The sequence below is a fragment of the Njordella aestuarii genome (assembly GCF_056494165.1).
The window spans coordinates 1,557,126-1,614,796 of the sequence record NZ_CM151397.1 but is presented as its reverse complement, the minus strand read 5'-3'; the positions used below and the strand labels follow the sequence as shown (position 1 = coordinate 1,614,796).

Sequence of the window (57,671 nt, the reverse complement as noted above, 5' to 3'; positions counted from 1 at the left end):
CAGTTACGCCCGAGGACGAAGTGATCACAGGACTTCAAGGCTCGTTCTTCAATATCTTCCACAAACTGATGCCAAATACGATCGAAAAAATCATGGCCATGAACACCGAACGAAGCCAATTCGAAACTGCCGCCCCCGGCCCAAAAACAAGCGGCAATATTCATCGCCCCAAATAAGAAGCGCTTTTTCATCTGCCTGATCGCGATCTCCGTCTGGTGTCGCAATTAGTGAAACGGATAGGACAATGTCGCGTCGTACCAAATTTTTGATGCGACATTCTATCAATGCGTCGCAAAGTCTCTTAAAACGGTACCGTCAAGAGGCATGATTGGGCCGTAGTACAAACGTTGAAAGATCTTGCCAAAGCTGTGAATCAGCCAATCTTTCACGTTCACTCGCTCGGTGATAATTAGCGATCAACTTATCGTTCTCCAAATATTGCGAGAATGTTAAGAATTGTGAGTTTCTTGGAAAGGTTTATTGAATTCAGAAGTTCTCGAACTACGGTGAACTTTCAATCTGATTCAGTCCATTTTGTCGAGTAAAGTAACATGAAGATCTTAAAATTCTCGTTGATCTGTATTTTTCTCAACTCGCTTCTGAGCCCTACAAAAGCAGAGATTGTGGCTCTTCAAGATTTTGATGGCGGAGACATCAACCTTCTTAACAGCAATGTTCCAACGATCGACGGTGGAGGCGGTGACACGTTTGCCGTAGGTGCAACGCAAGCATGGCCGACGACGGGCGGGACTCCTTTCTCGCTGGCCGACAACTCGGTAGGCGATGTCGGGGATACGACTGCATTTCCAGGTGACACCGAAGGTGTATTCGGTATCAACTCAAGCCCAAGTAACAATTTTCTGGGGATTTCTGATACTCGAAGCGATGGCGTCGGATTCACGGGAAGTCCCGTGACAGCCACTTGGACCTTCGATATTAGCGGCTTTTCCGATTTAACGCTTAGTATTGGAATGGGTTCGATGGAAGGAGGGGCCGCGTTCAATTACGGAGCTGATACGCTCTTCACTTTCGATTATGTAATTGATGGAGGCGCCGCAACCAATGCGTTTACGGTTGCGCCAGGCGGTGCTTTCACCTATCGTGCGTTAGATGACGGAACCATTGTCAGTGAAGAAACGGCCCTGTTCGCTGTTGGAGCAAATGCGGTTACAAAATTTTCTGCCGAATCCGGACTTGCAGCACTTGATACTTTCCTTGACAAATCACTCGCGGCCAACGGTTCGTTAGATAACTTTACCACCGCCATTAACGGTTCAGGCAATCAGCTAACACTTACCTTGAACGCGTACATTCCTTTTGAAGGAGCGGCGTTCGATAACATTCGAATCGATGGTGTTACTGCTATACCAGAACCTGCTAGCATGAGCCTTTTCGGATTGGCATTAGTCGGCACTGGGCTATATCAAAAACGCAGGCGTCGAAAATCGGATGGCTTGAACTAGGTTTGTCCATAGCTGAAAAAGATCAGAGCCGCGAAACGCAACGTTTTTCAAAACGTTGCGTTTCGGCTTGAACACGAGAAAGAATGCATTCGTCAGTGCACACTTTCTGATAATTCATTCACTACCCAAGCCCGCCAGAATTTGGTTCAGCGTCGTGCTCGGACGCATCGCAGCGGAAACCTTTGCAAAGTCGGGTCGGAAATAGCCTCCGATGTCGACTGGTTCGCCTTGAGCTGAATTTAGTTCGTCGACGATCTTGGTTTCATTCTCAGCCATTTCTTTCGCAACGGGTGCAAATTCAGCCTGCAGTTTCGCACTCTTGGTCTGAGCAGAAAGCGCCTCTGCCCAATAAAATGCCAGGTAAAAATGGCTGCCACGATTGTCTAGTTCCTTAACATCTCGCGATGGGGATTTGTCGTTGTCTAAGAACTTGGAAGTCGCCGTGTTGAGCGTTTCGGCCAACACTTTGACATCCGCGCTGCCGCTCTTATTGCCCGCATCTTCCAGCGAAACAGCGAGAGCTAAAAATTCACCCAGCGAATCCCATCGCAAGTGACCTTCCTCAACAAATTGTTGCACATGCTTGGGCGCTGAACCTCCAGCCCCTGTCTCGTACAGCCCGCCACCAGCCAGCAACGGCACAATCGACAACATCTTGGCACTAGTTCCCAGCTCGAGAATTGGAAACAAGTCGGTCAGGTAGTCGCGAAGCACATTTCCAGTTACCGAAATCGTGTCTTGCCCTTCCTTCGCTCGGCGACAACTCTCTGTTGTGGCTTCAATGGGTGACAGAACTTGAATATCGAGTCCAGCAGTATCATGGTCTTTCAAGTACAAGCTGACTTTGTCAATCAAATTCCGATCATGCTCACGATCGCGATCAAGCCAGAAAATCGCCTTTGCACCAGTCGCTCTGGCTCGCAGCACCGCCAACTTCACCCAATCCTTGACGGCAATATCTTTTGTTTGGCACATGCGCCAGATATCTCCCTTGGCCACGTCATGGTCGATCAGTACCGCGCCACTTGAGTCGACAACGCGAACCTTTCCATCTTGATCCATCTCAAACGTTTTGTCGTGCGAACCGTACTCTTCGGCTTTTTGAGCCATCAAGCCGACGTTTGCCACGCTTCCCATCGTGCGTGGGTCGAAAGCACCGTTGGATTTGCAGAACTCGATGGTCGCTTGGTAAACTCCCGCATAGCAACGGTCGGGAATCAATGCCTTGGTATCATGCAGTTTGCCATCAGGGCCCCACATTTTGCCCGACGAACGAATCGCCGCTGGCATCGATGCGTCGATGATCACGTCACTAGGCACGTGCAGATTTGTGATGCCGCGTCCAGAATCTACCATTGCCAGTTTGGGTTGCTTCTGCAAGGTTGCTTCCATGTCCGACTTGATCTCGTCGCGCTTTGCTTCTGGCAGCTTATCGATCTTCGCGTACAGATCCCCCAAACCATTGTTAGGCTGTGCGCCAATTGACGCCAACGTCTCGGCGTGTTTTTCAAAGACATCTTTGAAGAATACGCTAACAGCATGGCCGAAGATGATCGGATCGGAAACTTTCATCATCGTTGCCTTCAAGTGCAACGACAACAAAACACCTTGCTGCTTCGCGTCGGCGATCTCACGCTCGTAGTATTCACGAAGCTCGGTCACGCTCATCACGGATGCGTCGATGATCTCACCAGCCAGCAGTTTTAGCTCCTTCAGCAGCTTTACGTTACCCTGATGATCAACGAATTCAATTTTGACATTGCCATCGGACTTCATAACACAAGACTGCTCGCTACCGTAGAAGTCGCCTTGCGTCATCGATGCCACGTGCGATTTAGAGTCGGCGGACCAAGCTCCCATCGAATGGGGATTCTTGCGGGCGTACTCTTTAACGGGAGCGGCTACGCGGCGGTCAGAGTTTCCTTCTCGCAGGACTGGGTTCACCGCACTTCCCAAAACCTTTGCGTAACGCGACTTGACTTCCTTTTCAGCGTCCGATTTTGGGTCAGCAGGATAATCAGGAATTGCATAACCTTTGGCCTGCAGTTCGCTAATCGCCGCCACCAGTTGCGGAATCGAAGCGGAAACGTTGGGCAACTTGATGATGTTCGCTTCCGGCAGTTTCGCGAGCTCGCCCAATTCGGCAAGAGCATCGGGCTGCTTTTGAATCGTCGTAAGTTTGTCAGAAAAATTCGCAAGGATTCGCCCAGCCAAGGAGATGTCTTGTTCGTCGATCACCACGCCGGAACTATGGGTGTACGCTCGGATAATCGGCAGCAACGAATAAGTTGCCAAGGCAGGGGCTTCATCTGTGATGGTGTAGACGATTTTCGATGGCATTCTGATTCTCTTCTTGGAAAGTTGCAAACTCTTGCGTCAGCAGCAATTTGTCGGATTGTACAATAATCAGCGAAGTTATCGAGTCGTTTCACGTTGGCTTTGTTTCAAGGCTGCTGACACCAAAGATCAGCATCCGCCCATATCTTGACCGTCTGAATTTGTCCCTTTAAAGTGCTGCAGCGGGGCCAGTTCGCTAAATTCTTTTTAACGCTGGTGGTCCGAACCTTACAGCGAGCGTGGATACGAGATGAATGTTGCTGAAGAGGCCAGAAAAGCTTTGGCCGCGGGTCTAGGCGAAATAATTCAGCAATTCAAACTGCCAACTGCTTTCCCGCCGCTGGTGCTGGATTCGATGGAGTTGGCTTTGAAGGCGACAGCGGCCAATGGTCAGGTGGCTTGGATGGCCGGTCGCCGCGATGCTGGCTCACTTCCGCTGGTGACCTTAGATCCCGCAACATCGACCGATCTTGATCAAGCTTTTTGTTTAGAGGCCGACGGTGATGAAATTGTACTTTCCTATGCCCTAGCTGACTTAAGTGCATTCGTCGCTCCAGGAAGTGCGCTTGAGCAAGAGGCTTGGACACGAGGCGTCACGATCTATGGCCTCACCGAAAAGATACCGCTCTATCCAAAGCCTATTTCGCAAGGTGCAGCAAGCCTTCTACCAAACGGTCCTCGCCCCGCAGTCCTAATCGCCGTCGCAGTGGACAGGGTCGGCGAAGTCCGTCTGAAGTCGATCGAACGCGTCGTGTGTCAGAGTCGTGCCAAATTAGCGTACGACAATATCAATATAAGTTCGATGCCACTGCTGGAAGAATTCGCTCAACGCATGTGGGCGAACGAAGTTGCTCGAGGTGCGTCGCGAGTTGAATTCCCCCAACAAGTGGTAGTCACCGATCCCGATGCACCGGGCGGTATACGCCTGGCGCTGCGGGCTCGTAATTATGCTGAAGCTATCAATTCGACCATGTCATTGGCTGTCAATTTGGCTATCGGCAAACTCTTTAAGCAGGCCGGTGTCGGCTTGTTTCGTATCATGGCTGAACCTTCTCCAAAAGCGACACAAAGTTTACGACGCACTGCGCACGTGCTCAAAATCAAGTGGAACGAGCATGAGAATCTGCGTGATTTGCAGCGCAGGCTCGATCCCGAGAACGTGACCCATCAACGCTTTCTACTGGAAGCGCGTCGGAGCGGTGGGCGAGCTACTTATCAAACTTTTGCACAGGAGCAAAACCCATGGCACTCGGCAATCGCAGCCACGTATTCTCACGCAACAGCACCCATGCGTCGCTTGGCAGATCGATATGTACTAGACTTGGCCGATTGCTTATTGAACGACCGTCAACCTTCGAGCGATTTGCTGGAGAAGCTCGAGCGTCTACCTCAAGTGATGGAGCGCTACGAAGCGCGAGCTTCCAACGTCGATCGTGCTGTCATTGACCTCTTAGAGGCTGTCTCGCTACAGCATCGGATAGGTGAGGTTCTACTCGCAGAAGTCGTCGACGCGCAAGCCAGCCTTGTACAAACTGAAGATTCGGCCATTCGAACTCGGGCGCTAGAACTCCCGAAAAACGTAAAAGACGGCGACTTCATCCATGTACGCATCGACGCCGCAAATCCGAAAACGCGCAAAATCGCCTTGGTGGCGACTTGAAAATCGAGCTCGCCTTCTAACTGAGACAGCGAACGTAGTATGGAATCATCAATGCTATCCGTCCCCTAGTCGAATTGTGCTCTTTGTTGATGTACCATGAAGGACACGCAAGGGCGCGTGCTGGGACGAGTGCGATCTCGAGCATGCTCGCAAGTTGGCGAATTATCTGAACATCACGCACCTCAAATGCTGGTTGAAACTATGTTGAAGTCATTCGTGCCACACCATGTGGCTTGTCTTTTCCTCGCAATTGCTGGAGTTTTTGGGACGTCTCAATCCATGGCAGCCGAATCATCAAGTAGTTTCAATGTGTGGCCTCAAGATCCGCCAACAGTCGTTCCAACTCAAGGTTCCGAACGAGTTCTCGAAAATCGCCCGCGACCTTTCTATCAGTTGACCGACGTTTCGACACCGACTGTCTCCGTCTTCTTACCTGAACAAAGCAAACAGAACGGGACTGCGGTTTTAGTTCTTCCCGGCGGAGGACTTCAACGGCTGGCGATCGAACACGAAGGCTTCGAAGTCGCTCAATGGCTCAACGAACTTGGCATCACGGCGTTCGTCCTCAAGTACCGCGTGCCGGCTCGGGCGCAAATCGGTGTCCAAGACGCGCAACGCGCGCTTTCCATCATTCGATCCAAAGCAAACGAGTGGAAAATAGATCCTGACTGCATCGGGTGCATCGGATTTTCCGCCGGTGCGGAAATCTGCGCGTACCTTGCGACTCAACATGATGATCGACAATACGAACCGATCGATGAAGTTGACACTGTATCATGTCGTCCCAATTTTGCTGCGTTGATCTACCCCGGCGGATTGGTTGGCTTCCGTGAGGCAGGCGTGAAGCAATCGATTACTTCGAAACTTGGCAAAACAACTCCACCATTTTTCATCGCTCACGCGTTTGATGATGCGTCTTTAAACAGCCTTGAATTTGCGGTGGCACTCAAAAAGGCCAACGTACCGGCTGAAGCCCACGTCTACCAAAAAGGCGTTCACGGATTTGGCGCGCGTTCTACCGGCCAGCCATTGGACGCGTGGCGCAACGCGTTCTCGGTCTGGGCTGAATCAAACGGATGGCTCGATGCGAAATGGGCGCGGGACTATGAAAAACAGCTTCATGATTCGTTGCAGAACAACACCCCCATCGCAAATATCCCTCAAGAACATCGCGAAGGTGCCTTTCAAGATTATTTTGCAATTCAACGCCGACTTGTCGAACGAAAACTGACAACCGAACGCGTCGCTGGCTTCAAGGGTGGAGCCGTTTTCAAAACGGACCAAGAGAAACTTGGCATCTCTCATCTGCTTATTGGTGTTATGTTCCAATCAGGACGTTTGGCTGCGAGCGACAAAAAACCGCTTACGATTGATACCGATGCCGAAACGATCCTCGAAACTGAACTTGGTTTCGTCATCGGCGTGGATATCGCCTACGCAATACCCACAGCCGAACATGCAAAATCGTCAGTGGAAAAAATCGTTCCTGTAATCGAAATGCCAAAACGATACACGTCGCGTATGAGCAATCCACCAAACGTCGCGGAAACGATCGCGCTAAACATCGGGGCTAGTCGTTTTCTGGTCGGAGAGGCGATTGAACCTGAGATGTTCAAGCCAGATCAGCTCAGCATTCGCGTTTCAAAAGACGACGAAGAGATCGGGGCCGTAGCAGCCGATAAAATTGACTTGGATATGTGGCAAAACCTTCAGGCTCTGATCAATCAAACCGTCGAACGTGGATATACCCTCCCCGCGGGAAGCATCATTCTCAGCGGCGCACTTGGAAAAGTGTATGTTGCACAGCCAGGAAAGTACGAAGCCGACTATGGCACGGTTGGCAAGCTGACGTTTGAAATGGTTGCCGAGTAGTCTAAGGGAGTGTCCTGAAGTCAATTCCGCAAATCAATTGTAGCGGTAGGGCGCGAGCCCTCCGGTTTTGTGACACCGAACGGCTTTCGCCGTTCCGCTAAAATAGGTAACTGTTTTGGGACAATTCCTAAGTTACCGAACTCAATCACGCGAAGTCCGCATCGCTTCTGCCATGCTGACTTCCCCGGGCAGCGCTATCGCGGTCTGCTCTGTCGGCAAAAGTTCGACCTCATTCTCTTCGATAACATAAAACTTGTTCAAAGCCACGCCATCGAACCGTTGTACTTTTCCGCTAGAAGGCCAACTGATTTCAATGTTTTCGATCTTCGTCGCGTCGTTTAAACCAATAGTAGCGGTAAGTGGATTCGCCCCAAAGCTAGAGCCTGACGAGACCACGCGATAGATCGTCGGACAGGATTCATCATCGGTAGAAATTTTAATCCGAGCACCAATCGCGGCGCGGTTGCTTTCCACACCGACCAGCTTTAATTCAACAAACGACTTGCCCTGATTCGGATTTTGAAACATGAGGTTGTGAAACCGGTCGCCATCGATCGCGCCTCCCATTTCGATCAGGATATCAACGTCGCCGTCATTGTCCCAATCGCCACAAGAAACACCGTGACCTTTTTGCAGATGTGCAGTACCCGAACTGGCAGAAATATCTGCAAACGATTCGCCGCTCAAATTTCTGAACATACGGTTGGGCACGAGCGAAGAAATATCTGGTTCGCCAGTCCCTAAATAGAAGTCAAGAAACCCGTCACCATCAAAATCCCCATAGTTGCTACCCGTGCAGTAAAGAACTTGATCTAAATTCACATCCGAAGCTTTATCTTCAAATCGAACGCCGTCAACATTCATGAACAGCCGAGTCGTTTCAAGCGGCTGCTCAAGGCCAAGCAGTCCATGGACACACGCAGGGAGATTGTTCTGATAGCATGTCGCCATGATGTCAAGCAAACCGTCGTTATTGTAATCCCAGGCCCAACAAGAAAAACCTGACTCAGGTCCTTCGATTCCCACTTCGCGCGTCGACTTCGTAAACGTTCCATCATGGTTGTTGATGTAGAACTGACCGCCTGTTTCCGACATGTTATTTAGAAAGACGTCTTGATAACCGTCATTGTTGTAGTCGATCCACGCAATTCCTTTGGCCTGAAAATCACTTTCTCCTGCTAACCCTGCTTGTGCTGCAACTTCGGTGAACGTACCGTCTTTGTTGTTGTGATAGAGCAGGTTCGATTGCTGTTCACATGCTACAAGCAGATCTAACCAGCCGTCGTTGTCATAATCTGCCCACTGCGCTGTGATCGAATTGACAGGCTTTGAAAGACCAGCCGTAAAGGTCACATCTTCAAATTGAAGATTGCCAAGATTTGTCAATAGAGATGGCCGTACTGCCATATCCCCGTAGTACCATGCCCCGCGAACGACGAAAATGTCGAGCAAGCCATCGTTGTTGTAGTCGGTCTGCACACAATAGAGTCCGCCAAGCTGTTCGCTCAAGCCGGCTACCTGGCTAACATTTTCAAACTTGCCCGTCCCTAGATTTTTATAGACTGCCATAGGTACTCGTGAATCATAACTTGAATACACGATATCAAGCAAACCATCATTGTCGAAGTCGTCCATGATCGCTCCGCCAGCTTGATTGAACCGATTAATTCCCAGTCGAGCGCCAACGTCAATAAACTTGCCAATTGAGTTTTGATCATCAAAAAACTGATCGAGTGATACCAGATGTTTGGAGCTCACTTTCTGAGGGTACGCACCCAGTGTCATATATGCGATGTTCAGCAACCATTTGACTCGCAGATCGTCCGGAAAAACTGTAAGGTATTCGGTAAAGTGTTTGATCGCTTGCAATGAACCGCGGCGGTCTCGGTGAACTGCCTCCTTCGAGATCGGCAGAATGCACGAACTCTCACCGCGGCACATAATACAGTTTGCGTTCTCGCCGATTCGGAGTGAGGCGACTCCTTGAAGGTAAATGATCGGGAAGAGAAAATTCTGTGCACCTACCGGGTGGGATTCGGCCATCGTACGGAGTTCGCTGAGTGTTTGATACGCCTTCTCAGGCAGTCCGTCCATCTGGTAAGAGGCGGCTTTGAGCATCATTGTTTCAGCGATTTGGGGCGGAGTTGCGTGACCACTCTGAAGATAACGATCCATTTGCAATCGTGTCGTTTCACCAAACCGATCAAACTGAGCCGCAACCTTTTTCAGATCCGTCTCTTCGCCCCATTTGCGGACTTGATTGAGAAGCATGCTGAAACCAGAAGTTTCAATGTCATGCGGCCGTGCTGAAAATTTTATGTTCGAGCGTACGAGACTGTCAAATTGCGCACCTACTACCGTCGCGAGCTCAACATCAGTTTGCTCACAAGGCGCCGCTTGTTTAGGAGATACTTCCTGTGGTGGAACACGGTATGGATCTTTTTGCGTCTCTCCATTGCCAGAGTTAAACGCTATATACCCGAGAGACGCGATTGACAATGAAACGCCACCGATCAATGCGGTCTTTCGATTCATCTTTTAGGCCTTTAGCTAATGCACATTTGGTGTTTTCATTTGGTTATGTGCATCAAATCATTACACACTGTTGCCACTAAACAACTGCCGTAGACATGCGGCTTACCGTGACAGCCAACGATCGTTCGACGCATAAAAAAAACCGTAAATTGGCGGAACCTTCTACCGATCCAGAAGTGCAAATTTTCGGTTAAGCTCTGAGTTATGCGTACGAAGTTGCGACTAAATCAATATGTGCTGAACATCGGGAGGCAGCGAACGCCAGCGTTGAAAAGTCAAGCTCGCTAGCCTGCATTTTTAGAGATCGCGCGTGCGGTATGTGCAGAAAAGAGTCCTGACACCTTTATTGCGAAGAATTGCACAACCAATCACGAAACAGAGGGAATGGAACCGTGTTGGGTCCACGACGCGAAAGCGCGTGAGCAAAAAAACTCAAAAAGGTTGCGTAAAATGACCGCGAGGCGAGCCAGCGAATCGTGTAAGGTTCGAGAATACTATTGCCTTAGCATTGAAATCGTCTATCCGTATATGCATTGGTTTGCAAACACGTGCACCTCTTAACAGACGACGAAGAGAAGTTAGCCTTGAACGGGACTGCTTGGCTTTAGAGCGGAACAGGCCCCATAGCCTTATCGATCAAGACGCTTCGCAAAGCGTCGTTGACACGGGCCATCTTGCGTACAACTGCGAAGGCTTTTCCGGGCGGTCGCAGCACGACTACAACGCGATCTGAGTAGAGCTCGCTTGGTCGCAACTCGACCGCATTCCACGGATTTAGTGATAATCCATTGAACGAAACTCCATTCTCAAAGAACTCTATCGTATTCGGATAGAGCCGCCACATGAATCGTGACATCACATAACCACAAGTAATCGCCAACTGTATTTGGGAGAGGTAATGGAATCGCATTCCATGATGATCATTTTTTAAAGTGGTCAATCCAATCGAGAAGGCAAGCTGAGCACCGGCTACTAATAACATGACAAGCACACTGTAAATCGCTGGCCAATGTCGCCATTTCCCTTCGCCACAATACGCCATCCCCAAGCGTCGGCCTGAACCGGCAAGTAAGCTCCTTCGCTGCGCCGATAATAGTGCGATTGCGCCAATCGCAATTACAGATTGGACCAACGTTGTCAGAGAAAGTTGTAGCAGCCCTTCAGTACTCAACTCCCTCAGGTATGGCGCTGCAACAGCCAACAGAAGTGCGGCTATAGTGAGCATCGCAAACAGATCGATGATGTTGAATTGCTTTGGATCTGTGACGATCGCATCTTCGGAGACTGTTGTTAAGTCTTGCATGCCCTATTCCGATGCTAGCAGTTTGGCCTTCGCAAAGTGATTTGCGCCCTCATGTGTGTCGAATCGATCATCAAATGATATCAACTTGCCGTTCCGAAAGTCGAGCTTTACGGCTAGCTTGATGGGGCCAGGCATTGGCATTCCAATCGGATGTGCCCACGTATCTCCCCACACGAGCGCACCATGGCCAGTAGAAACAAACTGAAAGTCTTCGATCTCTGAATGATCTTGTGGTGGTTCTATCACACTGTAGAACAAATCGAACGCCCGTCGCGCTGCTTCTTTGCCAAAGTGTGAGCCTGCGAATGGAAAGATTTTCGGATCGCCGGTGAAGTGTACAACCACATCGGGCGCAATAAAATGATCATTCAGGTCGATGACGTTCCGTTCGCGTTGATACATCGACAAAAAGAATATTCTCGCGAGTGCCGCGGGATCGACAGCAAGCTCATGTACAGAAACTGCTTCGCCATTTTCGCTCAAAGCTTCTGCAATAATAGACAATGTCGATGCAGAAATATTTTGACTCGCCTCTGCTTTGACAATCAGCCGTTCTGAAAAACCCGCTCGCTTTGCCAGTTCGCCTTGGGTCCAGCCAACCTTCTTACGCAACTGCGAGATCAATTTTCCGTTACAAGGGATTGAGCGCGTGGAAAATGGGGGCAACTCGGTCATGTTGGGAAATTCGCCAGCGCTAGGCGGCAAGAGTGCACTGTAGATTAGTGAGAAGAGTCGGAAACGCACTTACGAGGTTTGTAAGCGCGCCTCCGTTTTTTGGTGGGGCAGGGAGCCCTGCGGGAGAGGAAGGATCTACAACACAAGTTGCTGTGTGTTATTTTTTCGTCAAGTCACGGATACGAATATTGCGAAAGGCTACTTCATCACCGTGATCTTGCAAGCTGATGTAACCAGTTGTCGGCTTTCCGAAGTTCTTGAATTGCGAAAACTTGCTCGCGGCAACTTTCTCGTCCCAATCCTTGCTACCCTTAACGTATTCAAAGTACTTCACGCCATTTACGTAGTGCTCGCACTTTTCAGGAGTGATAAGCAAACGCAGTTCATTCCATTGGCCAGCTGGTTTCGTTGCATCTTCCGTTGCCGTGTAAAGCTGATAAAGCCAACCACATTTTTGCGGGTCATGGCCAGCCACATTGTCTTGGATTTGAACTTCAGGGCCGGTCATCCACGGCGTATCTGCTTCTTCCGTCGAATGGTACATCAAACCACTATTACCACCCGAAGCGATCTTGAACTCAAGAATCAACTCAAACGCACCATACTGTTCTTTTGTAACGATATCGCCAGCGTTGCCCGAGTGTGTCAGCGTTCCGTCCACCACTTTCCAGTTTTCACTGATAGTGTCCTTGCGGTAATTCCGCCAGCCCTCAGTCGATTTCCCATCGAACAGCAATTTCCAGCCACTCGATTTTTCTTCGTCGCTCAACTCATTGAGAGCGTGAGAATGTGCGGTTTCTTGGTCATCCGCAACTACGATCGTAACGTAGGCAAGACTCGTTACGAGACTTAAGGCCAAACTTGCCAGCAATCCAATCGCTAATCTCTTCTTCATACAAGCTTTCCAGATCCAGGGGAAGAATGTCCGACGCCCGATTATAGTCAAAATCCCATCCGGAAAGCACCCCGCCAGCTCCACTTAGCTAAAAATCGACAGGCTTGATCAGAAATTAACTGACTTTAGAACATAGATCGTGCGTTTGGTTACCGCCGATTCCGTCCGGCCCAAGCCTGGAGCACGTCAATTTCGGAAACTATTCAGCTACAGCCTCTACGTCAGGTTCGCGATTGTAGACGTCATAAAGCTGCAGGAGAATTCGTTCGAGACGCGCATAGTAGTCGTCCTCAGCAAGCTTCAATTTCTCGGAACGCAGACTCTCCAGTTGACCTTCAAGCTCGTCCCGTGCTGCGATCTGCTCGGGCGTAAGCGATTGTGTTTCGTCGCTTGGCACAAGCACAATTCGTTTCGCGACATTGCCATCGATATCGGCGGCCTCTTCGGTTTTCCCAACAACTCGCAGTCCATCATAGAAATCGACGCTTGTTCCTTTTCCGTCTTCGTTATCTTCCAGCAATGCATTTTCCGTCGTCAGCCGCTGCGTCTCTTCGTAAAATTGCTGCGTGCGATGACTGGCGGCCAAAAAAGCTTCCAACAGACTTACTTCCTTATCATGATCCAGGTCGACTTCCTGATCATTGATCGATTGTGCAAAGTTAACGGCAAAACGGCTATAATTAATTTCCGACGCATTCTTCGTCGCCGTGATAACGACGCGATTTGGCCCCGTCAAAGTCGGTAACCACGCGCCGCTAGTGGAAAAGCAACATGCCACAACCAGTTGCGAATTCATTCCCTGTAACGCTTCCTTGACCTCAAGGTCACTCACGTCAGGACCGCTGAGATTGAACCGAAAGTCTTTTCTATTCGCCGTTCCGTGCCCGATGAAGATAAGCCAGCGTGCTCGATCCGTAGGCGTTTTCTGCCAGTTCTGAATCGCAGCCAGCAGGCGATCCCGGTCTGACTGAACGCTCGCGGAGTCGCTAGTGGAGCTATCCAAACCGTCAAGCTCCGAGGCAATAATTTGGTATGCCAAACCGCCTTGTTCGCTGGCATCCTTCCAAGCTGTCGCGGCCTTCGTAAAATCTTCTTGAAACGCCGGTTCGCCAATCGCTCCAACCGCGATAACGACGTCGGCTGTTTTCGATTCAACGGCATCTGAAGGAGCGTTCTCTGCCGAACATTCAGGACGTTCCTGGATCATCACCAGACATACTGCGATGAAGAATGCTACGCCGGATCTCATGTGCATTAGCTTGTCAATATTAATATGCATTACGGAAGCCCTCGCCATCGCCGCAGTCCCCACTCGGTTAGGAGCGCCGCAAACGCAAACAGCAAGATATAGCTCTGGTGCCACAACGGCTCAACGCGACGAATCGTTTCGGCCAAATTAAGCTCCGGTAGCTTGGCCGCTTCACTCTCCAATTCGGAAAGCTGCAACACTCGTCCGCCCGTGCGCTGCGCCAACCTCTCCATCAAATCGGCATTCGGCTGCAGCTCTCCAAGTTCGTCGGCTGCTTGATTAATCACAAACCCCGTCGCGTCGGTCCGAATGACCTCACCTTCCGAATCCAAAGCCGTCGCCGTTACCACGTAAGCCCCATCCTCACCCGGATAAACCTGGCTCAAAAACGTACCAGGCTCATCGTCACTTGGATTCGCCAGTTGTTTGAGTGTTTTACCGTCCGGAGTTTTGACTTCGATATTGACCGTGACATTGTCGATAGGTTTGAACTCTTCGTCGAATACCTTCACCGACACCGATTTGGAATTACCGTCTTCCGTTGAAGCTTCAGTGTTTCCTTTGGTAATCATAACTTCCGCATCTACTCGATCTGGCACATCCGTAATCATCCATCGAAATAGTTGTCGCCAAGCGATCATGGCCGGGTTTAGTTTCGGGTCATCGTAAGTCGCTGTTCTGCCAAAGCTCGAACTCGGTACTTCATGGGTTGCTTTTGGATTGGCCAAAGCCCAACGCCAGAAATCACTCAACAGAAACGCCCCTGTCTTTCCGCGTCCAAACCTTTGCGTTGCAAGCAGTGGCGTCGACGTACCACTAGGATCTTCACCGGAAGCGTAGACGACCGCACCAGGCTTAACACCACTGGATAAACTTGGTGAACGAAAAAGCGGCATTCTTTCAAGCCGTTCTCGCTCTTGCGGTTCGGTTTCTTCAATTCGCAATGAAGGCTGAAGCCATCCTTCTCGTGTCAAGTCGAACTTTAACTGATCAAGTTTGCCAGAGGCATCATCGCGATTTGCAAAATAGAACGGCATTAGCTGAGAAAACGGACCGTTGACAAACGCTCGACCGCGGAACGCCTCTGCTCCGCCCAACATCAGCAGCGTCCCACCACGCTCGCTTACAAAACGCCGAATCATCTGCATCTGACTCGAAGTAAAAAAATCGCTCTCCATATCATCGATCACAACCATATGATACGCATACAGTTCGGCAACTGTTTCGGGGAAACCTTTGCTCAGTTCTTGCGCGTCACGCACTCCCAGGCGAATGAACACGGGCTCATCAGATTGTTCAGCAGCTCCATCCGAATTATCTTCAAAACCTGAAAATAACGAATTAGAATCAGCCACGGTCTGGTCGCGAAACGTAAACTTCGCTTCACGCTTTGCGATGCGTATGAGACCAACCAAATCAACTTCGCGATCCATTGTCATCGCACGGCGCAAGAATTTGAAATCCCAGTTTGGCCGTCCGGAAATATAAAGAACTCGGTAAGGGCCAGCTCCGCGGTTAACAACGACAAAGCGTTTGTTATTCGCCAGTGTCGTTTCGACCGTCGAGTCACTTCCGGAGAGTGCTTGAGTGTCTTTGGACAGGAATGCCTCAAGTCTGAAACGCTGCACGCCGGGTTTGGCCGACGTGAACCGAATCGGAACTCGATGCTCATCGCGATCTGCTGGCAGTGTTACCGTCTGTTCGTGAACTTTCTCATCATCGTCATTGATAACTCGAATAACAATCGATTCACCCCGAACGTCGATGCCATCCAATCGAACGTCCATGCCAATTGGCGAGCTTTCAAAATCAGCGACCTGAACAGAGACGTCAGCGATCCTAAGGTCGATCAACTGGGCGTTCTCGCGAATCATTACCGGATAGATACGAACCGGCGATGTATCCGATTCTGACTGACTTTCAATAATCCGATCAAGTTGTTCTGCATCAGTCGCGTTGCCGTCAGTAAACGCAAACAATGCTACAAGTGGTCGCTTTTGCATTCGCTGCTGAACGACTTCGATCGCACTTGCAAGATTAGACTGACGTTGGTCAAACGAGACGTTGTTTAATTCGTCGAGCGACCGCGTTTCAGAGCCAAACGCATATCGCCGCACATCAAAGTCTTGGGCAATTCGGCGTTGCCAAGCAGCGTCATTGGTGAGGTACTGTGATTGTAGCGAAGCGACTTGATCGGAACTAACGCCAATATTCATCGATTCGCTCGCATCCAAAAGAACGCCGACAACGTTCTCTTGTGGACGCGGCCATTCAAACGAATTCATCGGCTCCAAGAGACAAATCGCAATCGCTGCGAATGCAAGTGTCTTCAGCAGCATTGAGATCCATGTCGCAGGTCGCTTCAACACTCCGTGCGACGAATAGTTCCACAGCATCAACAGCACAACTACAATCGTACCGATAGCCGCGACGGGCCACCAAGACGATCGATTGAAGACGAGTTCGGCAACGGGAAGCTTTATCGTATTTAAAAACATGCCCGAACAACTACTAATCATTGCCCCGCTCCGAGGTTCTCATAATAGGTTCGTACAGCTTCTTCGTAGCCAAGCGGAATCGGATCTCGGTCTAAGGGTACAATCGCTTGGTTGTTTCCCTTTTTCCGTTGCAACTCTAAATCGACCCTGTTGATCAACTCCTTCAAAGGTGACGCAATCAGTTTATCGACAAGCTCCCACTTGGGCTCTTCTGAACGGCGTTTGAAGTCCGTTCGCATCTGCCTAGCAGCTTGCCGAACATCTGCCGCCAGCGCACGGTCTTCTCGGTTCTCGAGCAACTGCTCTACGCCCCGCAGCGCGTCATTCCATTCGCGAAACGCCTCACCCGTAAGCGGGAGATCTTCCGCGGCTTGCTGCTCTTGCGAGAAACTTCGCAATTGGTCCAAAAGGTTTCCGCCGCCACCGCCACCTGCTTGGTTCTGACCGCCAGAACCTTTCTGGCGACCTCCCTCCGCTTGACTCGACTCGCTTGCCTCCTGCTCTTCGCTTTGTTCTTCGCCATTCGGCCCACCACCGCGATTGCGATTCTGAGCCTGTCCTTGTTGTCCTTGTTGTCCTTGTTGTCCTTGTTGTCCTTGTTGTCCTTGTTGTCCTTGTTGTCCTTGTTGTCCTTGTTGTCCTTGTTGTCCTTGTTGTCCTTGTTGTCCTTGTTGTCCTTGTTGACCTTGCTGACCTTGTTGTCGTTCACCTTGGGCTTGGCGTGGAGTGTTGGGGTCCCGTGGTTCGTTTTCTGCTTCACTAGCACCAGGTGCACCAGTTCCTGATTCGGACCTCTCTTGATTCTGATCGGAAGATTCGTCCTCAGGGTCATTCACTTCACTTCCACCGCCCTGGGCAACGTCACCGTCACGAGGTTCGCGAGCTTCTTGTGGCGAAGCGCCGTCAGGCCGATTGCGATTGAGCTCTTGATCGATCTGCTCGCGCAATCGCTGAAGCTCCGAGGCCGCTCGCTCTAGGTCAGCAACGTCACTTCCCAGAACATCCTTGGAGGCCGTCTGGATATTGGACTGAAGCTTTTTAAGGTTCTCAAGTGTTTCGTCAGCAAACTGAGTTGCTTCTTCTGGCATAGCGCGGTCCATCAGCAAAGACTGTGCTTGGAGTTTTTCATCGACTCGATCTCGCTGCGTGTCTTGGTAGGCGTCATATAAGGCGTCGGCTAATAACGGTTCAGCTTGCTCTGCCTGAAGAACGGTTTGTTGCATTTGTTCCTGCAGATCCTTAAGCACTTCACGTTGCCTCTCGATCTCTGCCTGCAGTTCTTCTTTGGAGTCCTGCGCTCGCAAACCCGGCTGGTCATCCGCACTGTTGCGAGACTGCATTGACTCGCGAACTTGCTCTTGGCGTTCCACCAAATCTTGCGACTGGGATTGGAGGTTGCGAAGTGAATCAGACAGATCGCTTGCCGTTTGCTTTCGCAGCTCCTGCTCTGTTTCCTTTAGGGTTTGTTCTGCACGAGTGCCCGCCGTCAACGCTTGCGACGTGTTGCCTTCACGAAGATTCTCTGTTGCTTCTTGAATGTTTTCACGAGCCTGCTGTGTTTGCTCCATCGCTTCCTGCATAGGCTGCGACTGTTCTTGCGCCATTTGCTCCATCAGTTCGTCCGTATCCTGCAACAGCTCTTGCTGCGCATCGCGCAGGCGCTTTAACTGGTCTTGCACTTCTCTTTGTTCTTCAGGAGTTTGAGCATTCTGCAAGGCCGACTCAAGCTGGCGGATTTGTTCGTTCAAATCAGACTGGCGTTCCGCTAGCTCTTTAAGTCGATTCTGTGCCTCTTGCGCTTGAGCCGATTGCTGTTCTTGGGGTGAAGATGCTTGCGACTGTGTTTCGTATCGATCTTGATTTTGATCCAATTTCAATTGATCTATCTGTTGTTGTCGCTGAGCCGATGATGCAGACGAAGAGCTTTGCGACTGTTGATTTTGCGATTGAACGATCTCGTGCTCACGGGCTCGCAACTTCAATAAACTCTGATAGCTAGCCTGTTCACTGGCCAGAGCATCTACCATGGCCTTGTCGATTGTGTCTAAGGCCGGGTTGGAAAGAGAATCGATCGTCAACTGCATCGTTCGCAAGGCGTCCTCTGCAGCGTCAATCGAAATTGGATCTGTGATCTCCGTGATCGCCTCCCGCAATTGCTCACGAGCGGTCGTTTGTGATTCCTTTACGATAGCGACATCCGACTCCCACAAACTGCTTGGTTCATCGCTTTTCATTTGACGTTGGAGATTCCAAGTTGCGGACAGAATTTGCTTTTGCAATTGAAGCAATTCCTCTGCCTGCTGGCCAGCTGACGATTGCTGTTGTTGCTGCTGTTGCTGTTGAGCTTGACTGCCAGGATTTTGGCCTTGGCGGTAGATCTCCTCAAACGGTCTTACTTCGGCAAAGAACAAGTCGCTGGATGTCCGTCGAACGTTGCCGTCCGCGTCATAGTCGTCGGCCCAGATCCAATAGCTTATTAGCTGGTCTGGCTCTGCACCGAGAGCTTCCATATCAAACAAATGTTCCAGTGACGTCTTCTTTAGCAAATCTGCTGATGTCGAATGAACAACGACCGCTTCATCCGTTGTCGACTGGTAAACAAAGCTGATCCCATGATCAAGCAATGCATAATCGTCGTTGATATCAGCTGCCACACGCCACTCTTCTAGCGGTGAAACGCTCACATCCGCCCCCGCAGTCATCTTGATAACCGGAGGCAAGTTAGGAACAACAGTTACGTGAAGGAACGTGTCAAGTTTAGCAGCGCGGCCAGCGTCGTCGGTAAGCGAAACCTTCCACTTCCCTGACTCCTTCGGCTGCATGGATACGACGTACTCGTTAGTAGCGTTTTGATCGAGCTCTGCTGTCTCAATCGTGCCGTCTTCGCTAATTAATTCGCACTTGACCAACGGCTTGTTAACAAACAATCGCCACGTAAGATCGGTCCCGGCGACCAATCGCACACGTCGAGTATCTTCAACGCGGTTTTCTGGCAACTGCGTGTACTCAGGATACTTCAACAACGCATCCGTTCTTTGTAATTCTGGATAATCGAACACCGTGATGTTGTACGTTTCGGAGACGGCCGAATCGAATTCGATTGCATAACGAAAGTCGGATTGGATATTGGATACTAGCTGCGTAAAGATTGGATCCTTCAGCGAAGGTCGCATCGCTTCAATCCGTTCAACAGGCTGTTCGTCTGCGGGCAAAGCAAAGTTTTCGTTTTCTTCGAGTTCCGCTCCAAACACCGTTCGCAAGTTGACGTCTAGCGGTGTTCGCTTTCCAAAAATTGCCGAAATCGTAAGCGAAGAGCCTCGTTCAATTTCAACGGACCCCGGTTCAACCTTGAGAGTTTCAAGATCCTCGCTAAGTTGTACGCTGGATATCGATTCAAAGCGGCCGCTAGCGCTGCGCGTTGACAGCAGCACAAAAAACGCTCCAAAGGCAAGCAGCAAGCCGAAATTCAGGATGCCCACCAGCACAACCTGTTTCGCCGAAACGATGGAAGTCCAATGGTTATAATGTGCATGCCTCAACGTGCGTTCCCGCACCTCGCGGTTTAGCAATGGGTTGCTCCAGAGTCGCGAGTGTGGATCGACCGCCGTTGTTAGAGATTGTTTCAGTTCGGGAAACTTCTTCTCAACTTTCGTTGCCAACGCCGATGCCGTGGGCGAGCGACCTTTGATAGCGAACCAGCAGCAGGTCAAGACCACCGCTACAACACTGGCTAAAGTTATGATGAAGGTAGAGTTCTGGAACAAATCATAGCGCTCGAGCTTGGACAAGACCGCCAGAACCAGGAGAACGAGCAAGCCAATGAGCGCCACGCACCATGCCATCCGCAGACGATTGATACTGCGACTGATCTGCCACAATTTGATGTGAATTCGATCATCCATTTCCCAATGGTTCCTTCATTCTTGAGTTGCGCCGAACGGAAAACGCCGTTTCCAGCACGATTGAAACCAAACCTGCGAGCAGAAGCCAACGCCACCACTGCTGTGACGATTCCAGTTCCGTATCTCGCATCTGTCGCGCGTTGTTCTCTAACTGAGCTTTTAACGCCATTTCCCCAACGCGAATTCCATAACTTTCCAATTGATCAGAAGTTGTCACGGAAAAATCACATTCTGGACGAGCAAGGTTGGCCGCAGCAATTCGCCGCGTTTCGTCGTTAGGATCCGACCACCAATAAAGTCCGGGACGATCAGGCGTAAACGACTTTCCTTCTTCCAAATTAATGATCGCTTGATCTGGACCGTTGATCTCCGCTACGCCACTCAAAGTATTGATCTCGATCGGTTCACCGACGACCCAATTCAAACTTTCCGATTGTCGCCCTCGTCGGCTTGCAGCGTTCAAAAGAATGGGAACGAACTTCGTCGACAATGCCAATTGTGAATCGGATGTCTGCCAGCCGCTGCACAGGAGCAAATAGGATCCACTGCCAACTCGACGTTGCAACAACGCCGGCGTTCCCGAATCAAATTCTGCTAAAGTCGACCAATCGGCAGCCTCCAACCCCGCGACCTTTCTCGCCTTCCAAAAATGTATCTTGGTGAAGTCGTTCGATTTTGGATCGTTGAATGGAGCGAACATCCGATTCGAATAGTCAATCTTCTGTAGCAACAAGAAATCATCAACCATTTCCTCGGACAGCTCAATTTTTTCCGCATTGAAAGAACGCTGCCACCAAGTTTCGAACTCGGCCCCTTGCTTCGGTTCTTTGTCGAGCACCACCATCACAACACCGCCATCAGCGACGTATCGAGCGAGCGGTTCCGCAGATGCAGCCAAAAGATCAGCATTTGCTACGACGAGTGCAGGTGGAACACTTTCTTCCAGGATAGTAGCTAGCTGTTGTGAGTTGATAACGTTGACGCTCGGCAACAATGGGTTTTGATCGTCGGAAAGCTTGGTTAAGAAGTACCCAATATCTTCGCGGTCGATCACAGCCCCCCGATCATTTAAATATACAAACTGCATCGGCTTGGGTCGCGACTGATGAAAATAGTACTCGTTATCGAAACTAGTCTCATCTCCTACCAGATTGATTGAACCCGTCTCAAACGTAGGCCCATCAATTTGTAGCACACGAGTTTGACCAGCAGCGACTTCGAACTGCCCCGGGACTTTCTCTGTCTTCGCATTTGAGCTGACGCCGCTTGCTTGTTCCGAAACTCCTTGTTTTTCCTGCCACAGCAATTCAAAGTTAGAAGCTTGCGATGAAGCCTCATTGTCGATCCTGACGCGAAACTTCGGTTTGATTGGCAGTCGCGAGTTGTCAGCTGCTTTGGCACTATCTCCCGAAGCAACTTGCTCGGAATCGCCTTCATTCGCAGCCAATGCAACTTGGTTCGGTTTGAGCGAACCTAACAAAGTAACAATTGCATTCCCCAAAGTTTTAGGTGCAACGGTCGTCACGTCCAATCGCAGCCCATCAGGCCACTGAATTTCTTGTAAGCGATCTAAGTCTTGTTGCGATTGCATGTCGCTGATCAATACGAGTTCGCTAATCGTGTTCGGTAAAGCTTGACCGCTAGCGCGGAAGCTCTCATACAGGTCAATCGAACTTTGCAGTGCAGCGACCAAGTCTGTTGTGTTCCACGTCGCGCCCGCTTTGTCTAATTCGTTAACGGCACCGATTGCCAAGTCACGCCAATTTGCGTCGACTCCGTCGGCCTTACTTGATGCGTCAACCAGCACGGTCGGTTCGCGATCGAATGCGACGACGCTGACAGAGTCTGTCACATCAAGATCATCGATAGACTCCTTCGCCGCTTGCATGGCCTGCTGCCAAACGTTCTCGCGTCGCATACTCGCGCTTCGGTCGATCAATACGATGCGGAACCGAGTCGCTTTGTTCAAGGCAATATCGGCTGAAGCAGGCAAAAAAGGCCGCGTGAATGCGAATGCAAAGAGTCCGAGAATCGCAGCCCGCAACAGCAGCAGCGGCCAGTTATCAATGCGGCTTTTACGCGTAACTTTGGGCGACGATGGGGAAAGGAACATCAACGAACTAAAAACTTGGTCGTTGCGCGGCTGTTTGCGAATTAAATGCAAAACAATCGGTACAGCCAGAGCCGCGAGGGCAGCGAAATAAAGAGGAGCGAGAAAATTCATCCGCGACCGCCTCCTCGGGAAGAGGAACGCGACGCGGCACGCCCGCCTGTGCGAGAACGACTCGAGAACCACTGCATCAGCAAGTCGCTCAGAGGCTTATCGGTCGTCCATTCAATCAGCTCGACTCCCGAAGCATCGCAAAGATTCGACAATGCCAGCCGATGCTCGTTGAATCGTTCGCGATATTGCTTACTGGCGACCGCTGGTTCGATATACATTAACTTACCAGTCTCTGCATCGCGCAGCGTCACCGCTTCCTTGGGCTGAAAATCGGCTTCGGAAGGATCAAGGATGCGAATGCAGCAGACGTCTTGCCCACGAGCAGACACCAGATTCGTTGGCAACTGAAGTTGGTCGATCGGTGTCAGAAAGTCGGAGATCAACACAACCAAGCCGCGAGTTTGAATCGTTTCCGCGAGTTGTTGCAATGGAAGATCCAGTCGCGTTGCATCCCCGCCAGCTTGATTGTCGATGGAAGCGATGACGCGCTGCAACTGCCCGTGCCTTCGTTTTGCCGGTACAAACTCTCGCACCTGAGAATCGAATGCAACGAAGCCCACTGCGTCGCGTTGTCGCCAGAGGTAGTTGGCCAAAGTTGCTGCAATGGTCTGGGCATAGACTAATTTTGTATGGGAAAGCGAGCCGAAATCCATCGATCGGCTAAAATCAAGCACGATATAGCAGCGGCGATTCGTTTCATCGCGATACTTTTTTACGCAATACCGGTCGCTTCGAGCGTACAAACGCCAATCTAAAGTGCGTGGGTCATCTCCAACTGAGTAGGGCCGATACTCATCGAACTCGACTGAGAAACCATGCATCGGACTGCGATGAAGGCCGCTCTGAAATCCGTCGACGAGCATTCTCGCACGCAACTGCAAGTTTTTGATTTGCAGCAATGCGTCTGGATCGATTTGAGATAGGTGTCGTGGATCTACGACCGCACTCATAGCGTCGTTTCCTTCAATAACCGATCGATACAGTCTTCGATGCGCACGCCCTGTGCTTCAGCTTTGTATGTCAGGATCAAGCGGTGTCGTAACACAGGTAGCGCGAGAGCTTTGATATCGTCAATTTCGACGTTCGATCTACCTTGAAGAAGTGCGCGAGCCTTTGCACCTAACACTAACATTTGAGCCGCACGCAACCCCGCTCCCCAAGCCAGCCATTCGTTGGTAAATGCAGGGGATTCTGGCCGCCCCGGACGACTTGCCGCGACCAACCTAACAGCATAACCTGCGACTTTTTCTGCGATCGGAACACCGCGAACCAAGCTATGAAATTTCAGCACATCTTCGCCCGTAAAAAGCGGCTCGATCGGCTCGGAATTGCGTGACGTGGTCTTAAGAACAACATCGAGTTCGTCGGCGTACGGCAAGTAATCGATGTACACGTTGAACATAAATCGGTCCAACTGAGCTTCAGGCAGCGGGTAGGTGCCTTCCATCTCGATCGGATTCTGCGTCGCAAGAACAAAGAACGGTTCCTCAAGTGTATACCTTTGTCCGGCCACTGTGACTTGATGCTCTTGCATCGCTTCCAACAGTGCGGCTTGGGTTTTGGGCGGCGTACGGTTGATTTCGTCGGCGAGCAAAACGTTGGCAAAGATTGGCCCCTTCACGAAATGCATGTGACGATGGCCATCCTCATGCTGCTCTAAAATCTCAGTACCGGTGATGTCGGCGGGCATCAAGTCGGGCGTAAACTGAATACGCTGGAAATTTAGATGGAAGATTTGCGAAACGGATCGAACCAGTAGCGTTTTAGCGAGCCCCGGCGCCCCTGTAATCAAACAGTGCGTTCCCGAGAAAAGGCAAATCAGCAACTGCTCGATTACTTCCTTTTGACCGACGATTGTTTTTGAAAGTTCGCGATCGATTCGGTCTCGTGACTCGCGAATCATCTTGATCAATTCAGCTTGTTCTTCTAAGTTGCCTAACGTTACGCTCACAGCATTCTTTCTATCTTTTAAATGAAATCGTCAACGAAGCCGGACTTGCCAAGCCATGGACCTAACAAAATAAAACACTGCCTAATGGGTCATTGCATAAACGACTATGTTGATACCCATGGGATACGCTTTTTTGACCGAAAATTCTTCGAAGTACCATGGATTGGCAGCTTCTTGTTCCCATCCATCACCCAAATCGGTGTTATGGCAAATAAAGACCATAATGCGACCATCGTCGTCACTGATCGCTCGATAATTGGCTTTCGATGTATCCGAGCCCCATCGCTCTTCCCATGTAACATTGGTACCGCGATACATTTCCGCGATTCCAACGGCAGGGATCTGAGGTTTCTCTTTTAAATCATACACGCAGTGAAAGATCTCATGTTCCAGTGGGACTTCAGTAATCGGTCGGTCGGGAAAGACTCGTTTGATCTCTCGCTCGAAGTTGTCGTACTCTTCGTCGCCCCAAAAATCGTCGACCATCATAAAGCCGCCGTTTAGGAAATAACGTCGTAGAGCAGCAACTTCCGATTCGCGAAAGAACAAACTTCCCGGCTCAATCATGTAGAGAAACGGGTAGTTGAAAAGGTCCGGCATATCAAGATCCACGATTACCGGCTCGGGATTCACCTTCAGAGTAGTAAGCTGTTGCAGCCGAAGTGAGAAGTTAAGGTCGCTGTCGCGATAGTCGGTGGCCCACCCGCCACGTCCGCCACCGCCGCGATATCGATCAGACTCGTAGCGAACTCGTGCAAACGTAAAAAGATCGGTTTTAAAACCTGGATCGACTTCCCAGTCTGGTACGCCATTGCGGCTGGAAGTATCCAAATAACCCCGTCCGCCGCCGCGGCGACGCCCCCCGCCTTCCCATTGCGCAAAGGCTGTGACGCTGGTGGCGACCATCAAAATTGCGATAATAATTCGGCTGCGCTTGCTCATGAATTCCTATCAAATCGTCTTCGACACGTTAGAAACAACGACCAACCTTCGATCCATTCACTTGGGCCGTTTATTGACTGCATATGCCGTCATGGCCCCAGTTTAGCAGATTGCATGTCGCGAGTTTTTTCGTGGAGGCCTACTTTTCTGTCTCATTTTCGACCGCCAAACCCGGATCCGCAGAGGCAGAGCCTAGTTCATGTAACCGTTGCAAAGCAGCTAAGTATCGCGGCGCTCGCTCAAGACTCTGAAGTAAATGTCGCTTGGCACTCTCTGGCTCAGCCGCTGCCAATGCCGTACCAATCTTGAAATGAAGTTCGGCTGGGTCGATGGGGTCGATCTCCAGCAAGGCAAGCAGCGAATCAACCGCCGTCGTATTTTCGTCTTGTTTCTCGACGGCCTCGATCCGTGCACGATGAGGCAAAGTCCGCATCGGCTGAACGGCCAGATAGCGGTCGCCCCAAAGTTTGACTTGCGACCAATTCTCTCGTTGCGTATCGATCTCAATTAGCCGCTCCAGCGCACTGACCGGATTGGGACAGATTTCGGCAAGTGCGGTAAGGGCCTCATACTCGCTCGCGGGATCCTCTGTGTTACGGTAGCAAACCGCTAACATCGCATAAACGCCGTTGTTGCCGGCATCAAGCGGTTCGAGTTTCTTGAGCTCTTTGAGGTGCTCGATCGCGCTCTCATAATTCTTGCGCTGCATTACGATTTGTGCCTTTGCCCGCAGCGCTAGTGCGCTTTTGGGATGATCGGTGAGGAACTGATCAAGCTGTTCGGCTGAAACAGTTGCCCGTTGCTGGCGGAATGCCTCTGGTACCTCGGCTGCAACTTCTTCAGCAGGCGCATCCTTGGGAACCAACGGCGTCCAATCCGCGTCGGGCGCGTATGCTTCGGCTGCACTTTTGGCAAAGGCAGCAAATTGATCGTCCAGCAGCTTGAGTGAACCAGTCAATCTTTCTAGCGTCGCGTTGATTGGGAGCCCGTTACCTAAGTCGTCGAGCACCCGTAGCATCGCTTCAAGTCCATAGTTCTCAATCAAGAATTCTACGGCCAACGACGACTCAAAATAAGCGAACTGCAGATGCATCGGAGATTTCGGACGCAAGAACGCACTGCTTAGATCGCTCAATGGCGTAAAGTCGTCGCTCAGCACCATTTCTCGGTAATGCCGATCCATTGGCTGGCCCCAAGTAGGATTCTCTTTACGCTCTTCGTAGACCGAGATCCCTTCGCTCAGCCATCGCGGCATTCTGTTTTTGGACTTTTGAAGCGTCACCACGTGGCAGTATTCATGCCACAAAACCGATTCCCAATTCGTTGGTGTTTCGCCCCCGGAAACCGGCGAATTCGCTGTGATTAGCTGGCCAAAACAGACGCCCAGATAGCCCGCACCACCGGGAAGCCCAAATGTTCGGATGGCAAAATCTTGCTGCCGCGGAAAGATTTCAACGTATACAGGTTCAGTCAATTCAGCTTCGTACTTCTTGACTAACGTATCTCTCGCTCTGCTTAACAAGTCAACTACAGCATTGCCGTACACCTTGGCTTCACGAGCGTCCATACGAATCACAAACCCCGGCGCTTCGAGCGTAGTGAACTTCTCGAGCTCTTCCTTGAGTTTAGATAAGTTGAATGCGACGACGTTGTATTGATCTTGAGCGCGAACAGCCGAAAGAATTTGCCAACCTTCTTCCGTCTGCCCCAAACGCAGCAGGTCTTGACCAAGTGCAAACAACGCAGGTTGATACGAGGCGTCCATCATGAGGGCGCGGCGTTGCGACACGACAGCATCTTCAAAACGATAGTGCCGCGACAGCTTTTCACCGATCACAAAGTCAACTTGTGGGTTTAATTTCCACGGCTCGAGCGCTTTCCGCCGCCATTCACCTTCCTGGCCATAATCTCCCCGCAAATGCGCAATAACAGCCCGAAGCGCCCAAGCCACTGGCAGCTTGGGGTTAATCTCCAGCACCTGCTCAATTGTCGATTCCGCTTCGTCGAGCTGTTCAGCGTCGATATCATTTTCTGCCGACATCAACAATGATAAAGCATGTTTTGGGTTAAGCTGCAACGCTTTCTTGAGCGATGCCGTCGCACGCTCGCCATCGCTTTCTTCCCAAGCCTTGGCGTCCAAGTACGCTTGCATGGGGTCGTTCGGCGATGCCTCCATGGCTTTCGCAGTCGCTTCGGCGGCCACTGCAAAGTCGGATTTGGCTAGGGCAAGTTCGGCGCTGGCTTGCAGAGCTTCTACGTTGTTGCTGTTGAACTTGAGGGCTTTGTCGTAGCAAAGTTCCAAAATTTGACGCGGATCTTCGCCCTGCGTAACAAGCAATCGTCCAAGAGGCACAAGGTCGTCTCGGCCACTGTACTTCCACGGTGTTCGCTGCACCGATTCAGTTATTGCAGAAAGTTGTTTTCTTGCATCGATCGTCCGATTGTTCATCCGGTAAACGTCGACGCCGATCAAGCGTAGCCGAAGATCTTCCGCAAATCGCTCTAAGCCAGTCTCGTAAACACGCAATGCCTCAGCGTACTTCCCCGTTTCCAACTGGCACTTGATCAGTTGCCGCGTCCACTGAGGGTTCCAGGTTTTACGGTCGACTTCTTCCTGGCAAGCAGCCTCGCATGCCGCATAGTCCCCCTTATAGAACATGGCTTCAACCTCGGCGAAATCGGCTGCCAGCGATCGATCGGAGGTTAGAGCTAGGACGCAGCAGAACAGCAGGGCAGCTTTGTTTATCGCATTAAACATAGGCGGGCAAACAGCGGTCAGCAGTTGAAACAGAAAATCGAGGCGAGGGAATCTATTCAACTATAACGGTTCGGCGACCAAGATGCACGTTTATTCAGTCCCTGCCAGTTGTGAATGCCCGTTGCATGCAAAACAAGCTTCCTACATCACCGCGGATGCAGCTTGAAGACGGCAACGCGATCATGAGCCTACGCGAGCGGAAAAATCTAATTCTCCGAGCTTGGCACGCCGTCAATCTAGCTCAGCTTCAACATGCGGGGCAGGCGGTTGGCCAGTTCCATACTATGCGTTACGACTACCAACGAAACTTGTTCCTGCTTTTGCAAGTCCAACAGCAAATTGGCGATCACGTCGGCGCTGGCCGGGTCCAAACTGCCAGTTGGCTCGTCAGCCAATACGATTTTGGGGTTCAAAATCAGAGCCCTTGCGATGGCGACTCGCGCCTTTTCACCGCCGCTTAACTGGCTAGGCAAATGCCCTGCACGTTGCGCGAGACCGACTTTCTCAAGCAACCTTTCGGCACGATTACCGATCGATTCCGTAACGGCACCCTGAGCCAGAACCGGCACCAGCACGTTTTGAATCGCAGTCAACTGAGGCAAGAGATAGTGATCTTGAAAGACAAATCCAATTCGCTCGTTGCGAAAAGCAGCAAGTTTCGTGGCGCTCAATTCGTACGGTTCGATGCCATCAATGACGAGGGTTCCAGACGTCGGCGGATCAAGCGTGCCTAAACAGTGCAGCAACGTCGATTTGCCACAACCGCTGGGCCCCACCACTGCCAATGCTTCAGCTTCGGCGAGTTCTACTGACAACTTATCAAATATCACCAGTTCACCGTCTGGCGTCGGATAAGTTTTCCGCAAGTCTTTCGCAACCAGGCTGCTCATGTAAACTTTCGTTCAATACGTTTGGAATTCGGACGGCTTGTAGACCTGAAAATGATCGGATTCGATTGTAACACGATTTTCAGGTCCTAGGAAAACTGCGACGATCTTTGCGGATCCTGGCAAATCTGTTTCGTCTTCTCGTTAAAACGCACAGCCTTAAACCTTAAAGCAAAACATTATGACTTGGAAGTTCGGTTCGCATATGAGTGTCGCCGGTGGAATGCACTTGGCAATTGACGGAGCTCATAACCTTTCAATGAACGCGTGCCAGGTTTTTACGAAGAACGCAAGTCAGTGGAAGTGCAAACCGTTAGACGAAAAAACTATCGCTCAGTTCGCCGCCTCGCGAGCCGCAGCAGCTATAGACGACGTCTGCAGTCACGCATCCTATTTGATAAATTTAGCGACTCCCAACGAAGAACTGTGGCTTAAGTCGATTGATGCGTTAGTCATCGAGCTTGAGCGCGCGGATGCGCTGCAGCTGACGGGAGTGGTCGTCCATCCTGGGGCTTACGTCGACAGCAACGAGCAAGCTGGACTTGAACGCATCGTCCGGGCTGTGGAAAAGATTTTTGACATGTGCAAACCGATGAAGACTTCTCTGCTGCTCGAGAACACCGCAGGACAAGGCTCAACACTAGGTTGGAACATGTCGCAGTTAGCTTTCGTCCTGTCAAAATTTCGCAAAGAGAAACGCTTGGGAGCTTGCATCGACACGTGCCACGCCCATGCAGCCGGATATGACCTGTCGACCACTGATGGCCTCGATAAACTTGTTCAAGAGTTGACTGATTTCGATCTGGCCCCTCGCGTTGCTGTCATCCACATGAACGATTCAAAGAAGGAAGCCGGCTCTCGAGTGGATCGGCACGAGCATCTGGGCAGCGGAACTATTGGCGTGGACGGCCTGACACGGTTCATTCACCAGCCGATTTTTGCGCCGCTGCCTATGATTCTTGAAACCGCTAAAGGGACGAACGACCAAGGAGAAGACTGGGACGCCATTAATATGCGTCAACTTTTCCAGATTACGGGGCGTAAATACTCGATGCCGGAGCTCGCCGCCGCGAAACCCACGGCAAAAGCTGCCAAAGAACGGATTTAGGTTTCGGGAAATGTCGGATAGAATGAGGCGATGATGACGACAGATTTTGAAGACATTACCGCTGAACCTACCGCAACAATCGACGAACAAACGACGACGGCTCCAGTCCACGTCGATGGCGTGGAAGAGTATGACACGATCATCATCGGAGCTGGCATGTCGGGGCTGGCGGCCGGTATACGGTTGGCCTACTACGATCAGCGTGTCTGTATCTTGGAACGGCACTGGACGATTGGCGGATTGAATTCGTTTTATCGCATGAACGGTCGCAACTATGATGTTGGACTTCATGCCCTAACAAACTATACCCCCAAAGGCACGAAGAAGGGGCCACTCTCGCGATTGCTCAAGCAGTTACGAATGCGGTATGAAGATTTCGACTTGGCCCCTCAAAGCGGTTCCGCCGTTCGATTTCCCGGAGTCCAACTGCGGTTTAACAATGACATCGATTTCCTGCGCAGTGAGGTCGCGAGTAAGTTCCCATCGCAGACTGATCGCTTTGAAACGCTGTTGCAAAGACTGATCGACTACGACGATCTTCGTCAAGAAGATTTTGAACTGTCGACGCGGGAGATTTTGAATGAGATTTTCGACGAGCCATTGCTGATAGAAATGCTTTTGTGCCCGCTGATGTGGTACGGCAACGCTCGCGAAAACGACATGGATTTCGGACAATTCTGTATTATGTTTCGAAGCATCTTCATGGAAGGTTTTGCAAGACCCGTGGGTGGAGTCCGCTTGATCTTGAAACATCTCGTCCGGCGTTTCCGTTCGCTAGGCGGCCAGCTCAAGCTACGTAGCGGCGTTGCAAAGATCCACGTTGATAACGAACGTGCCGTCGCAGTAGAACTCGAAGATGGCCGTACACTTACCGCCAAGAACATTCTATCCAGTGCTGGAATCGTAGAAACACTTCGGATGTGTGATGACAGCAGTGAAGCGGTGACGGCCAGCGCTGGTGAAATGTCGTTTATCGAATCGATTTCGGTTCTTGATCGACAACCAAAGGCCATCGGATTTGATGAAACAATCGTCTTTTACAACGACTCGCCAACCTTCCACTGGCAAAAGCCCAACCAGCAATTGTGCGACATTCGCACTGGCGTAATATGTTCTCCTAACAACTATGCTTATACGGAAGCCAAGCCTGGGGAATCGGAGGGTTTTATTAGATTGACGACCATTGCAGACCACAACCAATGGATGCACCTTTCGGAGGATGACTACCGCCGTGCGAAACTTCGGTGGTACGATGAAAGCGTGGCCGCGGCTGTGCAATTCATGCCTGACTTTCGTCGATACGTTGTAGACACCGATGTTTTTACACCAAAAACGATTCGGAGATTTACCTCGCACGACAACGGAGCGGTTTACGGTGCGCCCAAAAAGCAATTAGATGGTACGACTCACCTTAAGAATTTGTTCTTATGCGGGACCGACCAAGGTTTTGTTGGCATCATTGGCGCGATCGTCAGCGGAATTTCGATGGCCAATATGCACTGCCTGCGAACAGAGCTCTAATCTCTATTTTTATAATGGCTGATTATTCAGATTATTCAGCTGGACCTTAACCGAGCTATTGATCGTGCTTTCCTTTGATCGTCGAACCACCAATAGCCTTGTCCCCTCTGGCACTCGACCTTGGATGGCTCTGACAGCCGTCCTGCTGCTGACAACATTGCCCAGTTGCACTCCCGCTCCATCAAAAGCCGGGAAGGAGGCAAAACAACCAGAGAAGGGGAACCTCTCAACAGCGAAAAAACCGAACGCTGTTTGGGCTATGAATTTGATGCAACGCGGCGAACTCGATCAAGCATTTGAGGAAGCGTCGCAAGTCTTATTGTCGAACCCAGCCGACCCTCAAGCGCTGTATGTTGTTGCACATATACTGAAGAGCCGAGGCGATACGTCCGGCGCCATCTCGACGCTCGAATCCATCCCCGCTGAACATGTACAACTGGGAGTCAAATCGCGCCAAGAGCTAGCGACTTGGTTGACGGAAGAAGGACGCTGGAAGGAAGCCGAAGTCCTGCTCGACGCGCTGCTGGAAAAAAACGCGAAGGATCAAATCGCTCGTCGCGCGCTCATACAACTTTTGAATTTGCAGGGTCGCAGATACGAGGCAAACAAACAGATCGAGCGACTGCTTGCCGAAGGCTTGGTTGACCGCGTTCAACTCTTAGCGATGCTAGATCCATCGGAACCGTTTGACACACGGATCATCGCACAAGCCGCTCTCGAAAAGAACCCAACCGCCGTCCTTCCAATACTGACTTTGGCAAATTATTCGCTCTTCATGCAGGATTATGAGACTGCGATTGTCGAATTTGGGAAAGTTACCGCGAGCCCTGACGCACCGGCATCGGCTTATTCAAACCTCGCGCTATGCTACGCCAGAACTGGTGATTGGAAAAAGCTGGAAGCTCTTTTTGCTCAATTCCCTCGGGATGCATGGCGATCACCTAACGCATGGTTAGCCGCAGGCGCTTTCTACGAATCGATCGAAAACTTCGAAGCCGCTTTGGGAGCGTACACCAACGCCGTCCAAATTAACGCAGTTGAACCTGAAGCATTGAACGCTCTGGCTCGTATCTTTACCGCGACGGGAGAGTCTGAAGCCGCGCGTCAAACGGCGGAACGATTGGCTAGGTCTGCGCTCATGCGAGAACGACTCAAATTACTAGCGCGAAATATGGACGACGTTGAATCCATGAAACTGATTGCCGAAGATCTTCAATACTTTGGACGCAATCACGAAGCGTTGTTTTGGTTGGCGATTGCACTTAAAGGACAAGAACCGCCCCCCGAAACAGCTGCAAAAATGCAGGAACTTTCGAACATTATTGCCAAAGAGCAAGTAGAGTTGGGCCGGACCTGGCCGGCGCTCGAGCCATGGCTGGAAACGTCACTTCCACCACTTGCTGGTTCCAACGCGACGTACGCTGACCCGAGAACGGATCTTGCCAGCGAGTCAGTTGTGACCTTTGCTGAAATCGGCCAAGCAATCGGCGTAACATTTCGTTATGACATGGGGCCGCTTTATAACGGTGGCTTCAACTTGTACCAAACGAACGGAAGCGGTATCGGCGTAATCGATTTTAATTTGGACGGATGGCCGGACATCTACTTGCCTCAGGCAGCAGGCAAACCACTCACCCCAGAACCGAGCCGCACCAACGCCCTTTACCAAAATATTGCTGGCATCGCTTCGGACGTTCACGCGCAAGCAAAAATCGATAACGACCAATGGGGACAAGGAGTCGCTGTCGGAGACTACGATGGCGACGGGTTTCCGGATATCTTTGTCGCCAATATCGGAAGCAATACTTTATGGCATAACCAAGGCGATGGCACTTTCGAAAGAGTCGATGTGCCGACATTGCAAGACAAAAACGATGCGATGACAATTTCGGTTGCGATGGCTGACGTCAATGGTGACGGCTTGCCCGATTTGATCGAAGTAAATTATGCGAACACGCGCGAAGTGCTCGAAAGACTTTGCGGTTCGGACGACGGGCATGTTCGAGCTTGCGCGCCCACTGAGTTCGCGTCAGCCGATGATCGCATCTTGCTAAATAGCGACGCGCATGACTTTCTCCCTATTAATGAAGCTTGGAATTTGCCACTCTCGGGCGGTCGAGGCTTGGGGTTAATTGTTGGCAACCTTGATCAAAAAGCCGGCAATGACGTCTATATCGCCAATGACATGAACGCCAATCACTATTTGATGAGCGTCCCAGTTGAACAAGATCCTGCAGGCACTGCATCAAACTCGGTGCAGGGGCCGTTTCGTTTATCAGAGCAAGCAGCGATGCGAGGTCTGGCACTGGACGGGCAGGGCCGAGCTCAGGCGTCGATGGGACTTGCGGCGGGCGACATGGACCGGGATGGTATGTTCGATATTTTTGTGACGAACTTCTACGACGAGTTCAACGTACTTTATCGCGGCCAGCGCGGCGGCATGTTCACCGATTCGACTGCGCTTTTCTCGCTTGCAAAAACAAGCAAGCAGACTTTAGGCTTTGGTACACAAGCGGTTGATTTTGACCGCGATGGCCAATTGGATCTGATGGTCTTGAACGGCCATGTCGATGACTTTCGCTCCGAAGGCAAACCTTTTCAGATGAAGCCGGAACTGCTTCGGGGCACGCAACGAGGCTTTGTTGATTTCCCGACAGCATCCGCAGGTGAATATTTTAATACCGCTGCGGTTGCTCGCGTTCTTGCGACAATCGATTGGAACAGAGACATGAAGATCGATATGATCGCGACGCACCTAGACCGTGAAACAGCGCTGCTGGAAAACCAAAGCATAACCAAGAATCGTGCGATACAATTTGAGCTAGTCGGAACAAAATCGGATCGCGATGCGACGGGTGCTGTGCTTTCTGTCCAAGCGGGTGATGACAAATGGACATTGGGCGTGGTAAAAGGAAACGGATTTCAGTGTTCCAATGAATCGTTGCTAGACCTTGGCATCGGTAACCATCAAAGAGTAGACGTCGTTTCGGTCCGCTGGCCCGACGGCCAAACTCAAACCTATGAAAATCTTGAAGCGGATCAGCGGTACTTGCTGATTCAAAACATCGCTGACGCAGTTACGCGTTAGGCATTTATCTCTACCATTCATTGGTTCTTAACAATGGCTAAACATATTGATCCGATCTGCGGGATGAGCGTAGACGAATCAACAAAAATTCGGGCGGAACGCGACGGAAAGACATACTTCTTTTGTTGCGAGAGTTGCCGGACTAAATTTCTAAATGGCGGCTCTAAAGAGGAATCGAGCAGTTGTTGCGGTGGCGCACAATTGCACGCCATCGGCGGAGCGGGAATGCGAAAACGCGCAACCAGCAGTGAAGCAAAGTATATTTGCCCAATGTGCGAAGGCGTTGAGAGCGATGTGCCAGCCGATTGTCCAAAATGCGGTATGGCACTTGAGCCATCGCAGCCCGTGTTAGCTCGCAACAAAGTCGAATTTCGCTGCCCGATGCATCCGGAAGTTCGCGAATCGTCCCCCGGCGATTGCCCCAAATGCGGCATGCAACTGGAAGCGGTACAGCTAAAACCGAATGAGCCTGACAAAAAAGAGCTCACGAGCATGACACTCCGGTTCTGGATCGCTTTTGCACTGACGGTGCCGGTTTTCCTGCTGGCGATGCTACCAATGATTGGCGTGCCGATCGACGACTGGCTAGGCCATCGTGCTGCGCAATGGGTACAGCTTGTGATTGCATCCATCGTTGTGTTCTGGGCCGGTTGGTCGTTCTTCGTGCGCGGATTCCAATCGATTAGAACGTGGAACCTTAACATGTTCACGCTCATTGCTTTGGGCACTGGCGCTGCGTATTTTTTCAGCCTTTTGGCAGTGCTTGCTCCGCAGCTTTTACCAAACGATTTAAAAACAGGCGGGCATGCACCGCTCTACTTCGAAGCGGCTGCCGTCATCATTACACTCGTGCTTTTGGGGCAAGTCCTAGAGCTTCGCGCACGTCAGAAAACAAATGGTGCTCTTCATGAGCTATTATCGCTGACTCCCCCCACCGCCATACTCGTTCGCGAGGGTGCCGAAAAAGAAGTGCTTGTTGAAAATGTCCAGGAAGGCGATGTCCTGCGAGTACGACCAGGCAGTAAAGTCCCCGTCGACGGGACAATCACTGAAGGGCAAAGTACGCTTGATGAATCGATGTTGACCGGTGAATCTAGCCCAGTTCAAAAAACGCTGGGAGATGAAGTCATCGGTGGAACTGTGAATCAATCAGGTTCGTTCTTGATGAAAGCAGTTAAAGTTGGCGACGATACTGTGTTATCGCAGATCGTCAACATGGTCGCTCAAGCGCAACGCAGCAGGGCTCCGATCCAACGCATTGCTGATTCAGTCGCGGGCTATTTCGTTCCAATTGTTGTTACCGTTTCCATTTTAACATTCCTGGCGTGGGCAATTTTCCAGCCTCGGCAACCAGCCCTCGTATTTGCCTTGGTCAATGCTATTGCCGTCCTGATCATCGCTTGCCCCTGTGCACTTGGGTTAGCAACTCCGATGTCAATCATGGTTGGTATTGGGCGAGGAGCGAAAGAAGGAATACTGATTCGCGATGCCGAATCATTAGAGTCCTTAGAGAAAACAGACACGGTCGTCGTCGATAAAACGGGGACCCTGACTGAAGGTAAACCGCGCTTGGTTGATTGTATCGCCGCAGAAGGATTTTCTGAAACAGACGTGCTTCAGTTTGCTGCGAGCCTCGAACGCAGTAGTGAACATCCAATCGGTGCTGCAATTTTACAAGCTGCCAGAGATCGCTCCGTCAAATTAGGTTTAACGTCTAAGTTCGAATCCGAAACAGGTCGTGGAATCCGCGGAACAGTCGACAATCGCAGCGTCCTAATCGGGCAAAAGAACTTCCTAAGCGATCAATCGGTAACCATTGACCCAAAGTATGTCTTACAGGCCGAACAGCTTCAGCAACAAGGTCGAACCGTCGTCTATATCGCAGTCGACAAAAGGTTTGCAGGCTTGATCGCCATTGCCGATCCAATCAAAAAGTCGACTGTTGCGGCAATCAAGCTGCTAAAGGAAATGAATCTTAAGATCATTATGTTGACCGGTGACAACGAAAAGACGGCGAAGTTTATCAGCGACGAACTTGGCATCGACGAGTTTCATGCGAACACTCTTCCCGATCAAAAACTTGCCTTTATCAAAGATCTCAAACAGCGTGGACAGCATGTTGTTATGGCTGGCGATGGGGTCAACGACGCTCCGGCACTGGCGGAATCCCATGTCGGGATCGCAATGGGGACGGGGACTGATGTCGCCATGGAATCGGCGGGTGTGACGCTGGTGAAAGGCGATCTGCTGGGAATAGTGAATGCGATTAAATTAAGCCGTATCACGATGCGTAACATTAGGCAGAATCTCTTTTTTGCATTCTTCTACAATGCAGTTGGAATTCCGATTGCTGCCGGCGTTCTTTATCCGGTCTTTGGCCTTCTCTTGAACCCCATGTTCGCGGCCGCCGCAATGAGCTTGAGCTCGGTGTCCGTTATTGCAAACGCGCTGCGGTTGAAATCGATAAGTCTAAGATAATATCGCACAGACACTTTGCTACCACTGCATGTATTCATCCAAGCTATCGCGGACGATTGCTTGGTTCGCGTTTCTTCCAGTCCAAAACTGAAACATGGAGGCATAGGTTGCGGCCAATACTTGCGTCGACTCTACCCAATTAAAATCAGCAAGCATCTCTTTGTTATGCTCAACGACCGATTGCTCCGAACGAAAATGCACAATTGCACTTGCGTTTTCCGACAACTTGCATTGGCGTATTAAGCTAACATCTAACGTCGTTAGAGGTGCAGATGTCACCAGAACTGCGATCTTTACTGGAGAGTCGGCGATCTCGTGACGCGACATTCGTTGAATCATGGGAGAAGTGGTCCCGGCACCGTTGGTTCCCCCATTCTCGACTGAAGTTGGCGAATCATGATCGAGACTTATCGCTACCAATCGTTCTGCAATCTGCGGCATCGCCAGACGCAAGAGATTGGCAAGCACCATATCGCCGTAGACTACGACTTTACTTTCTGGATCTGGATACTGCTCCAGTAGAACCTCCAGATGCATGGCGATCGCTGCACCATCCAAGTTCTCCGCCATCCAGTTCAATCCATCGCGTCTGGCCGCCGTTATCTGATTTGATACCAAAGCGGACTCAGCCACGCTGTCGAAAGGCAACTTTGATTCAGTTGTAACGGGCGATAAGAACGCAATGCCTTCGAAATTTAATGCGCGAATTCCGCTGACCGCCACAGCAAGTCGATCCGAGGCCACTTCCGCCGTCACGAATCGCCATTCGATTTGCGAATCAGCCGCAAGTCGCTCCATGATGAACTGAGTTGGATCGCCGACGACTGTTTCGCCGATCAGACAGATCACTGGTTCGACGATTCTTGACATTGATTTTAAACTACCATCCGATTTGCAATACGCCCTGTTAGCGGCGAATCGTTGAGAGCACAGGTACTTGGAATCCGCTCCGAGTACGATCGATTTATTAGAACACGAACTGGTCCAGCTTCAAGCGGCGAACGGTTTCTTCGATCATCTGATCTTCCGCAGCTTCGTCTTTTGCCACAAATGTAACGGAAAACCGCAAGAAGGCACCTGCATCGTCCCAGGGCACTGTAACAATCGAGTGCTCTGTAATTAAGTACTGAGAAGCTGCTTCAGCGTTGGCAAAGGTCAAGCCGCTCTTGGTTCCTTTAGGTGCTGGAGTGTACAGGAAGTAGCTACCGCCCGGCATCTGACACTGAAACCCGACACCCTTAAGTGCCGCCACCAGCTTGCTCATACGTCGACGATATTTTTCGCGGATTCGATTCGGTATCGAAGCGTCATCAAGCGCCGTTACAGCAGCTTTCTGAATCGCCATAAACTGACCGCTGTCGCAATTGTCTTTCACATCAGAAAACGCGGCCACGATGCGTTCGTTACCACATACCCAACCAATGCGCCAACCGATCATGTCAAAGCCCTTGCTAAGGGAGTGGACTTCTACGCCCACATCCTTTGCACCTTCTACTTCAAGAAAGCTGAGCGGTTCACCATCAAAAGTCAACATGGCATGCGCCGCATCTTGCACGACGATAAACTCATGCTTGTTCGCGAGCTCGATGACGCGACTATAAAAATCTCGCGTCGCAGTTTTACCGGTCGGACTGTTTGGGTAGTTGAGCACCAACATTTTGGTACGCTTCCAAACCTCAGGTGCAATACTGTCAAAATCTGGGAAGAAATCGTTGGCAGCTAGCAACGGCAGTCGATGAACTTCGCCACCGTAATATTTGGTATGCGTACCAGCTACTGGGTAACCTGGAACAGTCATCATCGTTATGTCGCCCGGATTGATAAAGCAGGCGGGTAGCATCGAGAGTGCCGTCTTACTGCCAATACAATGATTGACTTCGGACGCAGGGTCGAGCGAAACGCCGAAATTCCGCTCCATGAAGCGTGCAACTGCTTGTTTGTATTCGGCAATTCCATTGTCGGCATAGCCGCGATTGGCGACATCATCGATCTCAGCTTTCATCCGAACACGAACGTTCTCGGCCGCCATGTCATCGTTTTCGCCGATGCCAAAATCTAAAAGTGAGCGGTCCGGATAATCCGCCAGTGCCTTGCGTTTGGCTCGTTTGATCTTCTCGAACTTGTAGATCTCCGTTCCTTTTCCATACTGAAGACCACCAATTCGGTCGGCAAACAACTTTTGAAAATATGGATCAGCCGAAACTGTAGCAGGCATAGCTCAATTACTTCAAACGATAATCAGGGACAAAAAAGCAGTTTGCGTGTTCGCAACCGCATACAAGAATGCAAATTTAACTCAAGTTAGCCCAATCGGGCAAGTCTTGCCGGTTTACCCGACAAACCTATGTCGCCTTTTCGAATGTCATTTGAATTCGAACGTAGCGAGCAGGGGATAATGATCGCTCAAATCGCGTTCGTTCACTTCTTTCGTATAACGCGTGTCCCAATGGTCCAGGTCAGGGCCATCGCCGACAATGGTGAACTGCGGCTGAGCTGCGATCGATTTAAAGACGATATCGATTTTCGCAGGATCGTCTTCGATCATTGACGGCGAAACTAAAATCCGGTCGAACTCGCGCTCCAACACTAGGTGAGTGCGACGTTTTTCTGGCGATGCAAATTCGTGCAAGTCTCTAAGGTCATCGGTCGTATCTGCCGTCATCTTGCCTAAAAGAAAATCGATCCCATCGTCTTCTTCCAGCTCGGTACCATAACGACTCTCTAGGTTCATGTCGCCCAAGACAACCACATTCTCGCCTGCCTTTACATAGTCCGCCACCCATTTGTGAGCCAGATTGGCTTGGCGTCGTCGAAAGCTGGCCGCTTCGGCTGTCGCTCGAAAGTGCACATTCAACATTACCAGCGACTCCGTCTTTCCATCACTTGTCTGCCACTCGAATTTACCGATGATGTGTTTCGAAAGGTTATGGTAGTCGCGGCTGTCAAACATCTCCTTGCTTTGTTCGCGTCGAGAATATTCTACAAGCCCGCTCTGATACAGAATGGCTACGTCTTGTTCGGTTCCCAGGTCGAAGCCATCGATAAAAGCGACTCGATAAGTTTTTTGATGTTGCTCTTTCAGCACCTTGATCAAATCGAGCATAACATCGCGATTTTCCACTTCTTGAACGGCAAGGATCGTAGGAGCCATTTTGCTGATTGATGCTGCAATCGCATCGCGTTTCCAGATCCACACCTCGTTGTTAGGTGGCGCCTGCTCCTTAGCGATCTTGCTGCGATTGTCGCTCGGATTCGCATCAAAGAACCACTCCAAGTTCCACGTTGCGATTGTCAGTTCTCGCGGCGCATTGTCTGCCAAAACGCTTGGTAAAAACGCCGCAATTACAGCCAACCCAACCGCAGATTGTGCTAGTAATTTTGAAGCATTCATAAGTCCTGTTTTTCTCCGCTTGATGTGACTTCGAGCTTGCTCAAACTCTTTGAACGCACAACTCGGTGAAAGTGAAGCTGGACTTCTCGGGCAACCACGCGGCGTACGCCTTCGACCAGGCATTTCGGCTCGTTGTCAGACTGACCAAAGTCGATAATTTCTTTGAGAGGAGTGCCGTGTGGAACCACAAAGGTCCGCTGATTGATAATCTGATTGCCCGCGTCCAGCTCCGGCACAATAAAATGACATGTTGCTCCAAAAGTCAGCATACGAAACGCGAAAGCATCGTGATACGGACGCAACCCAGGAAAACTCGGCAAGAGTCCATGATGAAGGTTAATGATCCGACCACCAGCAAACTTCCAACATGTGTCTGGCGGTAGCACGCGCATATATCGCGCTAAAACGACATAATCGACATCGTACTTATCAAAAAGTTGCACCATCTTCTGATCATCGGCCGCTCCGTCTTCCAAACCGATATATTCCCAAGGCACATTGAACTCTGCTGCTAGTTTTTCACAGCGTTTTCGGTTGCCTAACATTACCGTCGCTTCGGCATCGATTGTTCCATCAGCAATCGCTTCCAGAATTGCCCTGGGTGTGGACTCCAGATAAGTCGTACAGATGGCAACTCGTGGCCTATTCACCCGAGAATCGGGAGACCAAACGCGAATCTCGAGGCCGGTTGCTTTCCCGATCGACTCCATTTTCTGGCGGATTGGGTCGAGCTGATCATCGCGAATTTGAATGCGGCACATCATGGCGAACACAGCTAGTTCGTCATGATCGTACATCTGAATTTCGGCAATGTTCCCGCCACGCGTTGTCACGTCATGGATAATTGGATCCGCCAGCCCAACATTGTCTGGACCAACGGCAGTGATGACAATTTCCATGAACGTTTTACAATCGCGACAAACAAACAATTAAAGGGGAAAGACTAATCTCGATAGATCGTTGGATCAACACCCAGCGTCCCGTCGATCCGCTGAAGATACGTTTCACTGCGACAGTATTCCAAGCGTTCGGCGGCGTCAGCAAGTCGTTTTTCCAACTGCAGACGAGTGATGACCGACTTGTGCGTCGTTCGATTGCAGTACTCGGTCAGATAGTCAACGTGCCGCTGCCACAGTCGCGTGTCAACTTTTTGCTTGGTCAACATACGCTGTTTGTACCAATCACTTTTGAGCATTTTTTCCCGGTCAAACAGCTCGACAACTTCGGGCGATGTCTGATCTTTGCCGTTATAACTACCCTTGGCCATAATTTCTAAAAGAGCACGTAGCGGCGGAATCGCAAATTCAACCGATCCATCACCAAAGTACTGCTTGGCTACGCGCGCTTGGACTTCACAGATGTGCTCAATTCCATCAACGTATGCTTCGAAGTCTTGTTCCTCGGGCTTCAAAATTCTCGAGTCGAATACCTTGCTAGGATTGTCAAAGACACGTCCAAAGAAACGTCGAACAAACCTCGAAGTTATCCGGTATCCTAGTCGCGATGCATGAATCGTTCGCCCCTCATGCTCAAAGTCATTGAGCCGTTCAAGCAATCCGTTGGCAATCATAAAGCGGGGTTCGCGTTCCTCCGGGAACAACCGGCACCAGATTTCGGGAACGAGCATACTTACGTCGTGTCCAACCTCTGTTTCAGGCCCGATGTGACCAGCGGCACTAGAAAAGCCGCCAAGACCTGTCAATATCATGCTCACGAGAGCTGCATTCAAATCATGAACGGGAAGCAGCGCATTGAACGGGCCTTTGGTAAGCGCCCCTTCACTACCCGCACCGGTCGTTGACGGACTCTTGCCAGTCAAAGAACAAATGTAGTCCATGAACAGTTCGGGCAAGTCCTGGTAATGGATGGGATTGTAGACCGCCAACGAGCGAATCCCAGCTTCTTTGTCAGGCGGATTGTTCCTACGCCCCGATAGGACCGCGCTTACTGGAATGTGCAATGCTGCGTTGGCCGGAGTTGATCGCGCCAATTGCATCGCTCGCATTGCAAGATATCGATCGCGAGGATTAATCAAATCGGGTCGGTCTTGAAGGTACCGTGGGTTCTTGCTCGGCTTGCCATCAACCAAACGCGGATGCGCGTTGCTGACAACATACTCTTTGTCATCTTGATCCAAGAAAGATTTCAAGCGTTCCTTCATCGGTTCGGTATATTTGTCAAACTCCATCACCGAGGAATATTCATCTTCGACATTCTTTTTAGTCAGCGGTTCGTAGTTGCAGAAAAAGTTGCCGCCGCGCGACATGTCGATTTCCGTCTGCTTGTCGAAACCGCGATGAACCGCATCATCCGGCCTTTGAAACAGCCGATATTCGCAGTTGGCTACAAATTTGTAACTGAGTTCATCTTTGACGGCTGGCAGATTGGGCAAGTACCGCCCCGGCGCAATCACCGACGAGGTGATGTCGTCCTCCAACTGGATCTTATCAGCAGCAGCAAAATCTTGTCGCAGTTTGTACGTCTTCCATCGACCTTGCTGGTCTAATGCGACGCGAAGATAGAGCCCTACGAGTTTGCGGCTTCCATACTTTAACTCGTGGCCGCTTGCCCCGTTGACAACGTCGACGCCAAAATGATTCCGCCAAGAATCGCGCCAATCAGGCTTGGCAAAACGCTTGATGACAAAAATCATCGCGTAGATATAACTTGGAATCGACTCCAAGAACTTGTTATATTCTTCAGTGTAGTCCTGCGAGGGTGTAAACAGCTTAATAACACTGCCCAGCGATCGCCGTGGGTCTAAGACCTTACGTGAAGATGACTTTGAGTAGTCAGGTTTCTCTTTCGAATCTGCTTTCCATCGATTTGTATAGTCGCGAGCCAAAATTTTATCGATCAGATCGAAATCTTCGTCGACGTTTGCGACGAAAATCGGGCCTGCTAGCATGTAGTCGCGTAACGACTTGCTAATTTCGCTCTTGCCACCACCGCTCACCGTACAAGGCTTGTGGCACACGGTACCCTCGCCGCTGGTTCCCACTAATCGCCACGACGGTGCCCATGGATGTTTTTCCATTTTTAAGCGGTAGCCGCTGGGCGCGATGTAAACCTTCGACGGCTCAAGGCGAATCGATTTTTCGAAGCCGTTTTGCACCCAGGTGACTCGTTGCTTTGCAAGACTAAAATGAGCGCTCTCGTTTACGTAAACGATATCGGAACAGTTCTTGTCAACGCCATATCCATCCGGGTGCAATTCGATGAAATGGTCTCCGTAGTCTCTTGCCACGTCAGCGAACGTTCGCCCATTGTAACGACGTGAGTCAAGTTGGAATTCTTCCCCCAAGTGATGAGAAGGGAACGCAATCGTTCCGCCAGCATGCTCTTCTTCGACATTGCCAAGCAAGTTTGCCGCAAAGCTGATCTGAGTCTTCACTTCCTTCTTGCAGTAGCCATAGTAATTGTCGGCAATCAGCGTCACGATGACCCCTTCGCTAGTTCGGCAAGTCAGCTTGAATGCTTGTCCGCCGTTATAAAGCTCAGATTCCTCTTTCCACGCCATTCCCTGCTTGCGTTGTTTTTCAGTTGCATCGTCCCATGCAGGAAGCCCTAAATCCTTTTTGGTGCATTTCGTTAAATGCGGAGCTAGGATCACACAGCCCGTGTGACCAGTCCAGTGCAGCACATCCAGCGCTGCATCGTTTTCTGGAACAAGTGGATCACCAGCGTTGCCAAAAATCGACTCCACGAAATCCAAGTTCGCGACCAACGCTCCAGGAGCGAAAAACCTAATTTCCATCGTTTTTCGCCGACAAAAGCCTTCTACGCGAGGGCAAACTAGCGGGCGAACCAGCAACGACACAAAGGTTAACGCTGGATCTTTTGCATCTGCGGTAAACGGCAATTTCAGCAGCGAATCAGGTGGCAGAAATGCGCGGCGAAACATTTCCGCAAACACCGCCTTCGGTACTGCAATTTTATCATCCGGAATCGGCAGTCCGCCTTCTGTTACATGGAAAGTACCCGCCGTAGTACGACGATCGGCAGCCGGATTGTGGAGCATCCCATTGGCCAAGCGATACGACTTGACATACTCGTTTGACACCATCGAACCGTCCGAGGGGATCGCCAGCTCCCGCGCAACCCCGTGTCTATCTAGTACAAACGTCTGATCGGGCAAGCGTAGTGGTGATTCAAGCTTAAGATCTTCAAAATGACGCGAGAGAAAACCTTCAATACGGCTGTCGATAGGGGCTCGCAGTTGCGAGAGCAAGCGATTCTTTTCTTCCAAGTTCGCGAGCACGCCTTCGGGAAGTTCAACTCGCGACTTTGCGACTTCGTCCAGCACAAGGTCGGTAGCCGCCATCTCGATGTAGATGTATTGCCGCAGCAATTCATGCGCTCGCTCGTTCGTGTCTTGATGCCGCGACCACGAAAGCGAATTTTCGCGATCGACGATTCCTTCCCAGCCATCGGGAATCGCTGGGTCTTTAATGAGGCGCGAGATTGCGGACTGTTCGGATGACTTGCTGGAAATCGTCATAGATTGCTTCGTTCTGAAAAAGTTTGAGCGATCGTGAATACATCTGGTTCGTCTGCCCGTAACCACAAAGAATATAACGGAATTGGAGTAGCTCGTTGAGGTGCGAGAGCAAGCAATTTAAACTCAGAAAATGATTTCCAGACCGTGCATTTTTCTTTTGGTGCACAATCTACCCTTGAAATATGATCAAGGGTCTAAGATCATGAATACCCCCCGCAATATTATTGCCCCCTCGCCCCTCAGGATATCACTCGAATGAAAAAGTCTTGGAAAGCAGTCCTATCGCTGCTGGTTCTCGCCGCCAGTTGCTCTACGGTCAACGCCGAACTGCGAACAACGCCTGTCGATGCCTTTCGCGTTCCCGAAGGTTTCCAAGTCGAATTGGTTTACGAAGTTCCCATTAACGAACAAGGCTCCTGGGTCGCGATGGCCGTCGATAAAGATGGGACTCTGATCGTAAGCGATCAATACGGCGGCCTTTATCGCGTAACATTGCCCGAAGACGGCAGCGCTGATGCTTCCAAAATCAACGTTCAACCAATCGCTGCGTCGGTTGGAATGGTCCAGGGCATTTGCCCGACGGAGCACGGCCTGTACGTGAACATCAACGGCAACAGTGCTGAGGGAAGTGGTACCTACCGACTGCAAGACCTTGATCATGACGGCACTTTCGAGGATTCCAAGCGGATTATTCCGATGTCCGGCACCAGCGAGCATGGTCCACATGCAATCATTGTTGGTCCCGACGGCCGCTTGTACACGTGCTCGGGCAACGACAGCGAAATCCCCAATACAATCACTCGCTCTCGAGTCCCCAAGGTCTGGGGGAACGACCACTTGTTAGGCCGCATGCCGGACGCTCGCGGTTTTATGGCCAACCGGATGGGGCCGGGTGGATTCGTGCTCAGCTTCAATCCCGATGCTTCCGACGTCGAGCTGGTTGCCTTGGGTTTTCGCAACGAGTATGACATCGCATTCAATAAGCAAGGCGACTTGTTCACGTACGATGCAGATATGGAATGGGACGTCGGCACGCCCTGGTACCGACCGACTCGAGTAAACCACGTTGTTAGTGGCGTCGATTTTGGATGGCGAAACGGTACAGGTAAGTACGCCAGCTACTTTGCCGACTCATTCGGTTCCGTTGTTGACGTCGGTTATGGCTCGCCGACAGGCATCGCTTTTGCCTACGGCACGAACTTCCCGGAGCCATACCAATCGGCGCTTCTGATCAGTGATTGGAGCTATGGCGTGATCTACGCTGTTGAACTCGATCCCCAAGGCGGCACATATACCGGCAAACTAACGCCATTCATGTCCGCTGCTCCGATGCCTGTCACCGATCTGGTCGTTCGTCCGCAAGATGGCTGCCTTTATGTTGCCGTTGGTGGACGCAAAGTACAGTCGGCCCTGTATCGACTAAAGTATACTGGCAACGCTCAAGCGAACGCCGCGGCGACCGTGCAATCGATGCCAATCGAAGCGGAACTGCGACGTAAACTTGAACAGTATCATTCCCCTAGCGAGGATGAAGCAGCTATACAGTTGGCTTTGCAACACGTCGGCAACGAGGACTTTGCTGTGCGGAGTGCGGCGCGCATCGTGCTCGAACATCAGAATCCATCGCAGTGGCGCGAGGCGGCTGCGAAACTTTCCTCACCTTCAGCAAAAATCACAACGGCTATTGCACTCGCTCGAACCGGAGAGCCAGCCGACCAAACACCTCTTGCCCAATCTTTGGCAAAAATCAACTGGACAAGTTTAGATGAAACCGGCAAATTCGAACTACTGCGTGCTTACCAGTTGATTTGCCTGCGATTAGGAGATATCAACGACGAGAACCGCAATTTGATCATCCAACAGATTAATGCTCACTTTCCAGACGAGAACGATAACAACTTGGTGAATCGTGAGCTCGCCCAACTCATGCTTTACCTTAACGCAACGGAGGCAGTTGCAAAAAGCGTCGCGTTACTGTCCACCAGCGGTGCTGCCGACGACCAGATCCACTACGCACTGTCGCTGCGTGAAATCGAGCAAGGTTGGACCCCGGAGCTGCGAAAAGCGTACTTCCAATGGTTCTTTGACGTCGCATCGGCACGGGGCGGTGAATCATTTGGCGGCTTTATCGACAACATCAGAAAAGCGGCCATCGCAAAACTTGACGATGGTGAGAAAAAGGAGCTCGGAGAGTTGATCGAAGCAATCCCGCAGCCGATCGATCCAGCCCAAGAACTACAAGCGCGATCCTTTGTTAAGGATTGGTCGGTAGACGAATTGGTGAAGAACGCAGAGGAAGCAAAAACCGCAAACTTCGAAAACGGCAAGAAGCTATTCGCGGTCGCTCAGTGCTACAAGTGCCATCGTTTCGCTGGCTTGGGAGGCATACAAGGCCCTGATTTGACGGGGTCAGGCGGACGTTTTTCGATGCGAGATCTTTTGACGGCAGTCGTAGAGCCTAACAAAGAAATTAGCGATCAGTATCAAGCAACTCAGTTCTTGACTGAAGACGACGAAGTCATTACCGGCCGTGTCGCGAATTTGAATGGGAACAATCTGATGATTTCAACGAACATGTTGGACCCGGAAAAATTTGTCTCCGTCAATCGGCAAAAAATTGTGGAAACCAAGCCTAGCCCCGTTTCCATGATGCCCTCCGGATTGCTAAACACCTTCTCGGCCGAAGAAGTAAACGATTTGATGACCTACTTGCGTAGCGGCGGAAACCCAAAATCCCCGTTGTACGTAAAGTAATCCGTTCAGTTTCCGTGAAAGCGGAGGTCTTCCCCCTCCGGTGCATCCTCAAATAATGCGAATCTATGTTCCTCACTTAGCCGCCGACAGCTATCTCCAGCTGCCTGCGGAGGAGGCCAAACACGCGACTCGCGTTATGCGACTGAAAGATGGCGATGCCTGCGAACTCTTCGACGGCAAGGGGAATATCGCTCGCGCTACCTTGGTCGATTGCGACCGCTCGTCGGCAAGCGTCCGAGTTACTACAGTTGAACATGAACCGAAAGAGCTTCCCGGCCATGTAACTGTAGCGATAGGACTGCCCAAAGGTGATCGCCAACGAAGCGTTGTAGAGCGAGCCACCGAGTTAGGCGTAACCGTCCTGCAACCGCTAGCCTGCGAATATAGCGTGGCAGAAGCGACAGAGAATGCGATCAACCGCGCGAAACGGACTGTAATTGAATCTTGCAAACAGTGCGAGCGAAATTCGCTGATGAATGTCGCTGAGGCACAGGATTCGATCGATTTCTTTCAGTCTTTCAACGCGAAACACAATCTGTCGCTGCTATGCCACCCCGGACTGCCAGCATCGTCGCAAGGCGACTTGACCACACTCAGCAAGTGGGCGGAAACGATAGCGGAGCAGGGAATGGGGATTGCGCTGGCCATTGGGCCCGAAGGAGGCTTTAGTGACAAAGAAGTAGCAATCGCACTGCAAAACGGCTGGATTGGTTTTGATCTGGGAGAGCGAATCCTGCGAGTTGAAACGGCCCTTACGCTAGCTGTATCGATGGCAACAATCTGCCTGGGCCCAGCCAGATCTCCGGAGTAGCTGCTGGTTTGATCCAGCGAAAAAGTCGATCGCACGAGACGGGAAAATTGATAGAATGGTGCGTCTGTTTCCTGTCGCTATCTCAGATGAGTGATCGTGGCCGACCTTCCACCCAGCACCGCTAATGTCACTAGCGATCTATCGCGTTCTCAAAGCGGCGATCGATTGCTTCGCACATCGTTGGAATCAGTACCGGCGATCGGGCAACAGCGGGCCGCACTCTTTCGAAAGATGGGGATTCGCCGACTGGCAGACCTGCTTTTCTTCTTCCCACGCGATTACCAAGATTCGGTCGAACTGCAGGAGTACCATCAGCTCGTTTCCGATACACGGTGTTGCGTCGTGGGAACAGTCGATTCGATTGAAAGTAGGTATCTGCCCGACGGCCGCAGCACGGTGGGAGTTCTCATGAAGCTCGACAATAGCGGCTTTGTGCGGCTTGTTTGGTTTAATCAACCTTTCAGGACTAAGAACATCGCCCGCGGCGATCGGCTTCAGGTGACTGGCGTGGTTAAAAGTACCGGTGTCTCGTACGAAATGCGTCACCCTGACTTTATTAAATTGGAACCTGAGGAAGTGGCCGTTGCCGGAAAACCGCTGCCTATCTATTCGCTTACAGAAGGCCTCAAGCAACGTCACGTCAAAACAGCAGTGGAAGCAGCCATAGAACAGTTGGTCGATTCCATGGAAGATGCTTTCACGCCGACTTTCCTGCTCGATAACGAACTTCTACCGATCCGTGATGCAATCAGGCTCATCCATTTGCCGATGACAATGGATGAGGCCAATCGAGCTCGACATCGTTTTGTGTTTCAAGAGTTGCTTGTTTACCAACTAGCGCTTGCAATGCGGCGTTCGAAATTGAAGAACCAGCAAGCCGCGCCGTCGATAACCAAGAATGGAACATTGCATCATCGAATCCTCAAGCGTATCGGACTAAAGTTGACCGGTGACCAAGAGAAGGTCATCGAGGAGATTTGCGCCGATATGGCTCAACCGGTTGCCATGAACCGATTACTGCAAGGAGATGTTGGCAGCGGCAAGACTGCTGTGGCGTTATATGCCATGTTGTTAGCTGTCGCCAACGGCTACCAGACAACGTTTATGGCTCCGACCGAAATCCTGGCTAGGCAACATTTTGAACGAATCCGAGATTCGCTCACGAACGCGGAATGCGAAGTAGCACTACTCGTGGGCAGTTTGACAGGTTCTGAGAAGGACGACCTACAACACCAAATTGCACTCGGGACCGTTGATATTGTAGTAGGCACCCAGGCGCTGCTGAGCGAGAAAGTGGAGTTTCATCGGCTTGGACTGGCAGTCATTGATGAACAACATAAGTTCGGCGTCGCTCAACGCGCGAGTCTGCGCGGTTCGCAATTTCAACCGCACTATTTGGTACTATCAGCTACCCCGATCCCGCGTACGCTTTCGATGACGGCATTTGGCGATCTTGATGTTTCAACGATTCGTGAAAAGCCACCTGGTCGCGAGCCGGTTAATACCTATCTAGGTTCCGCAACCCAGGAAGAGAGCTGGTGGGCATTCGTGCGCAATAAAGTTAGCGAAGGTCGACAAGCGTATGTAATTACGCCACGTGTTGTTGCAGAAGAAGCATTTGATGTCGCCGGAGCGATTCAGACCTACGAGCGACTTAAATCGGGAGAACTCGCGGGCATGCGAGTCGGATTGTTGCATGGCCGCATGGACGCAGACGAGAAACACGAGACCCTCACTCAATTCTCGCTGGGGAACATCGATGTCTTAATCGCGACTACCGTTGTCGAAGTCGGAATCGACGTCCCCAATGCGACTGTAATGACGATTTTGGATGCCAACCGCTTGGGACTGGCTCAACTTCATCAGTTGCGTGGTCGAGTCAGCCGCGGTGTTCATCGTGGTTATCTATGCGTCTTTGCATCGGCTGGAATCGAGCCGTCAGAGCACCAGAAACTCGTGGCATTCTCAAGGACCGACGATGGTTTTGAGCTGGCCGAAATGGACATGCAGATGCGGGGGCCGGGAAACCTGTTGGGAACACAGCAAAGCGGGCTACCACCTTTTCGCATTGCAGACCTCATCCGCGATCGTGAAGTAGTGGAGCTCGTGCGTGGAGTTGCTCAGCAAATGGTTGAACGCGATCCAGAGCTTTCCGCTCCCGAGCTCGCTCGACTAAAGCAACAAGTCATCAGCCGTCACGGCGGCATGATCGACTTCGGCGACGTTGGTTAAGAGAGTGGACGATTCCGACTCGATGCTTCTGACCAGTCAAGTACGAGACTTTGTCGAGTTGATCCGCTGCGTTTTATTGCGATTTTTGTTCGATTCTCGCATTTCTTAAGCTTGAAAGGCTGAGATTTTCTCTGCCGGTGGTGTGACCAACTACGTGTTATCCGTCGAGTTCGGATGGGCTATCCGGTAACGGTTTTGCACCGTGTATGACAGCAACAATATGAATTGTACCGGGAGTTATGAGGTAGATCAGGCGATATGAGTATTCGACAACCTCACGCACTTCCTCGCGGTTGTATTCGGGGACTGCTTGACCAGAATATGGAAAAGCTGCGATTTGCTTTGTCCGTTTGGTAAGCCTGTCTACAACACTCAGCGCGTAGCGGGGTGAGTCTTGTGCAATGTAGGCGTAGATTCCAGTGAGGTCAGATATTGCACTGCGCGTCCATAGGACCTTCATCATTCAGGCAATCCAAAACGTCTCCGAACTTCCTCGACCGACAGCGTGTCACCAGCGGAGATATCTTTTAGCCCGCTCTCGATTTTCTGCCTGACATAGATCCTGTACATGACGTCATCCCAAGATGCGTTTTCTGGCAGAGTTTGGATTGTCTCGTTGACCTTGATCTTAATGTTGTTATTCGCAGTGTTTGACATTTCCATTTCTCCTTCACTTCGATTGTCCCATAGTCGAGGACTCGTCACAAGGCACGCCGCTCGGCCCTAGCAAACTAGCTTATTTACCTAGCGAAATTGACTTTGTAGACTGGCGACGATTTTTTCTGCTGCCACAGAGGTTGATCCCACATATTAGTACTCGAGGAGTGTTTCAATATCTGCAGCGATTTGATGTTAGGTTGTAACTTTAATCTCAGCTCTGAAATTGCACTTAGCCTCGCAGATGCGACGGACAAATGTTCGAGCTTCGGCAGGTTTGCCAGAATTAGTGTCGTTCCGCGATCTGTTAGACCGCCGTCGGCGTCTGGCGGAACCACTTCCAGACCTTTGGCCCCAGGCCAGATCGCAAGTCGCCGCAGTTGAGGGTAATTTTTTAGAATCTCGATCTGCGAATCCGCATCGGAATCCGTAGTTGGATATAGGGTAATTGTATCGATTTCTGAGAAGTAATCTAACCCGATCATCGTAACGATCCAAGGCGGAATCGCTAGCGAGTCATCCTCGTACGTCACGCGTCCGCCGAGCCTTTCAACTGCAAGTGCAACAGCTTTCTGACGTTTGCTTGAGTCAACCCAGCGATATGCAATGACAGTGATAGTTACGAGGAACGCTGAGACAATAAGAATGCTGAGACGGGTGAATCTGCGCCAAACTTTCATTTCACATCCCTGTTCGCGACAAAACTATTTTTAGTTACTGTTTGCTTGTTATGTTAGGGCGCGTGGATGCGATTTTCTCGGTTTGCAGTGTAGATATTTTTTGTGACATTGTAAAAGCGAGCCTGGACCGGGGATTGGAAATGTGCATTCAATAGAGGGCGCATTATGCAGCCCTCTTTTGATTCGTTTCCAACTGATGGAGATTGAGTGAACGCTCACTCCCTATCTTCGCTATTCAGCCGGTTCGCTTTTTGCACCTTCTTCGATCGCAAACAATCGATTCCGGTTTGCAATAAACAACGTGTTGTTCGCAACGATTGGCGTCGTGAATACTGCCGACTCAATGTCCACTTCGTCGATCAGTTTCATTTCCTTCGACAGTTCGAAGATTGCGATCTCTCCATCAGCGTCGCTGATATAGACCTTGTCATTGATCAACAGAGGGCTGGCCCAGGACTCAGATAGCATGTCATATGTCCAGTAGCCTTTTCCAGTCTTAGCGTCGACGCAATGCACCAGTCCGCTGAAGTCGGCGATGAACAGCAAATCGTTTTTAATCGCTGCAGTACCACAAGTACGATGCATGGTCGTTTCGAATTCACTTGGATCGGTTCCGACGTAATGCCAAACAGCAGCCGAATTAGGATTGTCGCGTTCGAAATCGCCTTTGTCCTTTTCAAGAGCTTGAAGACGTTTTGGAGCAATTGGGTCACTCGGGTTCGAACTGTTGTATACCATGGTCGGGCTCACGTCGCCGCGTTTGGTCGGGTCGATGCACCAGAGATGCCCGCCGCCTTCGCCATGCTCAGGATCTTCGCCAACTGCAATATATACTAGGCCGTCGTAGACCAGAGGAGTTGCGATCAAATGGTTACGAGTTGCACGCGAGAGCAAGTACAGCGAGTCTTTCGGATTGCAGTCGAACTTCCACAAAAGTTCCGACTTGCCATCTTTGCCTTCAGCTAGATAGCTATAAAGCCAGCCATCGCCCCCAGCAAACAAAACTTGGTTAACTCCGCCAAGTTCCGCAACCGTCGGCGAACTCCATTGCCCATGCAAAATGTTTGCGCCCGGGGCGTCGTCCTGCCAGAGTACTTCTCCCGTATCTTTGTTCAAGCAAAGAAAACTAGGAGCGTTCGCCTCAGGTACAGCGATGTGACTTTCATCAACACCATTGCCAGTGTTAACAAACAGCATGTCGTTAAACAATGTCACGGAACAAGAACACATGTTGTGTTGGCTGGTCCCCAACTGCTGCATCATGTTCAATTCCCAGACCACGTCAGCTTCATCTTCGGCTTCAAATTCCTCACTCTTGTATGGCCCATTGTTCTCGCCATCACGGAATCCTTCGGTGTCCAAACAAGTCACCGTGCCGCGACTGGTTACGTACCACAGGCGGTCGCCGTCAATGATTGGAGCACTGCAGATGCCTTGGTCTGGCCAATCGTGCACACGACCACTCGGAAGCTTTTTATTGCTGTGCTGCCACAGGAAGGTTCCATCTTTTTCGTTGAAACAGAGCAGCACCCCCAAGTCAACGTTGTTCGGAAAACGCGAAAGATACGCTGAGGCATTATTGGTGCCGACGTAAACCTTACCGTTAGCAACGACTGGATTGCCGTACGTTTCGGAACCAAGTGGCATGGACCACCGAATATTCTCACCACTTCCGACGTCCCACTCTACGGGAACATCCTGGTCTTTTGGAGTGTTGCTTCGAATTGGTGAGCCACCCCATTGTGGCCAATCAAGTTCGCCAACGTTTAGCTTCGAAATTCTTTTCGCCGTTTCCTCAACTGGATCAAACGCATGGAGTTGAGCGAGGGGATAGGAACTGGCGAACATGGCCAGCAATAGATGTTGGATTTTCATAGGTTTCGTTATGAGAATGGAAAGCTGTAATTGCGGGTGGCCTGAAAAAAGCGACCGCTCATAAGACGACTGTTTTAAAGGGAAGGTCTTAGCTGGTAGGAGGAACGCTGGCTTAAGGACTCGACCTGCGAGCCAATTTGTCGTCAACGTTCCCAATCAAACGTAGTATCCTGAGCGTTGTAGGTAAAGGAACTTTACGTAGTAAAATGACAACTGGTGCGATTCGGTTACTGCGAAACGCTCGGGAATTTGACTTTCGAGCGTTCCTGGCACATCGCAAGGCCCTCGCCGGACCGCATCGGCAACTAATTCGGAGTAACCCGTACGTTGTCGACGTAAAACTGGGCATCGCCCGAATTGCCGAACAAGCCGGGGCTACCTTGCAAATTTCCGACTCTGTCTGTCGCTTCAATTTGCCATTCGGCAGGCTCTTCTTCGCCACGCAGCCAGACTTTGCCTCGCAAGGTTGCTTCAGATCCCACGGTTTCGGACTGGAACTTCATTGTGTACCACGTCTTCTGTTTCCATTCAAAAGGGATAGTTTTCGCGAAACGACTTTCCAAACGTGGCGTCCAAGAGCGAATTTGCAGATTTTGGGAGCCGAGCATATCAAGTGTGTACCGCTGAGCGATCAGCCCCATGTCGGGAAGCCGATCAGTTTTTGCCTCTCCTCGCATATCGGTTGCATAGAAATCAGCTTGAACCGTGTAGTCATGCATGTCAGGCCAACCAAACCAAGCTTGCGAACGCGTTCCTTTAGGAATCGTACTGATTTTCACAAGCCCTTTATTTCCTTCAAATTCCGTTGGCTGGTGCCGATACGCCGCTCCGATCCAAGTCATGGGGACGACACCACTGTCAAAGTTTTCTTCGATAGGCAACCCAGGGATTACACGGACTCGAGCAACGCTTGTGAGTTCCCCGCTCTTGGCAGTAACCATGCATGGCAGTGCCGATTCGGTCTTGGGAGCCACAAACGAACCATCCACAATTTCACCGCCTCCTTCAACAGAGATCTGGGCGTCTTTGACGAGTCGAACAAACTGTCCGTGTTTGTTGTAACCACGCACCTGCATGGCAATAGACTGACCTGGCTTCAACATCATCTCGACAGGCGCTAGCTGAATATGGCTGACGGTCTCGTCAGTCTTGACGGACGTCTCTTTTTTGGTCGGAGGCAACTCGGTATAAGTTGAGTCGTTTTCGGCCGATCCAATACAATATAACGCCGTGATGGAAGGGAGGTAGACGCGTCCGGCGTGAGCGATCGGCGAACCGAAAAACTCACTTTCGTCTTTCATGCGGGTGTTGCTGACAACTTCAACACCATCGTCGGAAGGCTTTAGGATGTAGGTTCGACCGGAGTTTTCAGCGGCGTAGATCTTTCCGTCGCCGTACATAAGCGACCCGAACATGGCGCGGCCAAGCTTTTTGGAACCAACCTCTTTGCCGCTGGCCGCCTCAAGGACGACCAGTTTTCCGCCGTCCTCAACGACGTAGACTCGGTCTTCGATTTTTAACGGTGCACAGCGACTGACGGTCATCCCGGGTATTTTCCAAAGCAACTTGTCTTCCGCGATTTCGCCGGTTTGATTGCCGTCAAATGCAAACATAGCCCCCAAAACGGTCCGGTTCGATTCATTTTGCTCTGCGTGCCCGCAATATACGATGCCATTTTCATCGACCAAAGGAGTCGTGTTGATCCCGCGGGGGGATGCCTGATACTTCCAAATCATTTTTCCGGTGCGCGGTTGCAATGCATACACCGCGCCATCCGCTGCACCAAACACCATCGCCGCTTGTCCGTTCAACACGGTGTAAACGGGAGTACTGTAGGTGGTGTCTTCCGGCCGCAATCTTGTCGAAAACATCCAAGCAGACATGCCGGTAGATTTATCGAAAGCAACAAACCGATGCGCCGGAAGGGCCGTATCGCCCCAACCGGTCATCACGGCACTTACAATCACCAAGTCTTCGAAAACAGTTGCTAAGTTTGTTCGGCCCCCATATGGGCTGATCATTCCATACTCTTCCATCATGGAATGCTCCCATACGATTTCACCGGTATCCCCATTCAAGCATTGAAAGACGCCGTTAATACCAAGCACATACACTTGATTTGTTTCAGGATCTCCTACAGGACTGATCCAACTGACGCGTTCAGCAGGGGCGTCGGAGAGAAATACATTGTGAACGCTTTCCCAAATCCGTTCGCCAGTTTTAGGATCAAGGCAGACGGTCTTTTCGCCTTCCTTTGTGGTTTCTGGGTTGTCGCGGCAGACGATATACATTTTATCGTTCATTACAATCGGAGTCCCCCGAGAGGCATACTCCTCTTTTCGCCACAGCAAATTTTCACCGTCAACAGACCACTGTTCAGGCAAGTTCGTTTGGTACGCATGGCCATTCATCATTGGACCACGCCAATGTGCCCAGTCACGCTTTTCAACGGCTTCGTCAGACGATTGCTCCTGTGCGTAGACGAGCGTAGGCCCTCCTGCGATCAAGATCGCCACCGTCATCTTTACAATATTCCACTTCGAAAAAAACATATTTTTAGCGTTGTTGAGTGTATGGGAAGAAACTTGGGCGTTAAGATTAACCGAGGCTGACAATCTGAGCCATTCGACATCAGCCACTAAGCAACTCATGATAACGGATTGCAAATCGTTCGGCCATCACACGTTAACTCTCAGAAGAACACCAAGCCGTCGCAGAAGTCCGACCCGCCGGCTTGCACAGCAAACCCCGAACCATTCGAGCCAAACTAACAGAATCTGATCTTATGCTACGCCGACTTAATCCTCGCATGTACCGAGACCTCCAACGCGAAGAACACGGGCCCTTTGTGACCACACTTGCCTTGATAGGGGGACTTACGTCTGCCATGCTGCTTGCCAGCGTTGCCAACATCGCACTGGCCCAGCCAAACGCTTCGACGGAAAATACCACCGAGAATCCGTCCGCCACGCCTTCTCGAACGCCGGCGTCACGTCTTCAAACCGGGGTTTATCCACTGGATGGCGTGACTACCCCAAGCGGCAACACGCTTATCGTCGACCGCAATCTTCCCGGGATTTGGAACTATAACAACGACAAATTAGAAGTTCTGACTCAAGGCAGCAAGCAATTTCGACAACCGTTAAACGCCGTGCGTGCCATTGCTGTGTCGCCTGCGGGCAAGATTTATGTCGGCGATTCGGCTACTCGAGAAATCTATGAGGTCCTTGCCGATGGAAGCACTAAACCGCTAACAAATGGACTAATCGGAGTTCCCGTCGATTTGGCCGTGGCGAGCGATGAAACTCTTTACATCGCAGATCTGGAACGACGAGCAGTCTGGAAATGGAAGCCAGGAAGCGACAACAAACCCGAGGTGTTTCTGGAAAAGGCGAACGCTCGTGGTCTAGCTGTCGATAGCCAA

At 50.9% G+C, this 57,671-nt stretch carries 36 protein-coding genes (2 of these 36 cut by a window edge); 12 read left to right on the top strand and 24 right to left on the bottom strand.

Going from position 1 to position 57,671, the window contains the following annotated elements:
* A protein-coding gene (locus SH451x_RS06155; RefSeq protein ID WP_479361568.1) for a hypothetical protein crosses the window boundary here: on the top strand, positions 1 to 176 show its 3' portion. Its footprint begins 115 nt before the window's first position; 176 of the gene's 291 nt are visible here — the last part of the coding sequence; the start codon falls outside the window, past its left edge; it ends in the stop codon at positions 174 to 176.
* Between the two features lie 375 nt (positions 177 to 551).
* Positions 552 to 1,463, top strand: coding sequence for a PEP-CTERM sorting domain-containing protein (locus SH451x_RS06150; RefSeq protein ID WP_479361567.1), 912 nt, complete (start codon positions 552 to 554; stop codon positions 1,461 to 1,463).
* Positions 1,464 to 1,577: 114 nt separating this feature from the next.
* Here SH451x_RS06150 and SH451x_RS06145 read toward each other — a convergent pair whose 3' ends face one another.
* Positions 1,578 to 3,803: an NADP-dependent isocitrate dehydrogenase gene (locus SH451x_RS06145; protein ID WP_479361566.1), complete on the bottom strand. Its 2,226-nt coding sequence runs from the start codon at positions 3,801 to 3,803 to the stop codon at positions 1,578 to 1,580.
* Between the two features lie 247 nt (positions 3,804 to 4,050).
* Here SH451x_RS06145 and SH451x_RS06140 point away from each other — a divergent pair, with 247 nt between their 5' ends.
* Together SH451x_RS06140 and SH451x_RS06135 are read left to right on the top strand one after the other, a co-directional pair.
* Positions 4,051 to 5,460 carry an RNB domain-containing ribonuclease gene (locus SH451x_RS06140; RefSeq protein WP_479361565.1) on the top strand — a complete coding sequence of 470 codons (1,410 nt, stop codon included), beginning with the start codon at positions 4,051 to 4,053 and terminating at the stop codon, positions 5,458 to 5,460.
* A gap of 201 nt (positions 5,461 to 5,661) precedes the next feature.
* Positions 5,662 to 7,332, top strand: coding sequence for an alpha/beta hydrolase fold domain-containing protein (locus SH451x_RS06135; RefSeq protein WP_479361564.1), 1,671 nt, complete (start codon positions 5,662 to 5,664; stop codon positions 7,330 to 7,332).
* Between the two features lie 141 nt (positions 7,333 to 7,473).
* Here the strand turns inward: SH451x_RS06135 and SH451x_RS06130 are convergent, their stop codons facing one another.
* From SH451x_RS06130 to SH451x_RS06070, 13 genes are all read right to left on the bottom strand, one after another.
* Positions 7,474 to 9,867: a CRTAC1 family protein gene (locus tag SH451x_RS06130; protein ID WP_479361563.1), complete on the bottom strand. Its 2,394-nt coding sequence runs from the start codon at positions 9,865 to 9,867 to the stop codon at positions 7,474 to 7,476.
* A gap of 604 nt (positions 9,868 to 10,471) precedes the next feature.
* The gene (locus tag SH451x_RS06125) at positions 10,472 to 11,170 is read right to left on the bottom strand and encodes a hypothetical protein (RefSeq protein ID WP_479361562.1); all 699 of its coding nucleotides are present in this window, start codon (positions 11,168 to 11,170) and stop codon (positions 10,472 to 10,474) included.
* Positions 11,171 to 11,173: 3 nt separating this feature from the next.
* Positions 11,174 to 11,914, bottom strand: coding sequence for a helix-turn-helix domain-containing protein (locus SH451x_RS06120; protein WP_479361561.1), 741 nt, complete (start codon positions 11,912 to 11,914; stop codon positions 11,174 to 11,176).
* A gap of 88 nt (positions 11,915 to 12,002) precedes the next feature.
* Positions 12,003 to 12,740 (bottom strand): 3-keto-disaccharide hydrolase, encoded by a 738-nt coding sequence (locus SH451x_RS06115; protein WP_479361560.1) that lies wholly within the window; start codon positions 12,738 to 12,740, stop codon positions 12,003 to 12,005.
* Between the two features lie 199 nt (positions 12,741 to 12,939).
* Positions 12,940 to 13,989 carry a hypothetical protein gene (locus SH451x_RS06110; RefSeq protein WP_479361559.1) on the bottom strand — a complete coding sequence of 350 codons (1,050 nt, stop codon included), beginning with the start codon at positions 13,987 to 13,989 and terminating at the stop codon, positions 12,940 to 12,942.
* 29 nt (positions 13,990 to 14,018) lie between these two features.
* The gene (locus tag SH451x_RS06105; protein WP_479361558.1) at positions 14,019 to 16,508 is read right to left on the bottom strand and encodes a hypothetical protein; all 2,490 of its coding nucleotides are present in this window, start codon (positions 16,506 to 16,508) and stop codon (positions 14,019 to 14,021) included.
* Positions 16,505 to 20,389: a coiled-coil domain-containing protein gene (locus SH451x_RS06100; protein ID WP_479361557.1), complete on the bottom strand. Its 3,885-nt coding sequence runs from the start codon at positions 20,387 to 20,389 to the stop codon at positions 16,505 to 16,507. Before SH451x_RS06100 ends, SH451x_RS06105 begins: the two co-directional genes overlap by 4 nt.
* A complete protein-coding gene (locus SH451x_RS06095; protein WP_479361556.1) occupies positions 20,382 to 22,613 on the bottom strand; it encodes a BatA domain-containing protein in 2,232 nt (743 codons plus the stop codon). The genes SH451x_RS06100 and SH451x_RS06095 overlap by 8 nt, the downstream gene beginning before the upstream one ends.
* On the bottom strand, positions 22,610 to 23,563 hold the full coding sequence (locus tag SH451x_RS06090; RefSeq protein ID WP_479361555.1) for a DUF58 domain-containing protein: 954 nt from the start codon (positions 23,561 to 23,563) through the stop codon (positions 22,610 to 22,612). Before SH451x_RS06090 ends, SH451x_RS06095 begins: the two co-directional genes overlap by 4 nt.
* Positions 23,560 to 24,516, bottom strand: a complete 957-nt coding sequence (locus SH451x_RS06085) for an AAA family ATPase (RefSeq protein WP_479362888.1) — start codon at positions 24,514 to 24,516, stop codon at positions 23,560 to 23,562. Before SH451x_RS06085 ends, SH451x_RS06090 begins: the two co-directional genes overlap by 4 nt.
* A 129-nt stretch (positions 24,517 to 24,645) precedes the next feature.
* Positions 24,646 to 25,506 (bottom strand): DUF4159 domain-containing protein, encoded by an 861-nt coding sequence (locus SH451x_RS06080; protein WP_479361554.1) that lies wholly within the window; start codon positions 25,504 to 25,506, stop codon positions 24,646 to 24,648.
* Positions 25,507 to 25,645: 139 nt separating this feature from the next.
* Complete coding sequence (locus SH451x_RS06075) at positions 25,646 to 28,264, bottom strand: tetratricopeptide repeat protein (protein ID WP_479361553.1); 2,619 nt, start codon at positions 28,262 to 28,264, stop codon at positions 25,646 to 25,648.
* Positions 28,265 to 28,500: 236 nt separating this feature from the next.
* Entirely contained in the window at positions 28,501 to 29,154 is a 654-nt protein-coding gene (locus tag SH451x_RS06070) for an ABC transporter ATP-binding protein (RefSeq protein WP_479361552.1), read from the bottom strand.
* Positions 29,155 to 29,332: 178 nt separating this feature from the next.
* Between SH451x_RS06070 and SH451x_RS06065 the strand changes: the two genes are divergently transcribed.
* The 4 genes from SH451x_RS06065 to SH451x_RS06050 all read left to right on the top strand — a co-directional run bounded on the left by SH451x_RS06065 (position 29,333) and on the right by SH451x_RS06050 (position 37,346).
* The gene (locus tag SH451x_RS06065; protein WP_479361551.1) at positions 29,333 to 30,259 is read left to right on the top strand and encodes a deoxyribonuclease IV; all 927 of its coding nucleotides are present in this window, start codon (positions 29,333 to 29,335) and stop codon (positions 30,257 to 30,259) included.
* Positions 30,260 to 30,289: 30 nt separating this feature from the next.
* Positions 30,290 to 31,780 carry a phytoene desaturase family protein gene (locus SH451x_RS06060; RefSeq protein WP_479361550.1) on the top strand — a complete coding sequence of 497 codons (1,491 nt, stop codon included), beginning with the start codon at positions 30,290 to 30,292 and terminating at the stop codon, positions 31,778 to 31,780.
* Between the two features lie 64 nt (positions 31,781 to 31,844).
* Positions 31,845 to 34,868, top strand: coding sequence for a CRTAC1 family protein (locus tag SH451x_RS06055; protein WP_479361549.1), 3,024 nt, complete (start codon positions 31,845 to 31,847; stop codon positions 34,866 to 34,868).
* Positions 34,869 to 34,901: 33 nt separating this feature from the next.
* Positions 34,902 to 37,346, top strand: a complete 2,445-nt coding sequence (locus tag SH451x_RS06050) for a heavy metal translocating P-type ATPase (protein ID WP_479361548.1) — start codon at positions 34,902 to 34,904, stop codon at positions 37,344 to 37,346.
* Positions 37,347 to 37,364: 18 nt separating this feature from the next.
* Here SH451x_RS06050 and SH451x_RS06045 read toward each other — a convergent pair whose 3' ends face one another.
* From SH451x_RS06045 to SH451x_RS06025, 5 genes are all read right to left on the bottom strand, one after another.
* Positions 37,365 to 38,216, bottom strand: a complete 852-nt coding sequence (locus SH451x_RS06045; RefSeq protein WP_479361547.1) for a hypothetical protein — start codon at positions 38,214 to 38,216, stop codon at positions 37,365 to 37,367.
* A 97-nt stretch (positions 38,217 to 38,313) separates the two neighbouring features.
* The gene (locus SH451x_RS06040; RefSeq protein WP_479361546.1) at positions 38,314 to 39,561 is read right to left on the bottom strand and encodes an LL-diaminopimelate aminotransferase; all 1,248 of its coding nucleotides are present in this window, start codon (positions 39,559 to 39,561) and stop codon (positions 38,314 to 38,316) included.
* Positions 39,562 to 39,708: 147 nt separating this feature from the next.
* Positions 39,709 to 40,737: an endonuclease/exonuclease/phosphatase family protein gene (locus SH451x_RS06035; protein ID WP_479361545.1), complete on the bottom strand. Its 1,029-nt coding sequence runs from the start codon at positions 40,735 to 40,737 to the stop codon at positions 39,709 to 39,711.
* Entirely contained in the window at positions 40,734 to 41,636 is a 903-nt protein-coding gene (locus SH451x_RS06030) for a formyltetrahydrofolate deformylase (protein WP_479361544.1), read from the bottom strand. Before SH451x_RS06030 ends, SH451x_RS06035 begins: the two co-directional genes overlap by 4 nt.
* A gap of 44 nt (positions 41,637 to 41,680) precedes the next feature.
* A complete protein-coding gene (locus tag SH451x_RS06025; protein ID WP_479361543.1) occupies positions 41,681 to 45,238 on the bottom strand; it encodes a PPi-type phosphoenolpyruvate carboxykinase family protein in 3,558 nt (1,185 codons plus the stop codon).
* A 255-nt stretch (positions 45,239 to 45,493) separates the two neighbouring features.
* Here SH451x_RS06025 and SH451x_RS06020 point away from each other — a divergent pair, with 255 nt between their 5' ends.
* The 3 genes from SH451x_RS06020 (at position 45,494) to recG (ending at position 51,035) form a co-directional block, all read left to right on the top strand.
* Entirely contained in the window at positions 45,494 to 47,992 is a 2,499-nt protein-coding gene (locus tag SH451x_RS06020) for a c-type cytochrome (RefSeq protein WP_479361542.1), read from the top strand.
* A 55-nt stretch (positions 47,993 to 48,047) separates the two neighbouring features.
* Positions 48,048 to 48,803 (top strand): RsmE family RNA methyltransferase, encoded by a 756-nt coding sequence (locus SH451x_RS06015; protein ID WP_479361541.1) that lies wholly within the window; start codon positions 48,048 to 48,050, stop codon positions 48,801 to 48,803.
* A gap of 96 nt (positions 48,804 to 48,899) precedes the next feature.
* Positions 48,900 to 51,035: an ATP-dependent DNA helicase RecG gene (gene recG, locus SH451x_RS06010; protein ID WP_479361540.1), complete on the top strand. Its 2,136-nt coding sequence runs from the start codon at positions 48,900 to 48,902 to the stop codon at positions 51,033 to 51,035.
* A 157-nt stretch (positions 51,036 to 51,192) separates the two neighbouring features.
* Here the strand turns inward: recG and SH451x_RS06005 are convergent, their stop codons facing one another.
* The 5 genes from SH451x_RS06005 to SH451x_RS05985 form a co-directional block, all read right to left on the bottom strand.
* On the bottom strand, positions 51,193 to 51,498 hold the full coding sequence (locus SH451x_RS06005) for a type II toxin-antitoxin system RelE/ParE family toxin (RefSeq protein ID WP_479361539.1): 306 nt from the start codon (positions 51,496 to 51,498) through the stop codon (positions 51,193 to 51,195).
* Positions 51,495 to 51,692, bottom strand: coding sequence for a hypothetical protein (locus SH451x_RS06000; RefSeq protein ID WP_479361538.1), 198 nt, complete (start codon positions 51,690 to 51,692; stop codon positions 51,495 to 51,497). Before SH451x_RS06000 ends, SH451x_RS06005 begins: the two co-directional genes overlap by 4 nt.
* Before the next feature lie 83 nt (positions 51,693 to 51,775).
* Positions 51,776 to 52,372 carry a hypothetical protein gene (locus SH451x_RS05995; protein ID WP_479361537.1) on the bottom strand — a complete coding sequence of 199 codons (597 nt, stop codon included), beginning with the start codon at positions 52,370 to 52,372 and terminating at the stop codon, positions 51,776 to 51,778.
* A 231-nt stretch (positions 52,373 to 52,603) separates the two neighbouring features.
* On the bottom strand, positions 52,604 to 54,247 hold the full coding sequence (locus SH451x_RS05990; protein WP_479361536.1) for an outer membrane protein assembly factor BamB family protein: 1,644 nt from the start codon (positions 54,245 to 54,247) through the stop codon (positions 52,604 to 52,606).
* Positions 54,248 to 54,552: 305 nt separating this feature from the next.
* On the bottom strand, positions 54,553 to 56,799 hold the full coding sequence (locus SH451x_RS05985) for an outer membrane protein assembly factor BamB family protein (protein ID WP_479361535.1): 2,247 nt from the start codon (positions 56,797 to 56,799) through the stop codon (positions 54,553 to 54,555).
* A gap of 233 nt (positions 56,800 to 57,032) precedes the next feature.
* On the opposite strand from SH451x_RS05985, the gene SH451x_RS05980 reads away from it, so the two are divergent.
* A protein-coding gene (locus SH451x_RS05980; RefSeq protein ID WP_479361534.1) for an SMP-30/gluconolactonase/LRE family protein crosses the window boundary here: on the top strand, positions 57,033 to 57,671 show its 5' portion. Its footprint extends 348 nt past the window's final position; the window shows 639 of its 987 coding nt (coding positions 1-639); it begins with the start codon at positions 57,033 to 57,035; its stop codon lies off the right edge, out of view.

Bases quoted from the DNA above. Each gene is read 5' to 3' on its own strand.
- SH451x_RS06135 (WP_479361564.1), top strand. From the start codon at position 5,662: ATGTTGAAGTCATTCGTGCCACACCATGTGGCTTGTCTTTTCCTCGCA.
- SH451x_RS06080 (WP_479361554.1), bottom strand. From the start codon at position 25,506: ATGAGCAAGCGCAGCCGAATTATTATCGCAATTTTGATGGTCGCCACC.
- SH451x_RS06070 (WP_479361552.1), bottom strand. From the start codon at position 29,154: ATGAGCAGCCTGGTTGCGAAAGACTTGCGGAAAACTTATCCGACGCCA.
- SH451x_RS06005 (WP_479361539.1), bottom strand. From the start codon at position 51,498: ATGATGAAGGTCCTATGGACGCGCAGTGCAATATCTGACCTCACTGGA.
- SH451x_RS06000 (WP_479361538.1), bottom strand. From the start codon at position 51,692: ATGTCAAACACTGCGAATAACAACATTAAGATCAAGGTCAACGAGACA.
- SH451x_RS05990 (WP_479361536.1), bottom strand. From the start codon at position 54,247: ATGAAAATCCAACATCTATTGCTGGCCATGTTCGCCAGTTCCTATCCC.
- SH451x_RS06085 (WP_479362888.1), bottom strand. From the start codon at position 24,516: ATGATTCGCGAGTCACGAGACCGAATCGATCGCGAACTTTCAAAAACA.
- SH451x_RS06060 (WP_479361550.1), top strand. From the start codon at position 30,290: ATGATGACGACAGATTTTGAAGACATTACCGCTGAACCTACCGCAACA.
- SH451x_RS05985 (WP_479361535.1), bottom strand. From the start codon at position 56,799: ATGTTTTTTTCGAAGTGGAATATTGTAAAGATGACGGTGGCGATCTTG.
- SH451x_RS06040 (WP_479361546.1), bottom strand. From the start codon at position 39,561: ATGCCTGCTACAGTTTCGGCTGATCCATATTTTCAAAAGTTGTTTGCC.
- SH451x_RS06150 (WP_479361567.1), top strand. From the start codon at position 552: ATGAAGATCTTAAAATTCTCGTTGATCTGTATTTTTCTCAACTCGCTT.
- SH451x_RS06035 (WP_479361545.1), bottom strand. From the start codon at position 40,737: ATGAATGCTTCAAAATTACTAGCACAATCTGCGGTTGGGTTGGCTGTA.
- SH451x_RS06075 (WP_479361553.1), bottom strand. From the start codon at position 28,264: ATGTTTAATGCGATAAACAAAGCTGCCCTGCTGTTCTGCTGCGTCCTA.
- SH451x_RS06130 (WP_479361563.1), bottom strand. From the start codon at position 9,867: ATGAATCGAAAGACCGCATTGATCGGTGGCGTTTCATTGTCAATCGCG.
- SH451x_RS06115 (WP_479361560.1), bottom strand. From the start codon at position 12,740: ATGAAGAAGAGATTAGCGATTGGATTGCTGGCAAGTTTGGCCTTAAGT.
- SH451x_RS06020 (WP_479361542.1), top strand. From the start codon at position 45,494: ATGAAAAAGTCTTGGAAAGCAGTCCTATCGCTGCTGGTTCTCGCCGCC.
- SH451x_RS05995 (WP_479361537.1), bottom strand. From the start codon at position 52,372: ATGAAAGTTTGGCGCAGATTCACCCGTCTCAGCATTCTTATTGTCTCA.
- SH451x_RS06140 (WP_479361565.1), top strand. From the start codon at position 4,051: ATGAATGTTGCTGAAGAGGCCAGAAAAGCTTTGGCCGCGGGTCTAGGC.
- SH451x_RS06090 (WP_479361555.1), bottom strand. From the start codon at position 23,563: ATGAGTGCGGTCGTAGATCCACGACACCTATCTCAAATCGATCCAGAC.
- SH451x_RS06045 (WP_479361547.1), bottom strand. From the start codon at position 38,216: ATGTCAAGAATCGTCGAACCAGTGATCTGTCTGATCGGCGAAACAGTC.
- SH451x_RS06030 (WP_479361544.1), bottom strand. From the start codon at position 41,636: ATGGAAATTGTCATCACTGCCGTTGGTCCAGACAATGTTGGGCTGGCG.
- SH451x_RS06025 (WP_479361543.1), bottom strand. From the start codon at position 45,238: ATGACGATTTCCAGCAAGTCATCCGAACAGTCCGCAATCTCGCGCCTC.
- SH451x_RS06100 (WP_479361557.1), bottom strand. From the start codon at position 20,389: ATGGATGATCGAATTCACATCAAATTGTGGCAGATCAGTCGCAGTATC.
- SH451x_RS06110 (WP_479361559.1), bottom strand. From the start codon at position 13,989: ATGAGATCCGGCGTAGCATTCTTCATCGCAGTATGTCTGGTGATGATC.
- SH451x_RS06105 (WP_479361558.1), bottom strand. From the start codon at position 16,508: ATGATTAGTAGTTGTTCGGGCATGTTTTTAAATACGATAAAGCTTCCC.
- SH451x_RS06095 (WP_479361556.1), bottom strand. From the start codon at position 22,613: ATGAATTTTCTCGCTCCTCTTTATTTCGCTGCCCTCGCGGCTCTGGCT.
- SH451x_RS06050 (WP_479361548.1), top strand. From the start codon at position 34,902: ATGGCTAAACATATTGATCCGATCTGCGGGATGAGCGTAGACGAATCA.
- SH451x_RS06145 (WP_479361566.1), bottom strand. From the start codon at position 3,803: ATGCCATCGAAAATCGTCTACACCATCACAGATGAAGCCCCTGCCTTG.
- SH451x_RS06065 (WP_479361551.1), top strand. From the start codon at position 29,333: ATGACTTGGAAGTTCGGTTCGCATATGAGTGTCGCCGGTGGAATGCAC.
- SH451x_RS06015 (WP_479361541.1), top strand. From the start codon at position 48,048: ATGCGAATCTATGTTCCTCACTTAGCCGCCGACAGCTATCTCCAGCTG.
- SH451x_RS06125 (WP_479361562.1), bottom strand. From the start codon at position 11,170: ATGCAAGACTTAACAACAGTCTCCGAAGATGCGATCGTCACAGATCCA.